At 71.8% G+C, this 56,299-nt stretch carries 57 protein-coding genes and 2 pseudogenes (2 of these 59 only partly in view); 22 read left to right on the top strand and 37 right to left on the bottom strand.

The genetic code is table 11. The annotated features are described in order from the left end of the window. The 6 genes from WIS52_RS04615 to WIS52_RS04640 form a co-directional block, all read right to left on the bottom strand. Positions 1–734 carry the 5' portion of an enoyl-CoA hydratase/isomerase family protein gene (locus tag WIS52_RS04615; RefSeq protein ID WP_349296841.1) on the bottom strand. The gene continues 40 nt to the left of window position 1, outside the view, so only the first 734 of its 774 coding nucleotides appear in the window; it begins with the start codon at positions 732–734; its stop codon lies beyond the left edge, outside the window. Further along, positions 735–1,613 carry an HpcH/HpaI aldolase/citrate lyase family protein gene (locus tag WIS52_RS04620; RefSeq protein WP_349296842.1) on the bottom strand — a complete coding sequence of 293 codons (879 nt, stop codon included), beginning with the start codon at positions 1,611–1,613 and terminating at the stop codon, positions 735–737. Positions 1,614–1,682: 69 nt separating this feature from the next. Continuing rightward, positions 1,683–2,531: a fumarylacetoacetate hydrolase family protein gene (locus tag WIS52_RS04625; protein WP_349296843.1), complete on the bottom strand. Its 849-nt coding sequence runs from the start codon at positions 2,529–2,531 to the stop codon at positions 1,683–1,685. 95 nt (positions 2,532–2,626) lie between these two features. Continuing rightward, positions 2,627–3,556 (bottom strand): cupin domain-containing protein, encoded by a 930-nt coding sequence (locus WIS52_RS04630; RefSeq protein WP_349296844.1) that lies wholly within the window; start codon positions 3,554–3,556, stop codon positions 2,627–2,629. Between the two features lie 137 nt (positions 3,557–3,693). After that, a complete protein-coding gene (locus WIS52_RS04635) occupies positions 3,694–4,890 on the bottom strand; it encodes an FAD-dependent monooxygenase (RefSeq protein ID WP_349296845.1) in 1,197 nt (398 codons plus the stop codon). Between the two features lie 100 nt (positions 4,891–4,990). Next, complete coding sequence (locus tag WIS52_RS04640; RefSeq protein ID WP_349296846.1) at positions 4,991–5,605, bottom strand: cupin domain-containing protein; 615 nt, start codon at positions 5,603–5,605, stop codon at positions 4,991–4,993. Between the two features lie 141 nt (positions 5,606–5,746). On the opposite strand from WIS52_RS04640, the gene WIS52_RS04645 reads away from it, so the two are divergent. Continuing rightward, positions 5,747–6,949 carry an NAD(P)/FAD-dependent oxidoreductase gene (locus tag WIS52_RS04645; RefSeq protein WP_349296847.1) on the top strand — a complete coding sequence of 401 codons (1,203 nt, stop codon included), beginning with the start codon at positions 5,747–5,749 and terminating at the stop codon, positions 6,947–6,949. 10 nt (positions 6,950–6,959) lie between these two features. Here WIS52_RS04645 and WIS52_RS04650 read toward each other — a convergent pair whose 3' ends face one another. The 8 genes from WIS52_RS04650 to WIS52_RS04685 form a co-directional block, all read right to left on the bottom strand. Beyond that, entirely contained in the window at positions 6,960–8,048 is a 1,089-nt protein-coding gene (locus WIS52_RS04650) for a CE1758 family FMN-dependent luciferase-like monooxygenase (protein ID WP_349296848.1), read from the bottom strand. Between the two features lie 79 nt (positions 8,049–8,127). Then, a complete protein-coding gene (ccrA, locus tag WIS52_RS04655; protein WP_349296849.1) occupies positions 8,128–9,360 on the bottom strand; it encodes a crotonyl-CoA carboxylase/reductase in 1,233 nt (410 codons plus the stop codon). Between the two features lie 103 nt (positions 9,361–9,463). Next, a complete protein-coding gene (locus WIS52_RS04660; protein ID WP_349296850.1) occupies positions 9,464–9,958 on the bottom strand; it encodes a nuclear transport factor 2 family protein in 495 nt (164 codons plus the stop codon). Between the two features lie 23 nt (positions 9,959–9,981). Continuing rightward, positions 9,982–10,824 carry a mycofactocin-coupled SDR family oxidoreductase gene (locus tag WIS52_RS04665; RefSeq protein ID WP_349296851.1) on the bottom strand — a complete coding sequence of 281 codons (843 nt, stop codon included), beginning with the start codon at positions 10,822–10,824 and terminating at the stop codon, positions 9,982–9,984. 84 nt (positions 10,825–10,908) lie between these two features. Continuing rightward, complete coding sequence (locus WIS52_RS04670; RefSeq protein WP_349296852.1) at positions 10,909–11,874, bottom strand: TIGR03619 family F420-dependent LLM class oxidoreductase; 966 nt, start codon at positions 11,872–11,874, stop codon at positions 10,909–10,911. Between the two features lie 68 nt (positions 11,875–11,942). Then, the gene (locus tag WIS52_RS04675; RefSeq protein ID WP_349296853.1) at positions 11,943–13,172 is read right to left on the bottom strand and encodes a cytochrome P450; all 1,230 of its coding nucleotides are present in this window, start codon (positions 13,170–13,172) and stop codon (positions 11,943–11,945) included. Positions 13,173–13,254: 82 nt separating this feature from the next. Next, a complete protein-coding gene (locus WIS52_RS04680; RefSeq protein ID WP_349296854.1) occupies positions 13,255–13,449 on the bottom strand; it encodes a ferredoxin in 195 nt (64 codons plus the stop codon). Positions 13,450–13,629: 180 nt separating this feature from the next. Then, on the bottom strand, positions 13,630–14,163 hold the full coding sequence (locus tag WIS52_RS04685; RefSeq protein WP_349296855.1) for a nuclear transport factor 2 family protein: 534 nt from the start codon (positions 14,161–14,163) through the stop codon (positions 13,630–13,632). Between the two features lie 337 nt (positions 14,164–14,500). Here WIS52_RS04685 and WIS52_RS04690 point away from each other — a divergent pair, with 337 nt between their 5' ends. Further along, positions 14,501–15,688, top strand: coding sequence for a cytochrome P450 (locus WIS52_RS04690; RefSeq protein WP_349296856.1), 1,188 nt, complete (start codon positions 14,501–14,503; stop codon positions 15,686–15,688). A 131-nt stretch (positions 15,689–15,819) separates the two neighbouring features. On the opposite strand, the gene WIS52_RS04695 is transcribed toward WIS52_RS04690, so the two are convergent. Next, entirely contained in the window at positions 15,820–16,752 is a 933-nt protein-coding gene (locus WIS52_RS04695; RefSeq protein ID WP_349296857.1) for a LysR family transcriptional regulator, read from the bottom strand. Between the two features lie 100 nt (positions 16,753–16,852). On the opposite strand from WIS52_RS04695, the gene WIS52_RS04700 reads away from it, so the two are divergent. Both WIS52_RS04700 and WIS52_RS04705 read left to right on the top strand, forming a co-directional pair. Then, positions 16,853–18,637: an FAD-dependent oxidoreductase gene (locus WIS52_RS04700; protein ID WP_349296858.1), complete on the top strand. Its 1,785-nt coding sequence runs from the start codon at positions 16,853–16,855 to the stop codon at positions 18,635–18,637. Continuing rightward, the gene (locus WIS52_RS04705) at positions 18,637–20,562 is read left to right on the top strand and encodes a maleylacetate reductase and hydroxyquinol 1,2-dioxygenase domain-containing protein (protein ID WP_349296859.1); all 1,926 of its coding nucleotides are present in this window, start codon (positions 18,637–18,639) and stop codon (positions 20,560–20,562) included. The genes WIS52_RS04700 and WIS52_RS04705 overlap by 1 nt, the downstream gene beginning before the upstream one ends. A gap of 253 nt (positions 20,563–20,815) precedes the next feature. Here WIS52_RS04705 and larA read toward each other — a convergent pair whose 3' ends face one another. The 3 genes and pseudogenes from larA to WIS52_RS31660 all read right to left on the bottom strand — a co-directional run. Then, positions 20,816–22,117: a nickel-dependent lactate racemase gene (gene larA, locus WIS52_RS04710; RefSeq protein WP_349296860.1), complete on the bottom strand. Its 1,302-nt coding sequence runs from the start codon at positions 22,115–22,117 to the stop codon at positions 20,816–20,818. A 57-nt stretch (positions 22,118–22,174) separates the two neighbouring features. Next, positions 22,175–23,177 (bottom strand): annotated as a pseudogene (locus tag WIS52_RS04715) (2-keto-3-deoxygluconate permease). 182 nt (positions 23,178–23,359) lie between these two features. Further along, positions 23,360–23,533, bottom strand: a pseudogene (locus tag WIS52_RS31660) (glycerate kinase); the annotation flags it as partial. A gap of 38 nt (positions 23,534–23,571) precedes the next feature. Between WIS52_RS31660 and WIS52_RS04725 the strand changes: the two are divergent. Then, a complete protein-coding gene (locus WIS52_RS04725; RefSeq protein WP_349296861.1) occupies positions 23,572–23,880 on the top strand; it encodes an amidohydrolase family protein in 309 nt (102 codons plus the stop codon). Between the two features lie 66 nt (positions 23,881–23,946). On the opposite strand, the gene WIS52_RS04730 is transcribed toward WIS52_RS04725, so the two are convergent. The 6 genes from WIS52_RS04730 to WIS52_RS04755 are packed head-to-tail and all read right to left on the bottom strand — an operon-like array spanning position 23,947 to position 29,722. Further along, positions 23,947–24,573: a flavin reductase family protein gene (locus WIS52_RS04730; protein WP_349296862.1), complete on the bottom strand. Its 627-nt coding sequence runs from the start codon at positions 24,571–24,573 to the stop codon at positions 23,947–23,949. 1 nt (position 24,574) lies between these two features. Beyond that, complete coding sequence (locus tag WIS52_RS04735; protein ID WP_349296863.1) at positions 24,575–26,002, bottom strand: MmgE/PrpD family protein; 1,428 nt, start codon at positions 26,000–26,002, stop codon at positions 24,575–24,577. Next, positions 25,999–26,844: a cyclase family protein gene (locus WIS52_RS04740; protein ID WP_349296864.1), complete on the bottom strand. Its 846-nt coding sequence runs from the start codon at positions 26,842–26,844 to the stop codon at positions 25,999–26,001. The genes WIS52_RS04735 and WIS52_RS04740 overlap by 4 nt, the downstream gene beginning before the upstream one ends. Positions 26,845–26,863: 19 nt before the next feature. Beyond that, complete coding sequence (locus tag WIS52_RS04745) at positions 26,864–27,700, bottom strand: HpcH/HpaI aldolase/citrate lyase family protein (protein WP_349296865.1); 837 nt, start codon at positions 27,698–27,700, stop codon at positions 26,864–26,866. Continuing rightward, positions 27,697–28,911, bottom strand: a complete 1,215-nt coding sequence (locus WIS52_RS04750) for a CaiB/BaiF CoA transferase family protein (RefSeq protein WP_349296866.1) — start codon at positions 28,909–28,911, stop codon at positions 27,697–27,699. Before WIS52_RS04750 ends, WIS52_RS04745 begins: the two co-directional genes overlap by 4 nt. A 28-nt stretch (positions 28,912–28,939) precedes the next feature. Next, positions 28,940–29,722: an IclR family transcriptional regulator gene (locus WIS52_RS04755; protein ID WP_349296867.1), complete on the bottom strand. Its 783-nt coding sequence runs from the start codon at positions 29,720–29,722 to the stop codon at positions 28,940–28,942. A gap of 271 nt (positions 29,723–29,993) precedes the next feature. Between WIS52_RS04755 and WIS52_RS04760 the strand changes: the two genes are divergently transcribed. From WIS52_RS04760 to WIS52_RS31665, 12 genes are all read left to right on the top strand, one after another. Then, complete coding sequence (locus WIS52_RS04760) at positions 29,994–31,127, top strand: LLM class flavin-dependent oxidoreductase (protein ID WP_349296868.1); 1,134 nt, start codon at positions 29,994–29,996, stop codon at positions 31,125–31,127. Continuing rightward, a complete protein-coding gene (locus tag WIS52_RS04765; protein ID WP_349296869.1) occupies positions 31,124–31,579 on the top strand; it encodes a GlcG/HbpS family heme-binding protein in 456 nt (151 codons plus the stop codon). Before WIS52_RS04760 ends, WIS52_RS04765 begins: the two co-directional genes overlap by 4 nt. Positions 31,580–31,601: 22 nt before the next feature. Continuing rightward, on the top strand, positions 31,602–32,300 hold the full coding sequence (locus WIS52_RS04770; RefSeq protein WP_349296870.1) for an SDR family NAD(P)-dependent oxidoreductase: 699 nt from the start codon (positions 31,602–31,604) through the stop codon (positions 32,298–32,300). A 70-nt stretch (positions 32,301–32,370) separates the two neighbouring features. Then, the gene (locus WIS52_RS04775; protein WP_349296871.1) at positions 32,371–33,588 is read left to right on the top strand and encodes an ABC transporter substrate-binding protein; all 1,218 of its coding nucleotides are present in this window, start codon (positions 32,371–32,373) and stop codon (positions 33,586–33,588) included. Between the two features lie 5 nt (positions 33,589–33,593). Then, positions 33,594–34,481 carry a branched-chain amino acid ABC transporter permease gene (locus WIS52_RS04780; protein WP_349296872.1) on the top strand — a complete coding sequence of 296 codons (888 nt, stop codon included), beginning with the start codon at positions 33,594–33,596 and terminating at the stop codon, positions 34,479–34,481. Between the two features lies 1 nt (position 34,482). Next, complete coding sequence (locus WIS52_RS04785) at positions 34,483–35,508, top strand: branched-chain amino acid ABC transporter permease (RefSeq protein ID WP_349296873.1); 1,026 nt, start codon at positions 34,483–34,485, stop codon at positions 35,506–35,508. Then, positions 35,505–36,272 carry an ABC transporter ATP-binding protein gene (locus WIS52_RS04790; protein WP_349296874.1) on the top strand — a complete coding sequence of 256 codons (768 nt, stop codon included), beginning with the start codon at positions 35,505–35,507 and terminating at the stop codon, positions 36,270–36,272. The genes WIS52_RS04785 and WIS52_RS04790 overlap by 4 nt, the downstream gene beginning before the upstream one ends. After that, the gene (locus WIS52_RS04795; RefSeq protein WP_349296875.1) at positions 36,269–36,997 is read left to right on the top strand and encodes an ABC transporter ATP-binding protein; all 729 of its coding nucleotides are present in this window, start codon (positions 36,269–36,271) and stop codon (positions 36,995–36,997) included. The genes WIS52_RS04790 and WIS52_RS04795 overlap by 4 nt, the downstream gene beginning before the upstream one ends. 43 nt (positions 36,998–37,040) lie before the next feature. Then, a complete protein-coding gene (locus tag WIS52_RS04800; RefSeq protein ID WP_349296876.1) occupies positions 37,041–37,448 on the top strand; it encodes a hypothetical protein in 408 nt (135 codons plus the stop codon). Beyond that, positions 37,445–37,954, top strand: a complete 510-nt coding sequence (locus WIS52_RS04805) for a flavin reductase family protein (RefSeq protein ID WP_349296877.1) — start codon at positions 37,445–37,447, stop codon at positions 37,952–37,954. The genes WIS52_RS04800 and WIS52_RS04805 overlap by 4 nt, the downstream gene beginning before the upstream one ends. Positions 37,955–38,092: 138 nt before the next feature. Next, positions 38,093–38,602: a hypothetical protein gene (locus tag WIS52_RS04810; RefSeq protein ID WP_349296878.1), complete on the top strand. Its 510-nt coding sequence runs from the start codon at positions 38,093–38,095 to the stop codon at positions 38,600–38,602. Continuing rightward, positions 38,554–39,297: a TetR-like C-terminal domain-containing protein gene (locus WIS52_RS31665; protein ID WP_379611200.1), complete on the top strand. Its 744-nt coding sequence runs from the start codon at positions 38,554–38,556 to the stop codon at positions 39,295–39,297. The genes WIS52_RS04810 and WIS52_RS31665 overlap by 49 nt, the downstream gene beginning before the upstream one ends. Here WIS52_RS31665 and WIS52_RS04815 read toward each other — a convergent pair. The 7 genes from WIS52_RS04815 to efp form a co-directional block, all read right to left on the bottom strand. Next, complete coding sequence (locus WIS52_RS04815; protein ID WP_349296879.1) at positions 39,254–40,480, bottom strand: styrene monooxygenase/indole monooxygenase family protein; 1,227 nt, start codon at positions 40,478–40,480, stop codon at positions 39,254–39,256. The genes WIS52_RS31665 and WIS52_RS04815 overlap by 44 nt on opposite strands. After that, positions 40,473–41,114 carry a GTP-binding protein gene (locus WIS52_RS04820; RefSeq protein ID WP_349296880.1) on the bottom strand — a complete coding sequence of 214 codons (642 nt, stop codon included), beginning with the start codon at positions 41,112–41,114 and terminating at the stop codon, positions 40,473–40,475. Before WIS52_RS04820 ends, WIS52_RS04815 begins: the two co-directional genes overlap by 8 nt. Beyond that, positions 41,089–41,439: a DUF742 domain-containing protein gene (locus tag WIS52_RS04825; RefSeq protein ID WP_379611197.1), complete on the bottom strand. Its 351-nt coding sequence runs from the start codon at positions 41,437–41,439 to the stop codon at positions 41,089–41,091. Before WIS52_RS04825 ends, WIS52_RS04820 begins: the two co-directional genes overlap by 26 nt. A 17-nt stretch (positions 41,440–41,456) precedes the next feature. Continuing rightward, complete coding sequence (locus WIS52_RS04830; protein ID WP_349296882.1) at positions 41,457–41,885, bottom strand: roadblock/LC7 domain-containing protein; 429 nt, start codon at positions 41,883–41,885, stop codon at positions 41,457–41,459. Between the two features lie 8 nt (positions 41,886–41,893). Next, positions 41,894–43,243: an ATP-binding protein gene (locus WIS52_RS04835; RefSeq protein WP_349296883.1), complete on the bottom strand. Its 1,350-nt coding sequence runs from the start codon at positions 43,241–43,243 to the stop codon at positions 41,894–41,896. Between the two features lie 372 nt (positions 43,244–43,615). Continuing rightward, entirely contained in the window at positions 43,616–44,035 is a 420-nt protein-coding gene (gene nusB / locus WIS52_RS04840) for a transcription antitermination factor NusB (RefSeq protein WP_349296884.1), read from the bottom strand. Between the two features lie 16 nt (positions 44,036–44,051). Beyond that, positions 44,052–44,612, bottom strand: a complete 561-nt coding sequence (efp, locus tag WIS52_RS04845; protein WP_349296885.1) for an elongation factor P — start codon at positions 44,610–44,612, stop codon at positions 44,052–44,054. Positions 44,613–44,858: 246 nt separating this feature from the next. On the opposite strand from efp, the gene WIS52_RS04850 reads away from it, so the two are divergent. Genes WIS52_RS04850 through WIS52_RS04865 form a run of 4 tightly spaced genes read left to right on the top strand, consistent with a single transcriptional unit; the run spans position 44,859 to position 49,794 of the window. Then, positions 44,859–45,515, top strand: coding sequence for a response regulator transcription factor (locus WIS52_RS04850; protein WP_349296886.1), 657 nt, complete (start codon positions 44,859–44,861; stop codon positions 45,513–45,515). Between the two features lie 22 nt (positions 45,516–45,537). Further along, the gene (locus WIS52_RS04855; RefSeq protein WP_349296887.1) at positions 45,538–47,616 is read left to right on the top strand and encodes a histidine kinase; all 2,079 of its coding nucleotides are present in this window, start codon (positions 45,538–45,540) and stop codon (positions 47,614–47,616) included. 31 nt (positions 47,617–47,647) lie between these two features. After that, on the top strand, positions 47,648–48,589 hold the full coding sequence (locus WIS52_RS04860) for an ABC transporter ATP-binding protein (RefSeq protein WP_349296888.1): 942 nt from the start codon (positions 47,648–47,650) through the stop codon (positions 48,587–48,589). After that, positions 48,586–49,794, top strand: coding sequence for an ABC transporter permease (locus tag WIS52_RS04865; protein ID WP_349296889.1), 1,209 nt, complete (start codon positions 48,586–48,588; stop codon positions 49,792–49,794). Before WIS52_RS04860 ends, WIS52_RS04865 begins: the two co-directional genes overlap by 4 nt. Before the next feature lie 35 nt (positions 49,795–49,829). Here WIS52_RS04865 and WIS52_RS04870 read toward each other — a convergent pair whose 3' ends face one another. Continuing rightward, entirely contained in the window at positions 49,830–50,912 is a 1,083-nt protein-coding gene (locus WIS52_RS04870; protein WP_349296890.1) for a M24 family metallopeptidase, read from the bottom strand. 31 nt (positions 50,913–50,943) lie between these two features. On the opposite strand from WIS52_RS04870, the gene WIS52_RS04875 reads away from it, so the two are divergent. Next, entirely contained in the window at positions 50,944–51,660 is a 717-nt protein-coding gene (locus tag WIS52_RS04875; RefSeq protein WP_349296891.1) for an MBL fold metallo-hydrolase, read from the top strand. On the opposite strand, the gene WIS52_RS04880 is transcribed toward WIS52_RS04875, so the two are convergent. The 5 genes in view from WIS52_RS04880 to WIS52_RS04900 are tightly spaced (at most 17 nt apart) and all read right to left on the bottom strand, a layout consistent with a single transcriptional unit that may run on beyond the window. After that, positions 51,612–53,357, bottom strand: a complete 1,746-nt coding sequence (locus tag WIS52_RS04880; protein WP_349296892.1) for a thiamine pyrophosphate-binding protein — start codon at positions 53,355–53,357, stop codon at positions 51,612–51,614. The genes WIS52_RS04875 and WIS52_RS04880 overlap by 49 nt on opposite strands. Beyond that, positions 53,354–54,334: an ABC transporter substrate-binding protein gene (locus tag WIS52_RS04885; protein WP_349296893.1), complete on the bottom strand. Its 981-nt coding sequence runs from the start codon at positions 54,332–54,334 to the stop codon at positions 53,354–53,356. The genes WIS52_RS04880 and WIS52_RS04885 overlap by 4 nt, the downstream gene beginning before the upstream one ends. Before the next feature lie 17 nt (positions 54,335–54,351). Beyond that, complete coding sequence (locus WIS52_RS04890; protein ID WP_349296894.1) at positions 54,352–55,137, bottom strand: ABC transporter ATP-binding protein; 786 nt, start codon at positions 55,135–55,137, stop codon at positions 54,352–54,354. A gap of 13 nt (positions 55,138–55,150) precedes the next feature. Next, positions 55,151–55,936: an ABC transporter permease gene (locus tag WIS52_RS04895; RefSeq protein ID WP_349296895.1), complete on the bottom strand. Its 786-nt coding sequence runs from the start codon at positions 55,934–55,936 to the stop codon at positions 55,151–55,153. After that, positions 55,933–56,299 carry the 3' portion of an ABC transporter permease gene (locus tag WIS52_RS04900; RefSeq protein WP_349296896.1) on the bottom strand. The gene runs 533 nt beyond the window's last position, so 367 of the gene's 900 nt are visible here — the last part of the coding sequence; its start codon lies beyond the right edge, outside the window; it ends in the stop codon at positions 55,933–55,935. The genes WIS52_RS04895 and WIS52_RS04900 overlap by 4 nt, the downstream gene beginning before the upstream one ends.

The raw sequence follows: 56,299 nt of genomic DNA on the forward strand, positions 1-56,299 counted from the left end.
GCCGCGATGCCCTCGGCGGCGTCATCGGTGAACTTGAGCATCCGCAGCATGGTTTCCTCCAACCGCAGACCGGAGGTCCGGTCGAGGTCACGGGCTCGCACGGCCAGCTCCTTGCAGGCCTGCACCGCCAGTGGCGGCAGCGACGCCAGCCGGCGCGCGTAGCCCTGCGCCGTGGCAATCAGGTCGTCCCCGGAGACGACCCGGTTGAGCAGTCCCCACCGCAGTGCGGTGTCCGCGTCGATCGGCTCCCCCAGGAGCAGCATCTCCATGGCGATGGGGTACGGCAGCTGTTCCAGCACGCGTTGCGTGCCCCCGTTCGCCGGGAGCAGACCGCGCTTGACCTCGCTCAGTGCAAAGGTCGCGTGCGCCGAGGCCACCCGGATGTCGGTGGCCAGCAGCAAGGTGACCCCACCGCCCATGCAGTACCCGTTGACCGCGGCCACGACGGGCTTGTTGACCTCGAGTCCCTTGTTGAGCAGTTGATCCTTCTGGGTCATCCAGAACTGCGAGAGGTCGCCCGGCGATCCGACGAACGACTTCAGGTCGGCACCGGCGGTGAACGACCTGTTCCCGGCACCGGTCACGACCGCGGCCCGGATGTCGACGTCGTCGCGGATCCGGACCCACGCCTCGGACAGCGCCTGGTAGGTGGGGCCGTCCATCGCGTTCAGCCGCTCCGGGCGGTTGATCGTCACGGTCGCGACACCGTCGTCGATGTCGAACAGGATGCTCACTCAGATCCTCTCCTTCGTCTCGTGGTCCGCACCCGGGATCGCGGAGCGACGGGCGGCCACGACCGCACGGGCCATGGCGACCAGCGGTCCGTCGACCATGCGGCCGCCGACCGTGACCACCCCCGACGTCGACGCGCCGACCGCGCCGAGCAGCTCCTCCGCCCGGGCCAGCTCATCGTCGGTCGGCCGGTAGGCGCGGCGGATGACCGGCGTGTGGCTGGGATGGATCGCCACCTTGGCCGCGAAGCCCATCGCGACGGCGTCGTCGCACTCGGCCTCGAGTCCGGCACGATCGGGTATGTCGAGGTACACGCCGTCCCAGGCGACGACCCGGGCGGCGGCGGCGGCGACGAGGATGCGGGCGCGCGCGTAGCTCACGTGGGGCAGGTACCGGCCGGTGGCGTCGCGGCTGCTGCGCCCCCCGATGTCGGCGGTGAGGTCCTCCCCGCCCCACATCAGTGCGACGCAGCCACCGGCCGCCGCGATGGCGGGCGCGTTCTCGACCCCGCGTGCCGTCTCACACAACGCGATCACCGATGCCGGATCGAACTGCTCGACGTCGGCGGGGTACTCGGCCTTCGGCAGCATGACGAACCGGACGCCCACGGACCGCACGAGCTCCAGATCGGCCCGTCCCTCCGCGGTGTGCGGCGCGTTGACCCGGACGACGGCACGTTCCGCGGGCAGTGTCCCGAATCCCGCACGGAGCGCCTCGCGAGCGACCTGTTTGCGGTCGGGGCGCACGGCGTCCTCCAGGTCGAGGATGACGGCGTCCGCCACCTCGAACGCCTTCGCGAAGCGGTCCGGACGATCTGCGGGGCAGAACAGGACGGCAGGACCGGCCGGCGGGCCGGCCGTATCGTCACCCGTGCGGTTCATGATCTGGATCCGTCCTCGGTCCGCATGTGTGTCTCCTCGGGACGGGTGTCGGCACCCGTCCGATATGGATCAGTGACGTCCGGTCGGGCAGGCGACGGCACCGTCCGCGGTCACCCGGACCGTCAGCTCGCCGCCGAGGCCCGCGACGTCGACCCGGATCGTGTCGCCGGGCCCGACCGGGCCGACCCCGGCCGGGGTCCCCGAGGTGATGACGTCGCCGGGCTCCAGCGTCGTGATGGACGAGGCGTAGGCGACCAGCTCCGCGAACCCCCAGATGAGGCTCGCGGTGGACGCCTTCTGGCGGAGCTCCTCGCCTACCCGGCAGCTGAAGTCCAGGTCGTCGACGTTCCCGATCTCGTCGAGGGTGACGATCCAGGGCCCGAGCGGGGTGAAGGTCTCGAACGACTTCCGCGTCGACCTGTCCTCGCGACCCCGCATCGTCATGTCCAGCAACGCGGTGTAGCCGAACACGTGGTCGAGAGCCTCGGCCGTCGTGACGTGCCGTGCGCGTCGTCCGATCACGACCGCGACTTCTCCCTCCTGGTCGAAGCGGCGGTCGGTGTAGGGCAGCCGGACCTCGCCGCCGCTCCCGACGAGCGAGGAGGGTGCCTTCAGGAACAGCCCGAGGCCGGAGACCTGGACGGCCTCGTCCATCTCCCGCTGGTGGTCGACGTAGTTCACCGGTGCTCCGAACACCTTGCTCGGGTCCGGGACCGGCGGCAGGAGCGCGACGTCCCGCAGCGGGACCGGGTCCCCGAGCTCCAGCTCGGCCGCGGATCGGAGGTGCGGGTGGGTCGTGATCAGCCGGCGCGCGGCGCTGTGCTCACCGGCTCGTGCGGGGCCGAACCCGGCCACCTCGTGGACGTGCCCGTCCTGGACGACACCGACCCGGCCGTCGTCGAAGCTCGCCAGACGCATGGAGGTACTCCTCCCCTTCGCAGATGGACGTGGTGCGCAGATGGACGTGGGGACGGGTGCGTGGTGCGCCCCGGCGGGATGCGGCAGGCGCACCGTCAGAGCGACTCCTCGCGGTGCAGGCCCAGCGCCCGCATCACCGGCTCGTCGGAGTAGCTGAAGAGCACGGCGTCGTCGTCCGCGGCGCCGTTGTGGTGCTGATAGGACGCCCAGCCCGGGACGACGAAGACGTCGTGTGGATGCCACTCGAGCAACCGGTCGCCCACCTGCGTCGAGCCGTGACCGCGGACGACGTGGTAGATCGTGCTCGGCGTGTGTCGCCGGGGCCGCCCGGCGAAGCCGGGCTTCAACCGGTGGACCCGGCACCCGATCGTCGGGAGGACGGCACCGCCGGTGAGCGGATTGGTGTACTCGAGGGCGACGCCGTCGTGCTCGCACCCGTCGACGTCGTCGCCGATGGCGGCGAGCGCACGCTCGGTCTCGGCCCACGGATAGTTGCCGACCGGGGTGTTCGGCGAATCCCGGCGCAGCCACGTCGGGTTCAGGCGTCCGTGGATGTACTGCCGGGTCGAGATGTCGTCCGGTGACTCCGACTTCTGGAACTCGTCGGCGTAGATGTCGTGGAAGCCGGCTTCCAGCTTGTTGATCAGCGGATAGTCGAGCCCGTCGAGCCACATCATCGGGTCGTCGCCGGGGTGGAAGTGGTCGTGCCACTGCATACCGGGCGTCATGAGCAGGTCACCGGGGTTCATGTGCACCCGCTCCCCCGCCACCGTCGTGTAGACGCCCGAACCCTCGATGACGAACCGGAAGGCGTTCGAGGTGTGCCGGTGCGCGGGCGCCTGCTCCCCGGGGAGCAGGATCTGGATCCCCGCGTACAAGGTGTTGACCGTCGCCGGCGGCTCCTGCAGCCCCGGGTTGACGAGCATGAGGACGCGACGCTGCGCGTCCTCGATGGGGAGGTGCTCCGCGAAGTACATCGCATGGTCGCGCAGCGCGCCGTAACTCCACACGGTCGGAACCGCCATCGATTTCGGCTCCGGCCTGAACAGATCTCCGAGATAGCGCCAGAGAGGCGCTGCCCCCAGATCACTGAGCCCCCCGTACGCCTGGTCGTCGTTCTCGATCGCCATTGGTCGACTTCCCGTCATCAGATTCGCCCGCGTCACCCGTCCGGCACGTACAGCCAGTCGACAGGCTCGTAGTCGGTGTCGCTCCGGCGCCGCAGGAAATAGTTGCGCATCGCTGCGAGCGCGCCGTCGGCGTGCAGAATCTCACCGAAGGCGCGGGCCTTGGTCTGTACCACTGCGGCGCGCGGATACCGCTGCCGTTCGTAGTCCTTCAACGCCGGCCCGATGTCGGCCGCGCCGGCGAGGCTCGATCCGAGCGCTCGTGAGTCCTCCAGGGCCTGACAGGCCCCTTGGGCGAGATACTGCAGCATCGGGTGGGCCGCGTCGCCGAGCAACGCGATGCGCCCGCTCGCCCAGCCGGGCGTCGGCGGCCGGTCGTACATCTCCCACCGCCGCGACGTGTCCATCAGCTCGATGCTCCGACGCACCTGCCACGTCGCGCACCGGAACCTCTCCTCGAACTCCGCCGGGGTACCCCACTCACCGGCGCCGGGGTCGGCCGTGAACACGTCACTGCGGAACACCGCGACCTGGTTGCAGAGTCGCCCGCCGCGCACCGGGTACTGCACGAGGTGGATGCCGGGCCCGATCCAGATGACCATGTCGGTCAGCTCGGACCCGCCCGTGGACGCCTTGACGTCCTCCGCCGGAACGGTGCCCCGGTACGCGACGTAACCGGTCGCGACCGGGGGCCCGTCCTCGATGAGCTGCTGCCGCACGGTGGAGGCGATGCCGTCCGCGCCGATCGCGGCCGAGCCGGAGTAGCGCGCTCCACCGTCACAGTGGACCACCACGCCGTCCGCATCCTGGGTCACCTCGGACACCGTCACGCCCGGGACCAGCGTGACCCCGTCCTCCGCCGCACAGGCCTCCAGCAACGCCCGGTGCACATCGACCCGGTGGGCCACCAGGTACGGGTAGCCGTACCTGTCGGTGAACCCCTCGCCGGTCCGCAGCGCGGTGATCTCGTCACCCTCGACGATGTCCCGCAGGACCAGACGCTCCGGACGGAACGCGGTCCCGCTCACCGCATCCAGAACCCCGAGTTCGTCGAGAACACGACTGGCGTTCGGCGCCAATTGCAGCCCCGCTCCCACCTCACCGAACTCCGGCGCCCTTTCCAGGACGACGACGTTGCCGACACCCCGACGAACGATCTGTAACGCCGCCGCAAGTCCGCCGATTCCTCCGCCGATGACGACGAAATCAGCCGAGCAAGGACTCTTCCACACGAGAACCTCCTTACTCAGTGTACTGATTAATATTAGGGCCGACTGCCCTCCGGGTCAATACATCATCATGTTCCCGCCGCCGCTTCCGGCGGTGAGCCGATCAGGCCGGAGCGGGAACCGGATCGGAGCCGATCACGTCGCACGGGTGCTCCGCGGCCCATGTCGGGAGCGCGACCCCGGCCTCCACGACCCACTCGGCGCCGCAGCCGGAGCAGCGCGCGTGCTCCGGCGTCATGCGAGTGGGATGACACCGGACGACCTCGATGCGCGGAGCGAAGCCGCCGGGCAGCCGCTCCCCCGTGAACTCGGCCCCCTCGGCGCGGAACGCGTGTGGCACCACGACCACGATGCGCACCGGCTGCTCCCCCAGCACGCGCACCGCGTGCCCGGTGCCCGGGTAGGTCGTCACCGCGTCCCCCGGCGCCAGGGCGACCTCCTCCCCCGTCGAGAAGGTCATCACACAGCTGCCCTGGACGACGATGTAGACCTCCTCCGCGTCCCGGCCGGTCGGCGCATCCCGGTGGATGTGCATTCCGATCGCGTCACCTCGGTCGTGCGGCGGGAGCTCGAGCAGCGTCATGGCCATCTCGCCGGCGCCGCGGTCGAACGCGGACGCGACAGCGATCTCGACCTCGGCCCCGTGCGCGCGGACCGCGCGCATCGCCGCCCCGTCGAACGAGTACCGACGCCACCCGCGCTCGTACTGCTGATCCATCGGACTCCTCCCACAGAACCGGCCGCGCCATCGGAGCTTGACGTCGATCCGCATCCGACCGTAGCGTTCATCAGTGTACTGAGCAATAACCGAACGGCGACCACGCCGTCGAGCCGGACTCCGACGACTACGGACGTGATCATGAGACGAGCGGGACGACGCGGCCGGATCGCCGTCCTCGGCGCATCGGCGGCGGGGCTGGCCGCCGCCGAGACGCTGCGCACGCAGGGGTTCGACGACGAGCTGGTGATCGTGGGCGCGGAGCCGCACCTTCCGTACAAGCGGCCACCGCTGTCCAAGCAGGTGCTCGACGGCCGGTGGGCCGCCGACCGTGCGTTCCTGCGCACGGCCGCCGAGATCGAGGAACTGGACGCGTCCTGGAGCCTCGGGGTCCGGGCCGTCGGGCTCGACCCGGCCGCTCGCCGGGTGACGCTCTCCGACCGGTCCGTCGTCGAGTACGACGGGCTGGTGATCGCCACGGGTGTATCACCCCGCCGCCTCGCGCACGGTCACGACCTGGCCGGGGTGCAGGTGCTGCGCACCCTCGAGGACGCACAGGCGGTCGGCCGGGAGCTGGTCGCCGGACGCCGGCTGGTCATCGTCGGCGCCGGCTTCCTGGGCTGCGAGGTGGCCGCGGTCGCGCGCCGGTCCGATGTGCACGTCACGCTGGTCGACCCGTTGCCGGCCCCCATGATCCGCCAGCTGGGATCCGACATCGCCCGGCACGTCGCCGCACTGCACACGTCGCACGGCACGGAGGTCCGGACCGGCGTCGGGGTGCGGGCGCTGACCGGTGTGGACGGTCGGGTCACGACCGTCGAGCTGACCGACGGCTCGGTGCTGGCCGCCGATGCGGTCCTCGTCGCGATCGGTTCGACCCCCAATGTGGGGTGGCTCGCCGGCAGCGGTCTCTCGCTCACCGACGGCGTCGACTGCGACGCCCGGTGCCGGGCCGGGACCGACATCGTCGCCGCGGGTGACGTCGCCAGCTGGGAGCACCCGGGTTTCGGCAGGAGGATGCGTGTGGAGCACCAGACCAACGCACTCGAGCAGGGCGCCGCGGCGGCCCGCTCGCTGCTCGGCACCGAGGCGGAGGACTTCGCACCGGTGCCCTTCTTCTGGAGCGACCAGTACGACGTCAAACTGCAGGTCTACGGCGCACCACACGAGAGCGCGACGAAGAGGATCGTCCGGGGCGACCCGGCGGAGGGCCGGTTCGCGGCGACCTACCAGCACGACGGCCGGCTCGTCGCGGTCCTGACCTGGAACATGCCGCGTGAGGCCCTGGGGCTGCGCGAGCAGCTCGTCGCCGAGATGGAGGGCCGCGGAGCGGCCGCCCGCTGAGCGGCGCCGCTCAGCCGCCCGCCACCGACCTCGCGGGTACGACGCGGTGCCGGTCGGCCGGCGTCTCGGGCACGTGCGCCGGGCGGAGCGCCGCGAACTCCTTGCGGAGGGTGGGCACGACCTCGGCGCCGAGGATGTCCAGCTGCTCCAGGACCGTCGTGAGCGGGACACCCGCGTGGTCCACGAGGAACAACTGGCGCTGGTAGTCGCCTACGTACTCACGGAACCCGAGCGTCCGGTCGATCACCTCCTGCGGCGAGCCGACCGTGAGCGGGGTCGCCCCCATGAACTGTTCGAGGCTGTATCTCTTGCTGTACATCGGCGCGTTGTCGAAGTACGGGAGGAACTCCCGGACCGCGTCCTGGCTGCGGGAGCGCACGAAGACCTGTCCGCCGAGACCGACGATCCCCTGGTCGGCCGCGCCGTGGCCGAAGTGCTCGAAGCGTTCCCGGTAGGTCTGCACCAGTCGTGCCGTGTGGAACGCCGGCCAGAAGACGTGATGGGCGAAGAAGCCGTTGCCGTAGAAGGCGGCCTGTTCGGCGACCTCCGAGCTGCGGACCGCGCCGTGCCACACGAAGGGTGGGACACCGCCGAGCGGGCGCGGAGTGGAGGTGAAGTTCTGCAGCGGCGTCCGGAAACGTCCCTCCCAGTCCACCGCCTCCTCCCGCCACAGCCGGTGGAGCAGGGCGTAGTTCTCGATCGCCAGCTCGACGCCGTCGCGGGCGTCCTTGCCGAACCACGGGTACACGGGTCCGGTGTTGCCCCGGCCGAGTACGAGGTCCACCCTTCCCTCGGCGAGATGCTGGAGCTGGGCGTAGTCCTCCGCGATGCGCACCGGGTCGGTGGTGGTGATCAGTGTCGTGGCGGTCGAGAGGATGATCCGCTCGGTCTGCGCCGCGATGTAGGCCAGCGTGGTCGTCGGCGACGATGCGGCGTACGGCGGATTGTGGTGCTGACCGAGCGCCACGACGTCCAGACCGACCTCCTCGGCCTTCCGGGCGATCGCGACGGTCGCTCTGATCCTCTCGTGCTCGGTCGGCGTGGAGCCCGTCACGGGGTCCGCCGTCAGGTCGCCGACACTGAAGATCCCGATCTGCATCATCGCTCCTCGGTCCGCCCAGGCCGGCACCGGCGACCCGCGCCTGCGGGCGCAAGACCACCGGCGACGTCGGGTCCGTTCAGTCCTCGGCTCCGGTACCGGGAACGGGGGCGCCGACCAGCGCCGAGATGTTACCGAAGACGTCCTCGCCACGACCCATGGCGGCGTGCGCCGCCGGGATCTCGTCGAAGGCGACGACCCGTCCGAGCGCCGGGTCGATCCGGCCCGCCAGCACGAGGTCGTTGTACGCGCGGGCCTGGTCGTCGTTGGTCCCGTGCGAGCCCTGCAGCCGCTTCTGCCGTGTCCAGTGGTAGCGGAGATCGACCATTGCGTCGTAGCCCGACGTGCCGGCACAGATCACCACCATCCCGCCCGGCTCGCACACGAAGATGCTCGTCGGGATCGTGGCGGCGCCGGGGTGCTCGAAGACGAGTGCAGGATCCTGGCGGCGGCCGACGACGTCCCAGATCCTCTTCCCGAACCGACGGGCCTCCGCGGTCCACTCCTTCTGGCCCGCGACGTCCTCGACGAGCGGTGGCACACCCCAGTGCCCGAAGTCGCGCCGGTTGATCCAGCCGGCGGCCCCGAACTTCTCGGCGTAGGCCCCCCGCTCCGGTTCGGAGACGACAGCGACCGGCACGGCGCCGGCGAGCCGGGCGATCTGGATGGCCTGCGTCCCCAGCCCGCCCGAGCCGCCCCACACCAGCACCACGTCGCCCTCGGCAACGGTGTTGCCGGCCCACCCGTGCAGCATCCGGTACGCGGTGGTGCCCACCAGCGTCGGTGCCGCCGCCTGCTCCCAGGTCAGGTGCGCTGCCTTGGGCATCACCTGGTGGGCCTGGACCCGGGTGAACTGGCCGAACGACCCGTAGTTGGTGTCGTAGCCGTAGATGCGCGCCGAGGGGGCGATCATCGGGTCCTTCCCGCGGGCGATCCACTCGTCGTCGGCGGACCACCACCCGGGGTGGGTGACGACCTCGTCGCCGACCGCGATGCCGTCCACCTCGTCGCCGACGGCGTACACGATCCCGGCCGCGTCCGAACCGCCGACGTGGAAGTCCTCGACCTCGCCCCGGCGTGCGCGGACCGCGATCTGGTCCACCGGGTATCCGCGCGCGGCCCAGACGTTGTTGTAGTTGATGCCGGCGGCCATGACCGCGATCAGCACCTCGTCGCGGCCGATGTCCGGGGTGGGCACCACCTCCGGACGGAAGGCGGTCGCGGGGTCGCCGTAGCGGTCGGGCCGGACCACCTGCGCGTGCATGTGCGCCGGGACCACGCCCAGCGGGGGCAGTTCTCCGAGAGGTGTCACCTCCGCACCGGGGGTGACCACGGTGCGATGTTCGTTCGGTCGGGAATCGGCCACGTCGAAGTCCTTGTCCGTCGAAGAAGAGAGGGGAGGGGCCCGGCGCGCGTCAGCCGGCGGTGTTCGCGGCAGCCGCGGCGCGCAGAAAGCCGTAGTAGGAGTCGGCACCGACGTGTTCGACGAGGATGACCCGCTCCGCGATGAGCCACCGGCCGTCGACCAGCACGAAGGTGTCCTCGTACGTTCCACTGTGGTCGTAACCGGCATCGGTGACCACGACGTAGTAGGTGACGCCCTCGGCGCGAGCGGCGTCGGTCATCGTGATGCGCGTGCTGGTCAGGTGGTGGCGGGACACCGTCATGTCCGGTTTCCCCTCGGCGCCGGCGCTGTCCGAGCGCAGGGTCCGTGCCGCACGGACCCGGTACCGGGACATAATGGCGTCACGTCCGTCGTACCGGCCGTCGCCGACCCCGGGGACCCGCAGGACGGCGTCGTCGGCCCAGATGCGGTCCATCCGGTCCCACTCGGCCCGATCGTTGCTGATCGTGTACTCGCTGATGAGGTCGAGGATCTCCTGGCGCGCCCGGATCTCGTGGTCGTCCATGATGGCTCCGTCGAGTCGGCGCCCTAGCGGGCGGTGGAGCCGAGGTCGACCCGGACCTCCGTTCCGGTGATGTAGTGGGAGTCGTGGCTCGCCAGGAAGACCACGGCGTTCGAGATGTCCTCGGGTTCCATCCACCTGTCGGGCAGCGCGTTCATGAAGATCGACCCGAGTTGGGCGGCGACCTCCGGCTTGTCGAGCTCTCCGGCGAACGGGTTCTGCTCGCCCTTCTGCCCGTTCCACTCGAATCCGGCCATCGGTGTCTTGACTCCACCGGGGAGGATCGCGTTCACCCGGATCCGGTGCGGTCCCAGCTCGTTGGCGAGGGTCTTGGTCAGTCCGACGATCGCGTGCTTGGAGCAGACGTAGGGAGCGAGGAAGGGCTGCCCCTTCACCCCGGCGACCGAACTGATCACGATGATCGACCCGCCCTCGCCCTGGTCGATCAGGTACGGGGAGACCACCTTCACGACCTTCCACACGCTGGTGAGGTTCACCGAGATGATCTCGTCCCAGTTCTCCTCGGTCACCTCCCAGGTGTAGGCGTAGCTGCAGATCCCGTGGTTGACCACCACGACGTCGAGCCTGCCCAGCTCCCGCGTGCCGTCCTCGACCAGCGAGGTGACGGCCGGGACGTCACGGGCGTCGATCTGGCGCCACACGATGCGTCGGCCCTGCTCCTCGACCAGCCGGACCGTCTCCTTCAGGTCCGCGAGGGTCGGCGGGTCGTAGGTCGTGCTCACGAACTCGCCGCACGAGTCGAACGCGATGATGTCGGCGCCCTCGCGAGCGAGGCGGACGGCGTGTGCACGCCCTTGTCCACGCGCGGCGCCGGTGACGAGTGCTACCTGACCATCGAGCCGAGCCACTCGGACCTCCAGGTGAAATCGATTCTTCAGTGCACTGAACTAGTGAGCGGGTGCCGGTGTCCACGTCGAGGAGCACCGATCCGGTCAACCGCTTCGCACCGCGGACGGCCGACCGGCGGCCTCGCGCGGCGCCCTCTCCCGGAACTCCGTGACCAGGGCGCCGATGAAGTCGGCGGCCTCCGCGGCGACCAGCGGCGGCCGGACCCGGTAGAGCGTGACATCGGTGACGCCGGCGTCGGCCAGGGTCGGCAGGCAGGCGAACGTGCGCGCGGGGTCGGGCCGCCCCGCGTCGTCGACATCGAGAAAGAGGCCGACGTGCACCGGGAACGGCCGGTCGGCTCCGCCGGCTACCACGACGAGCTCGCGCATCCGCGTCACGTTCGACGCCATGTCCTCGGCACCGACATCCCAGGTGATCCACCCGGCGCCGAACCGGGCGATCCTGCGCGCGACGTTCTTGTTGGCCCGGCCACCGCAGAGGATCGGAACACCGCCGTCCTGCAGCGGCTTCGGCATCGAGTGGATGCCGTCGAAGGACAGCTCCGCGCTCTCGTAGCTCGCGCGGGTCTCGGTCCAGAGCTGACGGCACACCTCGAGGGTGTGGTCGAGGAGCCGGCCACGGCCGGCGAAGTCGAGGCCCGCGGTCTCGTACTCCTCCCGCTGCCAGCCGACGCCGACGCCGAGGTCGAGACGACCACCGGACAATACGTCGATCGTGGCCGCCGACTTCGCGAGCACCATGGGCCGACGCAACGCCGCCAGGAGGATGTTCGTTCCGAGACGGACATTCTCCGTCACTCCGCAGAGTGCCGCCAGAAGGCTCATCGGCTCGAAGTAGTTTCCGTCCGGCCCCGTGGGCTGAGAACCGTTCGCAATCCCACCGATGGCCGGATTGGCGTACGCCTCGAGTTGCTCACCGAACACCACATGGTCCGGTGCCACGATTCGATCCACCCCCGCCTCGTCGCAGATCCGGGCGAAGTCCAGCACGAACCGCCAGTGCTGAACGTCCTCGACGAGATTGGGGGGGATCGACAGCGAGAGCCGCATCATCTACTCCTCGGGAAAAGGCCGGAACGCCGGGGCGACCGCGCGGCGCTGTCTCGATGGCGTCGGCTCTACCAGTCGACCATCAGCCTGGTGAGGCCGTAGTTGAGCCCGGCCTGCTTGAACTCCAGGTCGTCCTCGGCCATGGCGAGCCGGAGCCCCGGCAATCGCTGGAACAGCCGGGTCCACGCGACCTGCATCTCGACCCGGGCGAGGTTCTGGCCGACGCACTGATGCGGGCCGTAGCCGAAGGCGACGTGGTGGGAGGTGGCAGCCCGGGTCACATCCAGTTCGTCCAACGGGACACCGCTCGCGTCGAACGCACGGGAGTCCCGGTTCGCGGCGAACAGCGACATGACCACACCGTCGCCCGCCCTGATGGGTTGGCCGTTGATCTCCGTGTCCCGCACGGCGATCCGGCTCGGTTCGACCTGGACGATGCTGAGGTAGCGGAGCAACTCCTCGACCGCCGACGGCGCGATGGCCGTCGGATCGGCTCGAAAGACGGCGAGCTGATCCGGATTCTGCAGCAGCGCGAGGGCGCCGAGCCCGATCATGTTCGCGGTCGTCTCGTGACCCGCACCGATCACGAACCGGCCGATCGTCACGATCTCCTCGAACTCCAGCTCGCCCTTCGCGACCGTGACGTTCACGAGCCGGCTCAGCACGCTGTCGTCCGGGGCCTCCTGCTTCTCCCGTGCGGTCTGCCGGATCACGTCGAGCACGAAATGGTTGGCGGCGACACGGTCGGCCGGTTCCGCACCGAGGTCGAAGACGGCCTCCATCGCGTCGACGACCCGCACGGCCGTTGCGTGCTCCACACCGAGGATCTCGCAGATGACCGTGGTGGTGATCCGCAGCGCGAAGTGCTCGACCAGGTCGACCGGCCCCCCGCGCTCGACCATCGCGTCGAGGGTCTCGTCGACGATCTCGGTGATCCGGGGACGATGGCGCTCGGCCTGCTTGGGCGTCAGCGCCGAGATGATGGTCCGGCGGCGCAACGCGTGGTCGGCGCCGTCCATCCGGATGAAGAGTGCGCCCTCGGTCTCCACCTGGTTCGGAGCGTTGTTGGGGTAGCCGTGCGCGGTGACGTCGGTGCTGAACACCGGGTCGCTCAGAGCCGTCCGAACGTCCGCGTGCCGGCACAGCAGCCAGGGCTCCCTGCCGTTCCAGGTCCGGACCCGGGAGAGACCCTCCTGTTCACGCTGCGCCTCGAGCACCTCGGGCACGTCGAACGGGCACGTCCGGATGATCGGGTACGGCACCGGCACCTGTTCGGTCGCGACGATCTCCTCGGTCACCAGCGACCCCGTCCCCGACGACGCGCTCCGCCACGCGGCCGCGTCGGGGCGGTTCGTCCGGCCCCCGACCCGACCGGACGCATCACGTGCCGGCCCTGATCGCAGCGGCGGGGCAGCGGTTCACCGCTTCCGTCACCCTGCCCTGCTCGGATGGCGGGACCTCGGCGGTGAGGAGCTCGACGATGCCGTCGTCCTCGCGCTGGTCGAACACCAGTGGTGCCGCCAGGACACACTGGCCGGCGCCGACACAGGCGTCCTCGTCAACCTCGACGTTCAACGGGACCTCCTTACAGGGGATGTGCGCTCGCGAATGAGGAGTCCATCGGGGCGAGCGCGCAGGGACGGCTCGGCCGAGCCATCGCCTCTGACCATTTACTCAGTACACTGACGACTTTATCGGCCGTCCGCACCTGCGTCAACCCGGGCCGCCGGACCGAGACCGGCCCGGCGCCGCCGATCAGGACGGCGGCTTTCCGAGGAAGGCCGTTCGCGGCTCGACCACGTCGAGCTGCGAACAGAAGTCGATCCGGATCACGAGATGGCGGATCAACCACCCCCGCCCCTCCCGCCGGAAGAAGATCGTGTGAGTGCCCGCGACCGCCAGAACGGTCCCGGGCCCCCGGCCGGTCAGCTCCAGGAAACGACCCTCGACGAGACCGGCGTCGCCGTCGACCCGGACCTCGTGGGTGGTTCCGTGGTGCCCTGAGTGGACGCGTTCGTCATCGGAAGGACGAACGGGCGAGACCACCCGGAGGAAACCCGACTCGATCGACGCGCGACCGTGCCACGCGCGGTCCCCGTTGTCGGAGCCGCAGGACTCGAACACGGCGTCCTCGGCGAACATCGCCGCGATCTCCGCATGCGCCCCGCCACGGTCGAAGAGGCTCATGAACCGATGCCATGCCGTTCGCAAGGCATCGACGTCCTCCATGTACTGCACCCGCCGCGACAGGGATGCGACGTCCTCGATCATGATGCCCACCACCTCCATCTGCTGGTCATCGGACCGTAACCCGCTCCACGGGGACCCCCGCCCGCCGACGAGGAGTGACGGCCGGCGCGCGAGCGGGCGCGACCGGCGCAGGCCGGGCAGCGAGCAGGTGCGTCGGAGATCGTCACCCCGGCGGCCCGTGGAATGCAGACATCTCTACAAGCCGGGGAAAGGCGTCGCAAGAGCCTCGGTGATGTGGTTGACACCACAGCCACACAACCCTACGCTCAGTGTACTGAACGATGTTTCGAAATCGATCGAACCGCGGCCTCGTTGATCGGCGGGGCCGGCATCGGCGATTCCCGGAAACAGTCCCCGACCCACCCAGAGGACCGACGTGACTGAGGCCATCGAGACAACGGAGTTCGCCGGCCGGTTCCCGCTCACCGACAAAGCGGTCGCCAAGGATCCGAGCGAGTTCTTCGCGACCCTGCGGTCGAAGTGCCCTGTCGCCAGATCGGAGGCGTTCGACGGGTTCTGGACCGTCGCCCGGTACTCGGATGTGTCCCACGCGGCCCTCACACCGGAGACGTTCAGCAACACCGGCGGAATCACCATTCCCCGGATCCCGCAGCCGCCCGTGATCTGCATCGAGCAGGACGACCCCGAACACCGGAAGTACCGCAAGCCCCTGCAGGGATGGTTCTCGGTCAAACGGATGCAGGTGATCGAGGACCAGGTCCGGCGTGTCGTCAGTGGTTACATCGACGCGGTGATCGAGGACGGCAGGGGCGACCTCGCCACGATCCTGGCGACACCGGTTCCCCCGACGGCGATCGCACTGATCCTGGGGCTTCCCGAGAAGGACTGGAGCTGGTTCCGCGACCAGGAGATCGCTCTCCTGACGCACGCCCAGAACGGCGACGTCGAGGCGGCCGGGGCCGTGCACCTCGACGTCGCGGGATACCTCGGCAACTGCCTTGCCGAGCGCAGGCGCTCGCCGCAGGGAGACATGATGTCCGACATCGCCGCGCTCACCGTGGACGGTGAGCCGATCTCCGATTCGGACGCCGTCTCGTTGGCGATCCTGATACTCGGCGCCGGCCTCGAGACCACCGTGGGCGGGATCGGCGGCATGCTCTACCAGGTCCTGAAGGACCCCGACCTGCGCGACCGCCTGATCGCCGATCCCTCGCTCATCGCCCAGGCGGTCGAGGAGGCACTCCGCCTCGAGACGCCGCTCCCCGGCCTCGCGCGCACGGTGAGCGAGGCGACGACGGTGGAGGGCGTATCCATGTCGGAGGGGGACCGCGTGATGCTCCTGTGGGGCTCCGCGAACCGCGACCCCGAGGTGTTCGACTCCCCCGACGAGTTCCGCGTCGACCGCCCGAATGTCCAGAAGCATCTCGCGTTCGGCGCCGGAGTGCACCGCTGTGTGGGGGCGCCCCTGGCCCGGCTGGAGATGCGCGTCGTGCTCGAGGAGGTGCTGCGGCGGATGCCCGCGGCGCGGCTCACCGACCCGGACGCCGTCGAGGTGACGTGGACCGTGGGACGTGACTTCAGAAGGCTCGACGCCGTGTGGTGAGTTCGTCGCATTCGTCGTACGGGAGACACAGCCGCGGCGCGGGTCGAACGAGAACGCGCTGCGAATGTCCCCACCAGTGGGTGCCGTCGGCAGCATCCCCCTGCGCCAGGACGGACGGACCGGTCGTGCAGTCATCGCCGGGTGAGCTCCGGGCCGAGGACGTTCGGCTCGGGGGTGGACAACGCCACCCGCAGGAAGCGGTGCAGGACGGGGTTGTCGTCGTCCGGGCGCCAGCAGACCCCGGTCTCGACGACGCCCGTGTGCTGGCGCAACCGGCGCGCGACCAGGCCGTCAGGCAACTGCCGCGAGTGCTCCGCGGGCAGCAGGCAGTAGGCGTCACCGGCCGCCTCGACGATCGCCAGGGCCTGGACCACCGATCCCGCGCTCACCGAGCGGGTGGCGGTGCCGGCCGCGGCGCGGACGTGCTCCGCGAGCGCGCCACCCGCCTGCGCACCGAGCTCCACCCGCAGCGCGGGAGCGTCGTCGAGGTCCAGCCGGTCCCGACGTGACGCCGGGGCGGCGGCGGACAGGATCGCCACCAGGGGTTCGCGGGCGACGACGGCGATCTCCAGGCCGCGTGCACGGACCAGCCGGTGCCGCACGGTCCCCGGCGACGACGGCGGCAGGTGCAGCAGTCCGGCGTGCGCGGTGTGCTGGGCGACCTGCTCGACGGCGAGCCGGTCCGGGGCACAGTCCAGCCGGAGGTCGACGTCCGGCCCCAGGTCGCCGCCGGCGGCGAGCCGGGCCAGCAGGCCCGGTGACGTCGAGTGGCCGGCCACCACGGTGAGCCGGCCCCGGGTCCCCTGGCCGATGGTGCGCACCGTCTCGGTGGCCGCGGCGAGCTCGGTGAGCACCCGGCGGGCCCGCTCCGCCAGCTCCCGCCCGGCGGCGGTCAGATCCACCCCGCGGCCGTGCCGGACCAGCAACGGGACGCCGAGCTCCCGCTCGAGGTTCTGCAGCCGCACGGTCAGGGGTGGCTGGGTCATCTGCAGTACCGACGCCGCGCGGCTGACCGACCCCTCGTCGGCGACGGCGACGAAGCACTCCATGGCTCGGACATCCATTCGCCCACTGTATGGCTCGGAGCGGCGATCGGTATTGGACGAATATGAAGGGGGCCTCGACACTGACGTTGGCCGGCACCGCACTCAGAGAAGAGGCGACGTGAACGAGACTCAGACCGAGGCCGACGACCTCCTGACCACCGACGTCCTCGTCATCGGCAGCGGTCCTGCCGGAGCGTCGGCCGCGCTGTTCCTGGCGACCTACGGGGTCGACCACATCGTCGTCACCAAGTACCGGTGGACCGCGAACACCCCGCGCGCGCACATCACCAACCAGCGCACGGTGGAGATCCTGCGGGACATGGGGATCGAGGACGACGTCCGGGCCCAGGGCGTGCCGTCGCACATGATGGGCGAGACGGTCTTCTGCACCAGCCTCGCCGGCGACGAGCTCGGCCGCGTCCGCTCCTGGGGCAACCACCCGGCCCGCAAGGCCGACTACACCCTGGCCAGCCCGGCGGAGAACTGCGACCTGCCGCAGACCCTGCTCGAACCGATCGTCATCGGGCGCGCCGCGGAACGCGGGAGCCGGATCCGGTTCGACACCGAGTACGTCGGCCTCGAGCAGGACGACGCCGGCGTCACCGTCACGGTCCGGGACCGGCTGTCGGGCCACACCTACCGGATCCGAGCGAAGTACGTGATCGGTGCCGACGGCGGCCGCAGCACCGTCGCCCGCGACATCGGCCTCCCGTTCGAGGGTCGGATGGACCTCGCCGGATCCATGAACATCGTGTTCCACGCCGACCTGAGCCGCTTCGTCGAGAAGCGCCCGAGCGTCCTGTACTGGGTCCTGCAGCCGGGCTCGAACATCGGCGGGATCGGCATGGGCGTGATCCGGATGGTCCGGCCCTGGGACGAGTGGCTCGCCATCTGGGGCTACGACATCGACGAGCCGCCGCCGCAACTCGACGACGCGATGGCGACCAAGGTCGTGCACGACCTCATCGGCGACGACACCGTGCCGGTCACCATCCGGTCGACGTCGCTGTGGGGCAACAACAAGATGTACGCCACCCGCTACCGCGCCGGACGGGTCTTCTGCGCCGGGGACGCGGTGCACCGGCACCCGCCGTCGAACGGGCTCGGCTCCAACACCTCGATCCAGGACTCCTACAACCTGGCCTGGAAGCTCGCGCTGGTCCTGTCCGGCCGGGCCGGCGAGGACCTGCTCGACACCTACGACGCCGAGCGTGCCCCGATCGGCGAGCAGATCGTGCTGCGCGCCAACAAGTCCATCGAGGAGTTCGGTCCGATCTTCTCCGCCCTCGGCGTCACTGACACCGACGATCCCGACGCCCAGCGGGCCAACATGGCCGCGCGTGCCGACAACACCCCCGAGGCCGCCGCGCAGCGCATCGCGCTGCGCAAGGCGCTGGAGACCAAGGACTACGAGTTCAACGCGCACGGCGTCGAGCTCGGCCAGCGCTACCGATCGGCCGCGGTGGTCGGTGACGGCACCGGCGAGCCGGCCTACGACCGCGACCCCGAGCTCTGGTACCACCCCACGACCTGGCCGGGGGCCCGGCTGCCGCACTGCTGGCTCGGACGCGGCCAGGACCGGGTGAGCACCCACGACGTGACCGGCAAGGGCCGGTTCGCCCTGCTCACCGGCATCTCGGGCGAGGCGTGGGCGCACGCCGCCGCCGAGGCGTCGGCGCGGCTCGGCATCGAGGTGGACTTCCACGTCATCGGCCCCGGCCGCGAGCTGACCGACGTCTACGACGACTGGGCGAGGCTGCGCGAGGTCGAGGAGTCCGGCTGCGTGCTGGTGCGGCCCGACGCCCACGTCGCCTGGCGGTCCCACCAGCTGCCGGACGACCCGGCCGCCGAGCTGGTTTCGGCGCTCGGATCGGTACTCGCCCGCGGCGCGAAGGAGCTCTGATGGACCGCTTCGACTACACCGCGCTCCCGGCCCGCATCGTGTTCGGCCCGGGCACCCTCGAGCGCACCGCCGACGAGGTGCACCGCCTGGGACGCTCCCGGGTGCTGCTGCTGGCCGGCCCGGACCTGGCCGCGCACGGCGAGCGCCTGGAGAAGGTGCTGGGCCCGCTGCTCGCCGGCCGGTTCGACGGTGCCGCCATGCACACCCCGGTCGAGGTGACCGGGCGGGCGATCGAGGAGCTGCGCCGGGTCGACGCGGACTGCGTGGTCGCGGTCGGGGGCGGTTCGACGACCGGTCTCGCCAAGGCCCTGGCCGCCCGGACCGGCGTCGACCAGGTCATCCTTCCCACCACCTACGCGGGGTCGGAGGTGACCCCGGTCCTCGGCGAGACCTCCGACGGCGTCAAGACGACCCGGTCGGATCCGGCGATCCTGCCCGAGACCGTGATCTACGACGTCGAGCTCTCCGCCGGCCTCCCGCAGGCGATCGCGGTGACCAGCGCGGCGAACGCGATGGCGCACGCCATCGAGGCGCTCTACTCACCGCAGGCCAACCCGATCATCGACGGCATGGCGCTCGACGCCGTCGAGCTGCTCGCCGACGGGCTCCGGGCACTCGCCAACGGGGTCGACGACCTCGACGTCCGGTCCCGGCTGCTACGCGGCGCGTGGCTCGCCGGGACCTGCCTCGGGTCGGTCGGCATGGGGCTGCACCACAAGCTGTGCCACACCCTCGGCGGGAGCTTCGACCTGCCGCACTCCCCCACGCACGCCGTCGTCCTGCCGCACGCGATGGCCTACAACGCCGCCGCCGTGCCCGAGGTGATGGACCGGATCGCGGTCCGGCTGCACACCACCGATGCGCCCGCCGCCAGCTACGACCTCGTCGCGGCCGCGGGCGGCCCCACGTCGCTGGACGCGATCGGGATGCCGGCCGACGAGCTCGACCGCGCCGCCGAGCTCGCCACCGCCACCCCGTACCCGAACCCGGCCCCGGTCACCCGCGACGGCGTCCGGGCACTGCTCGACGACGCCCAGCACGGCCGGCGACCGGCATCGGACCCGACCCTCACCGCGTCCGTCGGGCGGCTCACCGGGCAGGTGATCCGCTCCTTCGACGCCGGGGACCGGCCGCGCCTGGCCGGCCTCGCGCGCGACCTCGTCCGCCGGCTGCACGGCTTCGCGCTCGACAACGACCTCACCCAGCAGGAGTGGCAGGCCGGGATCGACTTCCTGACCCGGGCGGGCCACATCACCACCGACACCCGGCAGGAGTTCATCCTGCTGTCCGACACCCTCGGTCTGTCCAGTGTGGTCGACGTGCTCACCAACTCACGCACCCCGGACGGCACGTCGTCAGCGGTGCTCGGACCGTTCTACGTGGAGGGTCCGCCCGAGCTGCCGCAGGGCGCCGACCTGTCGGCCGGACTGCCCGGGGTGCCGCTCTGGGCCGACGTCACCGTCACCGATCCCGACGGCCGTCCGCTGCCGGAGGCCGTCGTGGACGTCTGGCAGGCCAATCAGGACGGCTTCTACGACGTGCAGCTGCCCGACCTGGACAGTCCCGTCCTGCGTGGACGGTTGCGCACCGACGGCGACGGGCGGCTGCGGTTCCGGTCCATCCTGCCCTCGGAGTACCCCATCCCCTCCGACGGGCCGGTCGGTGACCTGCTCACCGCGACCGGGCGGCACATGTTCCGGGCGCCGCACCTGCACTTCCTCATCGCGGCGCCCGGGCACCGTGAGCTGATCACCCAGTTGTTCGTGAAGGGCGGGAAGTACCTGGACTCCGACGCGGTGTTCGGGGTGAAGGAGGACCTGGTCGTCGACTTCGCGCCGCGGAGCGGGCCGATGCCGGACGGTACGGAGGTCGGCGGGGAGTGGCGGGAGCTGTCCTTCACGTTCAGGGTGCAGCCGATTCAGTGAGCGCAGGCCATCCCGGGAGCGCGGGGACCACGTCGTCCGCGGGATGGTGGGGCTCACGGCCGACCGCCGACGGCACCCGCTGCCGGACTGGCAGCGCGACGTCCTCGACATGATGCTCCGGCGCCAGTGTGCCGAGAACCTCGGCCGCGGCGATCGCCACCAGCGCGGAGTCCACACCCCGGAGAAGGCGACGACCAGCCGCCCCTGTTCGGCGATGGGCGTACGCAGCCGCTACGCCTCGGGCGACGGCACCTCAGGCGACATGGTCCGCCGGTCGCACGCTCGCGTCGACGTACGGCACCGTCAGCGGACCCTCCGGCAGGACGCACACCCGCGCCTCCGGCCCGATCCGCGCGCAGACCTCGCGCACCGTCGCGGCGATGTCCGAGGTCTGCGTGAGGTGAGCCAGCGCCAGCTCCTCGTCGGAGAGGTAGGAGGTGTGCATGACCACCCGGGCACCGGACTGGATCTTGGCCTGGATCTGCACCTGCCACTGGTCCGGGACCGTCTCCTTCCGCGCGGAGATGTCGGCGAACAGCGCCTCCGGCGAGGCCGCCGAGGCCAGCACCTCCTTGTACGACCCGTGGTCGGGGAACCCGTCGCGGCACTCGGCGGCGCAGATGATCGTGCCGCCGGGCTTGACCACGGTGTACGCCGCCGACATGCCCTTGACCGCCTGGTACAGGTTCTGGTCCAGCGGGAAGCCCGAGTTGGTGGTGACGACGACGTCGAACAGGTCGTCCACCGGCGCCATGGCGATCTCCCGGGCGGCCTCGCGGGCCGCGGAGTGCATGGCGAGCAGGTCCCCCGCGAAGGCGCGGACGATCTTCTTCTCGCGGTTCAGGATGACGTCGAAGGCGAACGTCACCCCGGTCTCGGCCGCGATGGTGCGGATGTCGCGGTGCACCGGGTTGTCGTCGATGACGCCCCACGTGGCGCGCTCGTCGCCGATCCGCGCGGCGTCGTGCAGCGTGAGCACCGTCTCCAGCGCAGCGAGCCCGGGGGCCACCAGTTTCGGGCCCCCGCTGAAGCCGGCGAAGAAGTGCGGTTCGACGAAGCCCGTGGTGACCTTGACGTCCGCGTCCACCCACAGGGAGTTCAGCCACACGGGCACGCCCTCGCCGTACTCGCCGAGCCAGGTCAGCGAGGCGGTGTCGCGGGAGTCGTGGTTGACCACGCGCAGCCGGTCGGTGAGCTCGCCGCCCAGCATCTGCCGGATCTCGGCGTCGGTGTTGCCACGGTGCGTGCCGGTGGCGACCAGGACCACCACGTCCTCGGGCTCGATGATGCCCGCGACCTCGTCGAGGATCGCCGGGATCATCAGGTGCCGCGGCTGCGGACGGGTCAGGTCGCACATCGAGATGGCCATCGACTGGCCGGGCCGCACCCGGTCGCGCAGTCTCGGTCCCGCGACCGGTGCGGCGAGCACCTCCCGCAGGTAGGCGGCCTCCTCGGGCACCGCCGGGTGGTACTGCGGTTCGACGACCGTCACGTCCAGGTCGTCGGGGAGGCCGACCGTCAGCCAGCCCTGCCCGTAGGCCAGATCAACGTCCACTGTTCTCCTCCGTCATCGTGCAACCGCCACCGTAGGCGTCGACGATGCACCTCGTGTTCAGGACCGGGTCTCGCGTGCGTCGCCGTCGAGATCCTTGTCGAGATCGCCGTCGAGCTCGCTCGCCGCGCGCAGCCGCTCGGCCTCCAGCTCGCGTGCCTGCTCCACGGCCTCGCGTTCCTTGATCTCGGCCAGCGCGCCGGACCGCTTGAGGAACGATGCCAGCACCCGGGCGAGGACCGCGGACACCAGGACCGACGCCGCGACCTGCGCCGTGGCGGTGCCGACGTACTGGGCGAACTGCGGGTCGGCCGCCGCGACGACAGCCGGTGTGCCGATCGCATTGCCCGCCGTGGTGCCGGCGGCGAACCCGATACCGGAGTACGCACCGCGCCGCAGAATGATCTTGTAGCCCAGGTAGCAGAAGTAGCCCGTCACCGGCGCCACGATCAGGCCCAGCAGGATGCCGCTCAGACCACCGGTGACGATCTCGAAGAAGTCGATGCTGGTGCCCAGGGCGAAGGCGAAGAACGGGATGACGATGTTGGGCGTCGGGCGCAGGATCTCGCGCCAGCGCTCGTCGAAGTGACCGACGACCATGCCGAGCAGCAGCGGCAGGATCGCGGCCAGCAGCGCGAGGAACGGGATGTTGCCCAGACCCGACGCACCGAGGAACAGCAGCGTCGTGAACGGGCCGTCGTTCAGCGCGGACCCGACCACGGCGCCCCGGTCACGCTTGTCGCCGTACTTCGAGGTGTAGGCTATCCAGAGCCCGGAGTTGGTGTTGTCCACGGCCGCGAACAGCGCCAGCAGCGAGATGCCGGCGAAGCCGTCCAGACCCACGGCGAAGCCCAGCGCGACCGCGATGCCGGGGATGAGCGTCTTGCACAGCAGCAGCGTCCCGGATGGCGGGACCGGTCGTCGTGGAGTTGACCTGGGTGCCGACGGCGAAGATCAGCACCCCGATCAGCGGCAGCGCGCTGTCGGCGAACAGTCCGGTGGTGAAGTTTCCGATCTCCAGGGACTCGGGCCAGAAGGTGTTGACGACGGCTCCCAGGATCAACGAAGCCGGCGACGACCAGCACGGGTGTCGCGGCCGGGGTCAGTCGTCGGACGGTGTCCACGACCTTGGTGCCAGGGACTGGGAGTCGGGGGTGCCCTCGCCGGTGAGGACGACATCGGCGCGGGCGAGCAGGTCGCCGGCGCCGAGCAGGTCTGCCACAAGACACCCTCCGGGCTCATCTCGGCGTCCAGCAGGCAGACGAGGGTCGCGAGCATGCCGCCCGCCGACCCGTTCCCGGGGACGGTCCGCAGCTCGCGACCGGTGGTGTCGGCGAGCACGTCGGCCAGCACGCTGAGGCCGGCGTCGAGCACAGTGATGTCGTCGTTGGCCGCGCCCTTCTGGGGACCGAAGGCCGCGGCGGCGCGCCGACCGGGGAGGACCGTCCTCCAGCTCGGTGACGCCCTCGGTGGCCCAGGCGACCGACTGCAACCCCGGCAGCAACTACACCTCGAGTATGGCGTTCTGCATCGCGCTGGCGGTACCGGACATGGGGATGAGCCCGGCCGAGGCGCTGCGTGCCGCGTCCTGGAGAGGCGCTGCGGCACTGCGCCGGACGGAGGTGGGAGCGCCGGCGCCAGGGCGCCGTGCCGATCTGCTGGTCTTCGACGCGCCGCCGTACATCCACCTTGCCGACCGGCCGGGTGTCGGGCTGATCCGGTCGGTGGTCCGCGGCGGCCGGCAGGTCGTCGGACCGCGGGTCTGAGCGGATGCGGGAGGACGCGGCCGGTTCTCCCCGCGCCCACCGGCGTCGCGACCGGCGCTGGGCCGCCTACGGCGGTGCGGCGGGACTCGCGGCGACCGGCGGGAGGGTCAGGACGGAACCTCCGACGAGATACCGGGGGCCACCGATCCGCGCGAGCGGCTCGAGGTCCGCGGTCTCGATCCTGCCGTCGGCCAGCAGCCCGTCCCGGAGGTGGACCCGCCGGACACGGCCGACGACGAGCTCGCTGCGGATGTTCCCGAACTCGACGATGCGGTCGAGCCGGCACTCGAGGCTGATCGGGGCGCGCTCCACCCAGGGTGGGGTCACGATCTCGGACGGCGTCGTCCGGAGATCGAGCAGGTCGGCCTCGCTGACCTCCGGTGGGTGTTCGCGCGCGCTCTCGTGCACCTCTGCCGCCAGACTCTCGTCGGCGACGTTCACCACGAAGTCCCCGGTGGCGACGATGTTGACGACCGTGTCCTTCCGTCCGCCGAGCTTCCTGCCCGCCACGAAGGCGACCAGCAGGGGGTCATAGCAGACGAAGGTGTAGCAGCTGAACGGTGCGAGATTGACCGGGCCACCGGCTTCTCCGACGGTGCTCACCCAGGCGATCGGCCGAGGCACGACGACGCCCGAGATGAGCCGGTAGCGGCGGTTCGACGACAGGTCGTCGGGATCGAGCGACTCGGTCATCTCACCGGCTCACGGCGATTTCGAGTCCACTCAGGACCTCGGTGAGCGACGCGACCGAGGGCTGCCCAGCGAGTCCGCGCACGGTGTCGGCCACCGTTGCTGCGGCGGCGTGCCCGACGACCGGGTCGGCGTTCCCGTGGTACTTGCCGAGCAGCTCGTCGGTGGACAGCGGATCCTGCGGTCCGCCCCGGTTCACCAGGACGCGCTCGACGGCGGTCGTGCCGTCGCGCAGGTGAGCGGTGAGGACCGCGGGGAACTGGTGCGGGAAGATCGAGTCACACAGCGCGCTGCCCCGGCACTCGACCGAGGCGGCGAGGGCGAGGATCGCGGGATCACCGACCTTGTCGTCGGTGAAGTCCTCGTGGAAGACACCCAGCCCACCACCACCGAGCAGAGCCGTGGCGACGGTGAAGGGCCCGCTGAAGGCGGCGTGGTAGCCGGAGCGGGGGTGGATCTTCTCGGCGCGGGGTTCGGCGATCGTGCGCAGCACCGGGGTGGGCACCTCGAGCACCAGGCGTTCGATCGACGAGGGATCGACGCCCGCCGCGCGCAGGCGCAGCGCGGCGTCCACCCCTGCGTGGGTGAAGTGGTTGCACGGGTAGGGCTTGAAGAAGATGTCCTCGACCATCCACTTCTCGCCGAGCCCGTCGAGCAGGGCGTCGAGGCGGAACCCGTCGCCCAGGAAGGCCTGGAAGAACCCGAAACGCCCCTCCAAGGCGGTCGGCGGGCCGGTGAGCCCCGCGGAGACCATCTCGGCGGCGGTGACCCCGGCGTGGGCGGCCCACCCGCAGTGCACCCGCTTGACGGTGCCCCCCGTGCGGTTCGCCTCGATGATCCCCGCGCCCATGCTCGCGGCGATGCCGATGGTGGAGACGAGCTGGTCGGTGTCGTGGCCCAGGAGCATCCCGGCCGCCAGCGCCGAACCCAGAGCGCCGCAGATCGCCGTGGCGTGCTGGCCGCGCTCGAAGTAGACGGAGTTGCCGAGGGCCTCGTCGTAGCCCGCCATCCCGAGCCGGCAGACGAACTCGATCCCCACGGCGGCCGCTTCGAGGAACTCGGCGCCGGAGGCGTCCGATCGCTCGGCCACCGCGAGCGCCGCCGGGATGACCGAGGCCGAGGGGTGCAGGACCGACGGCAGGTGGGTGTCGTCGAAGTCGAGGCTGTGCGCGAGGGTGCCGTTGAGCAGCGCGGCCGACGGCGCCGGGACCCGGCCGTACCCGATGGCCGTCGCCTCGGGTGTGCCGCCCCAGCGACCGACCAGCTCACGGATCGAGTGGGCCGGGGGTTCCCGGGTCGCGGCGATGCTGATCCCCAGCAGGTCCAGTACGCGGCGGGCGAGGTCGGTGCGTACGGACTCGGGGAAGCCCCGGCGGGCGGCCACCTCGGCGACGGCGCGGCTCGCGGTAACGGCGGGATCGATCGTGGTCATCCGACGACCACCGCGAGCGGGCGGATCGGGGAGCCGGTCGCGCCGACGATCCGCAGCGGTGCCATGACGAACGAGAACTCCACGATCCCGGTGGCGGCCAGGTCCTCGAGCGCGAGGTGCTCGAGGATGTGGATGCCCGCGTCGACGAGCAGGACCTTGTGGACCGGGAGGAGGCTGTGGCCGGCGCCCGGGGCGAGCTGCTCGCAGGCGGTGGTGTCGGTACCGACAGCGCGGAACCCGTGCGCGACCAGCCATTCGGCCGCGTCGAGCGACACTCCCGGGACTCCGGAGGCGTGGCCGGCGTAGCGCTCGGGATCGTCCCAGTACCGGCCCCAGCCCGTCCGGACGACGGCGACGTCGCCGGCCCGCGGCTCGATCCCGGCCGTGTCGAGGATCGACGACAGGTCGTCGGCCGTGACGCCGTAGCCGCCGGGCAGCACGTCGGTGTCCCGGGCGGTCGCGATGTCGAAGAAGAGCCCGCGCCCCAGCATCGGGGGGACCTCGTCGGCGCCGAGGCTGGAGAACCGCCCGCCGGTCTGAGCTCGCGCCGCGTCCACACCCCCGTGCAGGCAGCCCTCGTAGCTGACGTGCGCGAGTGCGTCGACGTGCGTGCCGACGTGCCCGCCGGTCACGATGATCTCGTTCGCCGCCGAGCTGCCGTCCGCACGCACCGCGTCGCCGTGCCGGCGCATCAGGGCCATCTTGAACCCGGGGTGGTTGGGTGAGGACGGCATGCCGTTGTAGAGCGTGCGACCGAGCTCGACCAGCGTGGACCGGGACAGCGCGGCCGACAGGGCCGCCTGATCCACGACGTCCACGTCACCGGTGGCCGCAGAGTTCACTGTGTGCACCACTTCTCCTTCATGCCTGCTGTGCGCGGATCCGGCGATCGAGTTCGAGGACCCGGTTCGACTGCTCGGCCACCGCCGGATCGATGAGGGCTCCGTCCCGGTCGAGCAGCGCGGAGGAACCCGCCTCGTGCGACGCCGCGAGCGCGTCCACGACCGCCCGAGGCCGCTCGACCTCGACCCGGGACGGTGTGAACACCTCGTTCACCACGTCGACCTGCCGGGGATGGACGACCGACCGTCCGAAGTAGCCGCGGGCGCGGGCGTCCTCGCTCGAGGCCCGCAGGCCGTCGAGGTCGCCGACCCGGGTGTGGACGGACTGGACGGGGCGGGCCTTCCCGGCGGCGGCGCACGCCGCGACGATCCGCCCGCGCGCCCAGCCCAGCCCGCGGTCGTCGAGGATCCGCAGGTCCGCCTTGAGGTCCGCCTCGCCCAGCAGCATCCCGACGACCGCCGGGTGCGCGGTCGCCAGGGCGTAGGCCCGCTCGAGCCCCAGTCCCGTCTCGACGACGAGCCAGAGCGGCAGGCCGGTCTCGTCGGCGAGCCGGCGTACCTGCTCGGGGTCCTCGGTCTTCGAGAGCCGGAGCCCGGCCGGACGGTGCCCGGCCAGAGTCGCGAGGTCGTCCGGTCCCCACGGGGTGGTCGGCCCGTTGACCCGGACCCAGGGTCGGGGACCGGTGTGGCCGTCGAGGAACCCGGCGAGAGCCGTCCGGGCGGCCGCCTTGTGCCCGGGGGGCACCGCGTCCTCGAGGTCGACGACCACCGCGTCGGCTCCCGACGCGAACGCCTTCGGGAGGAGCTCCGGGCGGTGGCCCGGGACGTAGAGCCAGCTGCGGGCGGTCGTCGTCACACCACACCGTCCGCGCGCAGCCGGTCCAGCTCGGCCGGGTCCACGCCGTACCGGGCCAGCACATCGGCGGTGTCGCGGCCCTTGCGCGGGCCGGTGGCCCGGACACTGCCGGGGGTCTCGGACAGGCGGAACATCGGTCCCGGGAAGCGGACCTCGCCGAGTTCCTCGTCGTGGTAGCGCCCGATCGTCCCCAGCGCGGTGTACTGCGGGTCGGCGAAGATGTCGGCGACCGTGTAGATCGGGGCCACGGCCGCCTCGGCCTTCTCGAACTCCTCCATCGCGACATCGAGATCGCGCTCGGCCACCCAGGCTGCGACCGCTCCGTCCAGCTCGTCGGCGTGCAGGGCGCGCTGGGCTCCGGAGGCGAACCAGGGTTCGTCCACGAGGTCCGGTCGGCCGACCAGGCGCATCACCCGCTCGGCGATCGACTGGGCGCTCGTCGACACCGCGAGCCAGCGCCCGTCGCGTGCGCGGTAGGTGTTGCGTGGCGCGTTGTTGGTCGACCGGTTGCCGGTCCGGATCGGCAACGACCCGAGTTGGTCCCAGACGATCGCCTGCGGGCCGAGGACGGTGAGCAGCGGTTCGATCAAGGCCATGTCCAGCACCTGTCCACGGCCGGTCGTGTCCCGCGCGCGCAGCGCGGCGAGGACGCCGAACGCCGTCGTGATCCCGGCGATGCCGTCGGCGAGCCCGAACGGGGGGAGTGTGGGTGGCCCGTCTGGCTCACCGGTGATCGCCGCGAAGCCACTCATCGCCTCGGCGAGCGTGCCGAACCCGGGCCGGCGTGAGTACGGGCCGAACTGGCCGAAGCCGGTCACCCTCGCCAGGACGAGGCCGGGATTGATGCGGCTGAGCTCGTCGTATCCGATACCCCAGCGTTCCATCGTGCCCGGCCGGAAGTTCTCCACGACGACGTCGGCGTCGGCGACCAGGTCCCGGAACAGCTCCTGTCCGCGCGCCGAACCGAGATAGAGGGTGATCCCCTTCTTGTTGCGCGACAGCATCTTCCACCAGAGGCCGATGCCGTCCTTGTCGGCGCCGTGGGTGCGGACGGGGTCACCTTTCGGGTGCTCGATCTTGATGACCTCGGCGCCGAAGTCACCGAGCACGGTGGCTGCGAGCGGACCGGCGAAGAGCGTGGCGATGTCCAGGACCCGGATCCCGTCGAGCGCGGCGGCGGGCTCGGCGGTCCCGTCGTGGTCGTCTCTCACTGGCTGATTCCTCGCTGTCGTCGGGAGATCACGGACGGCCTCGGTGGCCGAGGCTGGTGGAGATGTCGCGCGCGGCCTCGACCACCTGGGGTGCCACGCGGCGGACAAACTCCGGGGTGACCCTGGACCGGGGTCCGCAGACGGAGATGGCGCCGACGGGAACGCCGTCGAAGCCGAAGACGGCCGCGGCGACCGAACCGGCGTCGGCCTGCCGCTCGCCGTCGGACGAGGCGTATCCCGCGTCGTTGATCTCGCTCAGCTCGGCCCGCAGAACATCCGGCCGGACCACCGTCTTCGCCGTCAGCTGCTCGAGCGGTTCCGCGAGGAGGCGGTCCAGCTGGTCTGCGGGCAGGTGGGCGAGGATGCACTTGCCCGAACTGCCCGCGTGCAGGGGGAACCGGCGCCCCATCTCCACGCTCATGGCGATCTCGTGCGCGCTGACGATCTGGTCGAGGTAGACCCGTCCTCCGCGGAGGAGACCGCTGAGCGTCACGGTCTCGCCGGTGGTCAGCTGCAGGTCGGCGAGATGACTGCGGGCTGCCGAGCGGAGATCGGAGTCGCGCAGCGCGCGCACCCCCAGGGCCGCCGCCGCAGGTCCGAGGCGGTAACGGCGGGTGGCCTCGTCGAACTCGACCATGTCCCGGCCGGCGAGGGTCTGCAGGGCCCGGTGCACGACCGCCTTGCTGACCGTCATGTCGCGGGCGAGCTCGGAGATGCCCAGGGTCTCCGTCCCGTCGAGGAACCGCAGCAGGACGTCGAGTGTGCGTCCCGCGCTTTCGGTCCCCGCCGCCGCACCCGAACCGGATCCCATCAGCCCTACCGCCTTCCCCGCGCGCCCCGATGGCGCCGGTCCGGCGTCACCGCCTAGATAACGTATCGCCCAAAGGAACGCTATGTCGATAGCGGGGCTAGATGCAAATGTTCAGCGCCGTCGCTTGATTCTCCCGGTCAACGGAGCTAACTTCACTGCCTGCGAGAACGTCGCAGTGCGAGCAAGTGGACGCCACAGCAAACCTCCGATCGAATCGTTCCGCTGGAGGGAACGAATCGGAGCCCGCTCGACGCGTGAAGGGAACAGCGCAGTGACCCGAGCAGCACCACCCCCGTCCGCGGAGCCGAACGGTCGCGCCGGCATGCCGTTGTTCAACGAGCAGCCCCTCAAGCTCGGGCTGTTCGGGATCAACTGCAGTGGCGGTCTCACGATGACCGAGGCCGAGACCACCTACGAGGTGACGTGGGAGCACACGTCGAAGATCGCGAAGAAGGCCGACGAGGTCGGTTTCGAGGCGTTGATCCCCATCGCCCGCTGGAAGGGCTTCGGTGGTTCGACCGACTTCAACGGCACCGCATTCGAGACCTACACCTGGGCCGCGGCGCTCGCCGCGCAGACCGAGAACATCGCGATCGTCGCCACCTCCCATCTGCCGACCGTGCACCCGATCGTCGCCGCGAAGCAGGCGGCGACGATCGACCACGTGTCCGGCGGGCGGTTCGCCCTGAACCTGGTCATGGGCTGGTTCACCTCGGAGATGGAGATGTTCGGGGTCGTCCAGCGTGGACGCACCGACCGCTACGCGTTCGGTGACGAGTGGCTCGGCGTGGTCCGGGATCTCTGGACCTCCGACGACCCGGTCGACTTCGCGGGCGAGTACGTGACCGTCGCCGATGCGGTGTCGAAGCCGAGGCCGCTGCAGCAACCCCACCCCGTGCTGATCAATGCCGGGAACTCGCCCGCCGGCCTGGACTTCTCGGCACGCAACGTCGACATCAACTTCGCGGCCGCCCACACGCTCGACGATGCGCGCACATACTCCGCGCGGATCCGGGACCTGGCCTGGCGCGAGTACCGGCGCTCGATGAGCGTGATGATGTCGGCCTTCGTGATCTGCCGGGACACCGAGGAGGAGGCCCGCCAGGTCAGGGCGCACATCCTGGAGAAGGGTGACTACGTCGGTGCACGGAACCTGGCGACGACCCTCGGGATGCAGAGCTCCTCGTTCGACAGCCAGGTCAGCGCCGGTCTGGACCCGTTCGTCCTCAGCTTCGGTGCCTACACGATCGTCGGCACCCCCGAGCAGGTCGCGTCCCAGCTGGTCGACCTGTCACGGGCCGGCATCGACGGTGTCGCGCTGGCCTTCCTCGACTACCTCGAGGAGCTCACCCATTTCGACGAGAACGTCATGCCACTGCTGAGAGAGGCCGGGATCCGCCGATGACCGACACCGCGCACGACACCGCGATCACCCTGACCCGCCCGACAGTGAGCGCCTCCCTGGCGACCGCACTGATCGCCGCGGCCGAACGGGCGTCGGTCGCCGCCGGACTGCGGATGAGCCTCGCCGTGATCGACGAGAGCGGTCTGCTCAAGGCCTTCCACCGCATGGACGGCGCCTCCTTCACCTCGGGGTCGGTCGCGCAGGACAAGGCGTTCAGCGCCGCGTCCGGCCGGCCGACGCACGCCTGGCACGCCGCGCTGGAAGCGGATGCCGTGCTCGGCGCGGGCGCGCGCTCGGCGATCCCGCGCCTGGTGACGCTGGGCGGTGGCTACCCGGTGATCGTCGCCGGGGAGCTCGTCGGCGGCCTCGGGGTGTCCGGTGGGCACTACACCCAGGACATGGACGTCGCGGTCGCCGCGCTGGCGGAGATCGGTGCCCGGAGTGACTGGTAGCGGTCCCTCGGCGCCGGTGGCCGTGGTCACCGGAAGTCGGGGAGGTATCGGCCGCGAGGTCGTCGCGGCTCTGGGCCGCGACGGGTACGCGGTCGTCGGACTCGACCGGGCGACGACCGGCGACGGGGCCACGGACACGGAGTGGGACTGCGACGTCACCGACCCCGGTGACTGTGCTGCGGCCGCGGCGCGGCTGCACGAGCGGTACGGCCGGCTCGACGCCGTCGTGCACTGCGCGGGGGTGAACACCTGGCAGCCGTTCGGCGAGGTCGCGCCCCAGCAGGCCCGGTCCGTCTTCGACGCGAACGTGTGGGGCACGGTCAACGTCCTGCTCGCTCTGCAGGACCTGCTCCGCCGCTCGGACCGCGGTTCGGTCGTCGCGGTCACGTCCACGGCCGGAGAGCGGGGTGTTCCGGGCACAGCCGTCTACGGGATGACGAAGGCCGCCGTCGGCTCGCTGGTGCGCACCCTCGCCATCGAGTGGGCCGACGTCCCGGTACGGGTGAACGCGATCTCCGCGACCATCGTGCCCACCGGGATGAACAGAGAGATCCGCCGGTCCCCGGGCTATCTCGAGGAGAAGCTCCGGACCATCCCCCTCGGCCGGATGATCGCCGCCACCGAGGTCGCGGACACGGCCGCGTTCCTCGCCGGTCCCCGATCCGCGGGGATCACCGGCGAGACGGTGCACGTCGACGGTGGGGTCACCGCGCGGGGTTGATCGTCGCGGGGTTGATCGTCCGCCTATCCGTCCGATGACGGTCTTCACACTGACAAGGAGGTTGGGATCCGTGAGGAAGGTCTGGCTGGCAAGCGCGGCGCTGCTCGTATTCGGGGTCGCAGGATGTGGGTCCGCCGGGGGTGGCTCGAACGCCGCCGACGACGTGATCAGGATCGGGTTCATCGCGCCGACGCAGGGGGCGTTCGGAGAGATCGGGGAGAACCTGGTCGACGGCGCCCGGATCGCGGTCGACCAGGCGAACGCCGCGGGCGGCATCGACGGCAGGCAGCTGGAACTGGTGGTCACGGACGAGGGCACCAGCCCGCAGACCGCCACCCAGGCCGCGCGCGATCTCGTCGGCGACGGGGTGGAGCTCGTCGGCGGGATGTTCAGTTCCGCCAACTGCGGTGCGGTCGCACCGATCATCGAGCAGTCCCCCGCCGTGCTCATCACCGGTTCGTGCGCGAGCAACGAGCAGACCGGCGCCTTCACCGGGCAGGCCCCCTTCACCCGGACCTTCGGTGTCGCGGCGCGGGACCGGTCCACCGCGGACGCCGTCGCCGAGGTGATCGGACAACGGTTCCCTCAGGTGAGGACGTTCGACGTGCTCGGCTTCGACTACAAGTGGGGCCGTGAGACCTGGGACGGGTTCCGGGACGGCCTCGACGGCGGGGCGGGCATCACCGTCAACCGTGAGCAGTGGCTGCCGCTGAACACGACCGACTTCCGCGCGCAGGTCTCCGCGATGAGCCGGGGCCTGGCCGGGGAGCGCGACGGCCGGGGAGTCTTTCTCAGCACCTACGGCGCCGGGACCGCCGGGTTCATCCAGCAGGCCGAGTCGTTCGACCTGCCCCAACAGATCGCGGTTCTCGCCAACGCCGGTGAGTACTACAACGTCGCGCGGTCGCTGAACGGCCGGGCACCCGACATGTGGAACGCCTACGACTACAACTACGCCGCCTTCGACACACCCGTGAACCAGGAGTTCGTCGAGGCCTACGGCGCGATGCACGACGGCGCACGCCCCGTCGGCTGGACCTACCAGGGGTACCTGGTCGGCCTCGCCTACACCGCCGCGCTGCAGGAGGCGGGCACCGACGACCCGGAGCAGGTGCGCACCGCGCTGGAAGGCGTGACGTTCGACGGGCCCAGCGGTCCGGTCACCATCGGTGCCGAGTCGCACCAGGCGGACATCCCGACCGTCGTCAGCCACACGGTGGGCGCACCGGATCAGCCCGACGGGATCGACGTGGTGGAGACCATCGTCGTGCCGTACGGGGGGCGGTGAGTCCGGTGGGCGAGATCGTCGCCGCACTCGTCGCCGGCGTGGCGGGCGGTGTGCCGTTGTTCGTCGTGGCCAGTGGTCTCACGCTGATCTACGGCGTGATGCGGGTGCTCAACTTCGCGCACGGCGCACTGTTCGCCCTCGGGGCGTTCGTGCTCGCCACCGTCCTGGGCGGGGCCGCGCCCTCGCCGTTGATGCTGGTGGTCGCCCTCCTCGTCGCCGCGGTGGTGGTGGGCGCGGTCGGAGCGGTCAGCGAGGTCACGATCTTCCGGCGGCTCTACACCCGTGACCACACCACCACGCTGCTGGCGTCGTACGCCCTGTTGCTGACCCTGGGGGGTCTCACCGAGCAGATCTGGGGGGTCACGCCGCGCAGTCAGGCCCAGGCGATCGAGCTCGCCGGGGCCGTGGGCATCGGAGGCATCCGGGTCGCGGTCTACGACCTCGTGCTCATCGGGATCGGTCTGGTGCTCGCGGCCGGCCTGACCGTCCTGCTCCGCCGGAGCTCCTTCGGGCAGAACATCCGGGCGGTGGCGCACGACGAGACCATGGCCCGCGCACTCGGGGTCCGGGCCCGCCGGGTCCAGCTACCGGTGTTCGTCCTCGGTTCGGCGCTCGCCGGTCTGGCGGGTGCGTTGATCGCACCGCTGGTGTCGATCGAGCCGGGCCTGGCCCCGACGTTCGTGGTGCAGAGCTTCGCCGTCGTGATCATCGGTGGACTGGGATCGATCCCCGGAGCACTAGTGGCCGCCTTGCTCATCGGCGTACTCGAGAGCTTCGCGGTGAGCTTCCAGCCCGGCCTCGTCGGGTTCAGCCTCTACATCGGTGTCGCCGCGGTGCTGCTGCTGCGCCCGGGGGGCCTGTTGAGCACCTCGTCCGGCCTCAGGGAGGCATGAGATGTCCCCAGTCATCGCACCTACCCGGCCCGCCGCGGCCACCGGCCCCGGCGGGTCGACCGGATCCCGGCTCGTGGGCCGGGTACCGCCGTCGGTGCGGACGCTCCTGGTGTGGCTGGTCGTCGGCGTCGCCGGTTACGCCGCCCTCGGCGGTTCGACGTTGTTCCTGGCCACCACGGCCGTGATCTACGCCCTGTTCGCGTTGGGCACCAGCATCCAGCTCGGCTGGACCGGGATGGTCTCGTTCGGGCAGGCCGCGTACTTCGGTGCCGGCGCGTACACGGTGGCGCTGCTCGCGCCGGCCGGGCTGCCCCCGCTGCTCGCGCTGGTCGCCGGAGCCGGAGTCGCGGCGCTGCTCGGTCTGCTGTTCAGCGTGGCCGCCACCCGGGTGACCGGCGTCGAGTTCACCATGCTCACCCTGGTCTTCGGGCAGATCCTGTTCCTGCTGCTCTACCGCGTGCCGGCGTTCGGCGGCGAGAACGGCCTGCCCGGCATCCCCCGGGGGACGATCTTCGGACAGTCGCTCTTCTCCGACGGCGCATTCTGGGTCTACACGGTCGCGATCGTCGCGATCGTCTCGGTCGGGATCCGCCGGGCCCGCCATTCGTCCTGGGGCGTCGGGCTGACGGCGGTTCGGGACGACCCGCGCCGCGCCGCCGCGCTCGGTCTCGACGTGCGGATGATGCGCATCACGGCCACCGGTGTCGCGGCCCTGCTCGGCGGTCTTGCCGGTGCCCTGTTCGTGCAGCTGCAGGGCATCGCCAGCCCGGAGGTCATGTCGTGGGTCGTCTCCGGCGAGGTCGTGATCATGTGCCTGATCGGCGGGGTCGCCACCTTCTGGGGCCCGGCCGTCGGAGCCGTGCTCTTCACCGTCGTCAGCTGGTCGCTGATGGACACCTCGGCCACCCCGGAACTCTATTTCGGACTGGGCCTGCTGATCGTCGTCCTGCTCCTTCCGGAGGGGCTCGCGGGCGCGGCGACGAAGGCACGCGACGTACTCGCGGGACGACGGAGGGGGACATCGTGAGCGACCAGGGTGTCGTGCTGCGCGCGACGGGGATCGTCAAGTCGTTCGGTGGCCCGCCGGCCGTGCGCGGGGCCTCGTTCGAGGTCACGGCGGGGGAAACGGTGTCGATCATCGGACCGAACGGGGCCGGCAAGTCGACCCTGTTCGGGGTGTGCGCCGGCGAGCACCGGCCGGACGAGGGAGCCGTCGAGTTCCGGGGCCGGACCGTGACCCGGTGGTCGGCCACGCGACGCGCGCGGGCCGGGATGAGCCGCACGTTCCAGGTGGCGTCGTTCTTCGGGTCCCGCACCGTCCGAGAGAACCTCGTCGTCGCCCACACCGCCACGGGCGGCACCTCGCTGGCGTTCTGGGACGTCCGCGGTTCCGCGGGCACGTGCCGGCAGGATGTGGAGGCCACGCTCGAACGGATGGGCCTGGCCACGCTGGCCGACACCCTGGCCGAGAACCTCGCCCAGGGTGACCGCAAACGGCTCGAGCTTGCGATGGCGATGCTGCAGCAGCCCCGGCTGCTGCTGCTCGACGAGCCCACCGCCGGCATGTCCGTCGACGACATCCGCCGGACCGTCGACCAACTGCGCAGGATCAAGGGCGAGAACCCCGAGCTGGCCGTCGTGCTCACCGCACACGACATGGACGTCGTGTTCTCGGTGAGTGACCGGGTGGTGCTGATGGGCCAGGGGGAGGTCCTCGTCGAAGGAACCCCGGCCGAAGTCGAAGCCGCTCCCGAGACGCGGGAGCTCTACCTCGGGACGGTGGACCGGTGACTCCGACGATCCTCGACGTCGGCGGGCTGCGAGCCTGGTACGGGTCCGCGCAGGCCCTGTTCGGCGTCGACCTCGACGTGAGCTCCGGTGAGATCGTCGGGCTCCTCGGGCGCAACGGCGCGGGCAAGAGCACCACCTTCAAGGCGATCATGGGGCTGGACGCCCAGGTCAGCGGGACGGTGACCTTCGACGGAGCCGACATCAGTGGGCTCCCGACCGAACGGATCGCTCGTCTCGGGATCGCCTGGGTGCCGCCGGACCGGCGGATCTTCCCGGGCCTGAGTGTCCGGGAGAACCTCATGCTGGCCGCGCGGGCGGCGCGGACCCCGCTCGACCTCGATCGGCTGATCGACGCCGTCCCGCTGCTCGAGCGGCTGGTCGACCGCGAGGGCTTCCAGCTCTCCGGAGGGGAGCAGCAGGCCGTCGCGATCGCCCGGGCGCTCGCCGGCACGCCTCGGCTCCTGCTGCTCGACGAGCCGACCGAGGGACTGGCTCCGCTCGTGGTCCAGCAGCTCGAGGCCTCGATCGCGGCGTTGCCCGAGAAATTCGGGGTCTCGGTGCTGCTCGCAGAACAGAACCTGCAGCTCGTGCTCCGCCTCTCCTCCCGGGTCTTCGTCCTGGACGGTGGCCGGCTGGGTCACGAGGGTTCCGCGGACGACTTCGCGGCGTCCCCGGAACTCCAGCACCGGCACCTGTCCGTCGCGTCCGCGGCCGAGGGGTCGTGATGTGGCGGCGACGGCATCCCACGAGTCAGGAGAGGAGCGGTCCGTGACCACATCGGCACCGCCACGTCGTACCACCGGCAGGGTCGAGGAGCGGGCCGGCCTGCTCGCCGCAGGGCTACGCCGGTACCGCCTCGGGCCGGACTGCGGCGTCGTCGTCTTCATGACCGACCTGGGCGAGGAGACCGAGGTCTCCGTCCGCGCCGCCCAGCTGCTGGGCAACGGTGCCCTGGTCGTCGGGATACCCGAGGCGGACTCCGCGGTCGCCGAGGCGGCCGCCGACATCGTCCGCCGCCGGCCGCGCGTGGTGTTCGCCTGTCCGCGTGGCACGGCTGCTCTGCGGGCGGCCCGATCGCCGGCACTGATCGTCGGGGACGGCCCCGGCGTGCTCTGGGCCCGCGCGATCGAGCTGATCGAGGCCCAGGCCGCATCGACGGGACGGGCGGAGAGATGACCGCGCCCACGGGGCCCGTGGAGGACACCTTCGTCGAGGTGATGGGAGGTGTATGTACGCCGGTCGCCGTGGTCACGGCCTTCGACGGGGACCGGCCGCACGGGACGACCGTCAGTGCCTTCGCCTCCCTGTCCCGGCAACCCCCGATGGTCATGGTCGCTCTCGACGAACGCTCGGACCTCCTGCACATCGTGCGGCGCACCCGGCTCGTCGGGATCAACGTGCTCGCGAGCGTCCACGCCGGACTGGCGACACGCTTCGCCGGCAAGGGCGCGGAGAAGTTCTCCGGCGTCGACTGGGAGCGGTGTCACGGGCTCCCGCGCCTGGCGGGCACCTCCGGCTGGCTGGCCTGCGACGTGGTCGATCTCGTGCTCGGCGGGGACCACACGATCGTGCTCGGGCGCGTCGTCGGAGCCGGCAGCCGGCCGGCGGAGCCACTCGTCTACCACCGGCGGTCGTTCGGTACGCACCGCGCCCTCGACGCGGGCGGAGTCACGGCGGACTGACGCCGGACTCGGGCGACCGTCGGTCGGGCCTGGACGCCGAGGCCCGGTGCGGTACACCGGGACGGCCCGCCCGAGATGGGCACACTCCGACCAGAATGACGGGGTCCGGCGAGGCGAGCGGTCGAGGAGCGGAGTGGCGTGCAGCGAGTATGGATGTTCGGGAGCATCGCGGTGACCGGGGAGGAGATCGACTTCCAGGACCCTGCCGAGACCGGGCCGGACGTGCGCGAACGCGGACTGCGGATCGAGCTGCGGATGGTCGAACCGGCGACGGCGGCGGGCAGCGTCTACGCCTCCACGGGCTGGGCCGCCGGTCCGGCCTTCTGCCGGTTCGACCTACTGGAGTCCCGTCCGGACGCGCGTGACCGGATCCACTGGCACCCCGCGATGACCGGCGGTGAGCCCGACGACCGGGTCTTCGACGCCGATCTCAGCCACGATCCGGCCGGGTGGATGCGCCGCCGGCTGGCCGACGCCGGGCCGTTGCTGCGCGAGGCCGGGATCGACGGCGACCACGACGACGCGCTGAGGGAGTTGCGCGCCGGGATCGCGGTGATCGGAAGCTGGATCGACCGCGGGCTGGAGGACATGCGGCGGCCGTGGCCCGACGTCGAGCACGACGAGCGCGGGCTGGCCGTGCCGTCCTGAGCGCTGCGGCGCCGCGCGGTCCTGATCCGGGACACCGCGGCCGTCGTCGCGGGCGGGGCCGCGCTGGCCGACGAGATCGGTCTCGACGCCATGTCGATGAGCGACCTCGCCCAGCGGCTCGAGGTCCGCACGCCGTCGTTGTACAAGCACGTCGCGAGCCGGCACGAGCTACGCCGGGGCATCGCCGTGCTGGTCTCGAACGAGGTCGCGGACCGGGTCGGCGAGGCGATCCGCGGGCGCTCCGGCCGGGACGCCCTCGACGCAGGGATGCGGGCCCACCACGACTACGCGGTGGCCCGCGCGGGTCGCTTCGTCGCGACGACCGGCGTACCCGTGGGGGCCCGGACGACCCGGTCGCGACGGCGGCCGGCCGGCAGCTCGACTACTTGGCCGCCTTACGCAGCTACGACATCGCTGCGGAACAGCAGGTGCACGCGATGCGGACTGTGCGCAGCCTGTTCCATGGGTTCGCCTCGATCCAGTCCGCGTCCGGTTTCCAGCTCGGGACCGATGTGGACGAGAGCTTCGAGTGGCTGATCGAGTTCGCCGACCGCAGGCTCCGGGCCATGGCATGTGTCGCGCCGCGCGGTCGGCGGGGACGACGGCACCCCCATCCGCAACGGACGGGGGCGCGGTCGGACTCGGGATGGGTCAGACTCCGGCGAGGTAGCGGTCGGTCTTCGCCGGGTCCATGAACCAGTGCCGGAAGTCCGACGGGTCGCTGAAGCCGTTGGCGAAGCGCCGCGCGACGACGTCGTTCTCCTGCGCCGTCCCGAGGATCTTCAGGACGTGCTCCGGCGGCGGGCCGAGCAGCGCGTTCGTCCAGTCGGTGACGTGCTGCGCGTAGTCCCAGTACGTGTGGAAGGTGGACTCCATCCACGCGGCGTCGAACGGGGCGTCACCGTGCTCCACGATGGACCGGTAGTACGTCTCGGCGCACTTGGCGGCGTTGTTCGACCCCTGGCCGGTGATCGGGTCGTTGGCCACGACGACGTCGGCCATGCCCAGCACCCGGCCGCCGGACGGGAGCGTGCCGACCGGGTTGCGCACCATCGGCGTGTAGCCGCCGGTCAGGGTGGCGAGCGGGTCGGTGAGCGTCGCGTTCTTCGCCCGCTCGTACTCCCACGGCAGGTACTCGCGGATGAGTCCGAGCATGCGCTCGAGGTGCTCCTGCGGACCGGGCCGGTCGCTCCAGCAGTCCAGCGGGCCGCCCGGCACACCCTCGAAGAAGAGGATCTCGCAGTTCCCGGACAGCGTGTACGCCGGGATCACGAACAGCTCGCCGACGCCCGGGATGATGTTGAACCGGACGGCGGAGAAGTCCGGGTGCTCCGGACGCCGGTCGACGCCGTGCACGTAGGCCAGGGACAGCGCGCGCTGCGGCCGCTCGAACGGCGAGAGCGCGGGGTTGCGGTCGAACAGCTGCACCAGCTCGCCCTTGCCGGCAGCGACGACGACGAGGTCGTAGAGCGGGGTGAGCCGGTCCAGGTCGGCGGTGGTGACACCGTGCAGCACGACCTTGCCGCCGCGCTTCTCGAACAGCTCCAGCCAGCCGGCCATCTTGACCCGCTGGTCGACGGACTGGCCGTACTCGTCGAGCATGCCGACCCAGTCCATCACCCGGCTCGAGTCCGGGCCCGCGATCGAGACGCCGAGGCCCTCGACGCGGACGGCGTCGTCCTCCCAGAAGTTCAGCTCGCGGCCGCGCTCGATCGCGAGCGCGTCGCCGAACATGCACTGGGTCGACATGACCCGGCCCTCGCGGATCTCGTCCGGGGTGCGCGCGGTCATGACGGTGACGTCGTAGTCCTTCGCCACCAGGCTCAGCGCGAGCTGGAGGCCGGACTGGCCCGCGCCGACGATGAGGACCTTAGGCATGGGAGCGCACCTTTCCTGGCATCGAGAGGTCTGGGAGCGACAGCACGTGCGTGACGAGCCGGCGCAGTGTGCCGACGGTCGACGCGGGCTCGCGGGCGTCGACGGTGACGAGGGGGATGTGCGGGGGCAGCGCCAGCGCCTCGCGGACGTCGGCGAGGTCGTGGTGCAGCTCCCCGTGGAACGTGTTGACCGCGACGACGAACGGGAGCTTCGAGTCGTTCTCGAAGTAGTTGATCGCCGCGAACGAGCGCTCCAGCTGACGGGTGTCGACCAGCACGATCGCGCCCAGCGCGCCGCGGGTCAGGTCGTCCCAGAGGAACCAGAACCGGGGCTGCCCCGGGGTGCCGAACAGGTAGAGCAACAGGTCCGACTGCAGGGTGATGCGGCCGAAGTCCATCGCCACCGTCGTCGTCGACTTGCCGGCCTCGACCGGCTCGTCGATCCCGGTTCCCGCCTCGGTCATCCACGCCTCGGTGTTCAGCGGCGGGATCTCCGAGACCGAACCGACGAAGGTCGTCTTGCCGACACTGAACCCGCCCGCGACGACGATCTTCGCGGAGATCGTGGGACGGCCGTCGGGACCGTCCTCCACCGACGCGGGCCGGCCCTCAGACCGATAGCCGCTCGAGTCCATCGAGGATCCTTCCGAGCATCTCGCGGTCATGGTGATAGGTGTGCGCGGTCGGGTGCACGTAGACCGCGCCCTGGGCGACCAGGTCGCTGAGCAGCACCCGGATCACGCCCAGCGGGGCGGCGACGGCCACCGACAGCTCCGCGATCGAGACCCGCGCACGGGCGCTCTCGTAGAGCTCCCGCGACTCCGGCATCAGCGTCGCGGACAGGCCCGGGTCGTAGCGCGGCACCGAGACCAGTGCCTCGACCAGCAGCTCGTGCTTGGCCTGGGTGCGCCCGCCGGTCAGCGTGTACGGCCGGATCCGGCGGCTGCGGCTGCGTGACATGCTGCTTCCCTCCGCCGTCATGCGTCGCCCTGCGGCGCGGACAGCACCCGGCGCAGATCGGCGCGGACCTCGGGCGTGAGCACGTGTCCGGCCTTGCGGACGAACTGGGTCATCTCGTAGCCGACGACCTTCATGTCGCACCCGGCCGCGGTGAGCACCGCGAAGCCGGCGCCCGAGCCGATCCCCATGAACAGGAAGTAGCCGTGGCTCATCCTGATCATGATCTGCTCGCAGGAGCCCTTGTCGAACAGGGCGGCGCTGTTGTGCGACAGGCTGAGCAGGCCGCTGGCGATCGCCGCGAGCTGCTCGGCCGCCTGGGTGTCGACGGTGCTCGACGCGGTCAGCGGGAACCCGTCCGACGACATGATCAACGCGTGCGTGACGCCGTGGACGCGGCCGACGAACTCGTTGACGAGCCACGCGAACTCCTCCTGGGAGGAGGTCATCTCCGCGTTCACCTCGTGTCCCCGTCCTCGGTCGGAGCGTCCTGGGCCGGGGCGTCCGGAGTGGGGGCGCCCGGGGTGGGAGCGTCCGGGTCGTCCTGGGCCCTGGCGGCCGCCTCGCCGTCGGTGAAGCCGTCGAGGTCGGCCAGGAACTGATCGGCGCCGGCGAGGTCGACGCCGTCGCCGGCCGGGGCCGGGACGACGTCCGGGGTGTCGGGCTTGATGCTGCGCGACACCCGGCGCGGGAGACCGCTGTCCGTGGTCCCGTCGATGGCGGGCGACGACGGCAGCGTCGGCTTCGGCGGGGCGGTCTCCTTCGGCGGGGCGGTGGCCTTCGGCCGGGCCGTGGGCTCCGGCGCGAGCCGTGGCGTCGGAGCGGTGGCCGAGCGGCGCGGCAGCTCGGCCGCCGCCCCGCCGGCACCCGCGGAGACCCCGTTGACGCCGGCGAGCACCGGGACGTCCTCCTCGGGCACCTGCGCGCCGCGGCGGGCGGGGACCGTGGCCCGGCCGGACCAGGTGTCCTCGGGCAGGTCGGTGATCAGCGACGGCGGGACGACGACGCCGGCCGTCGTGCCACGCGGGACCCGGTGGTCGAGCGAGACCCCCAGGCCGTGCCGCTCGGCGAGCCGGCGGACCACGGCGAGTCCCATGTGGCGCACCGCGGCGTCGTCCAGCGGCTGGTCGCTGGTGAGCCGGGTGTTCAGCTCGGCCAGGCGGTCGGCCGGGAGGCCGATGCCGTCGTCCTCGATCCGGATCAGCACGCTGCCGCGCTCGGTGAGGTGCGCGCTGACCCGCACGTCCGAGCCCGGCGGCGAGTGCGCGGCCGCGTTGTCCAGCAGCTCGGCGAGCACCCGGCTCAGGTCGTTGGCGCCGAACCCCGCGACGCCCAGCGGCACCATGTGCCCGATGCCGACCTTGGCGTACTGGTCGATCGAGGACATCGCACCGCGCACGGTGTCGAGCACCGAGATGGTGGTGCCGCCGTCCTCGTCGGCGTCGCGGTCGGCGAGGACGCGCAGGTTCTCGGCGTTGCGCCGGAGCCGCGCCGCGAGGTGGTCGAGCCGGTAGAGCTGGGAGAGCCGCGCGCTGTCCTCCTCGCCGCGCTCCATCGCCTCCAGGTCGGACAGCAGCGTGTCGATCAGGTTGAGGTCCCGCAGCGCGATGCTCGCGCAGACCTCGACCAGTGCCCCGTCCGTCGCCGTGGTGACCGCGGGCGCGGCGGGAGCACTCGGGGCCGCCTCGATGGCCTTCGGCACCGCCCTGCGCTGCGGGTCCAGCAGGTCGGCCGCCACGACCCGTGAGCGGCCGAACATCACGCGTGATCGATCGAGGATCTCACGAGCACGGGCTCGTGACGCCATGCGATCCCACCTCCGTCGTTACCTTGTGTGCCGGATCGATCCATGATCGGTAGCGGCGCCATGGAAGCACGCCCCGTCGGAGGTGTCGACCGACCGGAATCCGCGTCCGAAGTCGACGGAGTGCAACCGGTCTCGCACGGCCGGTGACGCGTTCGTGGAGGTCGCGCCACCGCGGCCCGTGACGAGCAGGCTCCCCCAAGGTGTGCACAGCGTGATTTCGGGCTGTCACCAGGGGTCACGAGCGCGTCGTCCCGTGCGCCGACCGGCCGATCAGCGTCGACCAGCGGTCGTAGACGGACATCCGCCCGCCATTCACCGGAACGCGAACGGCCCGCATCCGGGTGCGGATGCGGGCCGTCGCGAGGAGGGGCGCTACAGCGTCGCGCGCAGGTGCTCGGCGATGTCGGAGATCTGACCGAGGACGCCGTTGACGTAGCGCGGCGAGTCGTCGGTCGAGAGCATCCGGGCCAGCTCGACGGCCTCGGTGATGGCCACCGGGTCGTCGACGTCGTCGATCCACAGCAGTTCGTAGACCCCGATCCGGAGCACGCCACGGTCCACGGCGGGCATCCGGTCGACGCTCCAGCCCTCAGCGTGCTCGGCGATCAGCTGGTCGATCCGTCCGAGGTGGGTCGCGACACCCTCGACCAGCCGGGCGGCGTACTCCTGCACCGGCGGTGCGTCGTCGGTCTCGCGACGCGCGGTGAGCACCGTCAGGGGTGCCTCGCCGCGCGCCTCGGACTCGAACAGGATGTCCAGGGCCCGCTTACGGGCCTTGGTGCGGGCTCGCACGTTCTCGCCGGTCCCTCTAGTTGACGCGGCCGAGGTACCGGCCGTCGCGGGTGTCGACCTTGACCTTGGTGCCGGACTCGAGGAACAGCGGCACCTGGATCTCGGCGCCGGTCTCCACGGTGGCCGGCTTGGTGCCGCCGGTGGAGCGGTCGCCCTGCAGGCCCGGGTCGGTGTGCGAGATGACCAGCTCGACCGAGGTCGGGAGCTCGATGAACAGCGGCTCGCCCTCGTGCAGCGACACCTGGGCGGAGGCGTTCTCCAGCAGGTACTTCGCCGCGTCGCCGACGGCCGCCTCGGAGATCGGGATCTGCTCGTAGGTGTCGCCGTCCATGAACACGAAGTCGGCGCCGTCGCGGTACAGGTAGGTCATGTCGCGCCGGTCGACGGTCGCGGTCTCGACCTTGGTGCCGGCGTTGAAGGTCTTGTCGACGACCTTGCCGGACATGACGTTCTTCAGGGTGGTGCGTACGAAGGCGCCGCCCTTGCCCGGCTTGACGTGCTGGAACGACGTCACCGACCACAGCTGGCCGTCCAGGTTCAGCACCAGGCCGTTCTTCAGGTCGTTCGTGGTCGCCACGTGCGCGCTCTCCGATCGGGTGTCGCTGACGGTTCGTCTCTCGCTCGCCCCACCCGCCGGTCCGGCAGCACCCGCGCCCCGGGGGCGGGTGGCACGGACGGATCGCCGGCGGGGCACACGCACCCGCCGCGGGAGCGGTGCGCAGGTCCGGCGACCAGGGTACCGGGCGGGCCCGCCGGATCCGGTCCCGGGCCGTTCACGTGCCAGGATGACCGCGACGGGCGCGAGAGATCTTCTGGGGTGTGGATGACCGTGCGGGTGCTGGTGGCCGACGACCAGGCCGTCGTCCGGGCGGGCCTGCGGACCGTGCTGGCCGCGGCGCCGGACATCGAGGTCGTCGGCGAGGCGTCCGACGGGGCCGCGGCGGCCGAGCTCGCGGAGACGCTGCGCCCGGACGTGGTGCTGATGGACGTCCGGATGCCCGGCACCGACGGCATCGAGGGCACCCGCCGGATCCGCGCGCTGCGCGAGCCGGGGATCCGGGTGCTGGTGGTGACGACGTTCGACCTGGACCGGCACGTCTACGACGCGCTGCGGGCCGGGGCCTCGGGGTTCGTGCTCAAGGACGTCGAGCCGGAGGACCTGCAGGTCGCGGTGCGCACGGTGCACGCCGGCCACGAGCTGTTCGCGCCGTCGGTGACCCGGCGGCTGGTCGGGTCGTTCGTGCCGGCCGACCCCGCCCCGGACGCCGGGCCCGCCGGGTCGCTGACCGAGCGCGAGCGGCAGGTGCTGGGGCTGGTCGCGTCGGGCCTGTCGAACGCCGAGATCGCCGACCGGCTCGTGCTCGGCGGCACGACGGTGAAGACCCACGTGTCGAACCTGCTGACCAAGCTGGACCTGCGCGACCGGGTGCAGCTGGTGGTATTCGCCTACGAGCACGGGTTGGTGGGGGCGGGCCCGTGACACTGCTCGGTGGGGCGGGCCCGTGACACCGGGCGGGCCGCGCCCGCTGCCCGGGAGCCGGGCGGGAGACCTCGCGCTGGCCGCACTGGCACTCCTGCTCGTCGCGCAGGAGACGATGGGGACGGTCCTCGGGATCGTCCCCGCCGCCGGCGGCCTGCTGTCCGGGCCGGCAGCGGTGCTGCTCGCCGTGCTGCTGACCCTCGCGATGTCGGCGACGATGCTCGTCCGCCGCCACCGGCCGCTGACCACCTACCTCGGGTTCGCCGCGCTGGCGTCGGTCTCGCTGGCCACCCTCACGTCGATCGCGGCGCTGGTGTGGCCGATCCTGGCGTTCTCGGTCGCGCGGGCCCCGCGACGCGGCACGGCTGCGGCGGTCGCCTGGGTCGCGGGCCCGTACCTGGTCGCGATGCTCGCGGCCGTCGCGCTGCGGTCGCCGGAGCCGGGCGGGCTCGCGGACCGGACCGGGCTCGTCGCCGGCGTCTCGCTCATGGTCGTGCCGCTGCTGGTGATCGCCACCGTGGCCGGGCGGTGGAGCCGGACCGCGGCGCTGCGCGCCGATCGGGAACGTGCCGAGACCGACCGGCTGCGGCGGGCCGCCGCGCTGGACTCCGAGCGCGCCCGGATCGCCGAGGAGATCGGCGGCGGCGTGCTCGCCGAGCTGCGCCGGCTGGTCCGGCAGGCCGGCCGGCTCGGTCCCGGCGACGGCGCCGAACCGGAGCTGCGCGCCGTCCGCGACCTGGCCCGGTCCGTGCTGGCCGCCATGCGCCGCGTCCTCGGTGTCCTGCGTGCCCCCTCGGACGACGGCCCGCCCGACGCCCGGCCCGCTCCCCCGCCCGCTCCGCGGGAGCGCCGGCGGGCCGGGACACCACCGCTCCCCGACCGGGCCGGGGTGGCCGCGCTGGCCGCGTTCGGCGTCCCGGGCCTGTTGTTCGGGCTGTTGTTCGCGCGGGTGCCCCGGGTCGGCACCGGCCAGCCGCTCATCGACGGGTTCCTCGACCTGCTGCGGCTGCCGTTCGGTGCACCGGTGGCGATGGTCGTGGTCGCCGTGCAGTTCGCGCTCATCGCCTGGTGGCGGACCGCGCCGCTGACCGCGCTGGTCCTCGCCGGTGCGGGATCGTTCGTGGCCGGCGGGCTCGACGCGTCGAACATGTTCGCCGAGGCCGGCTGGACGTTGCTGGTGTGGGGCGCGGCGACCCGGGCACCGGTGCGGTGGTCCGCGATCGCCGTCGTCGTCTCGACCGGCGCCGTGGCCCTCGGCGGTACCCTGCACGGGGCGTGGGCGCAGCTCGGCCAGCCGGCGCCGCTGGTCGCGCTGTCGTTCCTCGCCGTCGTCCCGCTGTGGGCGGCCGGTGTCGCGGTCCGCCGGCACCGCCTCGACACCGACGCCCGTCGTCGGGCACTCGCCGAGGCCGGCGACCGGGACGCGCTGGCCCGCGAACGGCTGCGGGTGGCCCGCGAGCTGCACGACGTCGTCGCCCACCACGTCTCCGCGATCGCCGTGCAGGCCGGCGCGGCCCGGCTGGCGGCCGATCCGGCCCAGCGGGCCGAGGCGCTCGCCCACATCGTCGAGGCTGCCCGCCGCGTCGACGAGGCGCTGCCCGAGCTGGCGGCGCTGACCCCGGACACGCGCGGCGCCGACCTGTCTCCCGCCGCCGTCGACGCCCTGGTCGCCCCGTCGCGGACCGCCGGGCTCCCGGTGGTGTCCGATGTGGTCGGTGCGCGGCCGGACCGGCCCGGCGAGGCCGACCTGTTCGCGGGCCGGATCGTCACCGAGGCCCTCACCAACACCCTGCGGCACGCCGGGCCCACCCCGACCCGGGTGCGGGTCGAGCACCGCGCCGACGACGTCGTCGTCGAGATCACCGACGACGGTCCGGTCACCGGGCACCTCCCGGACGGCGCCGGGTCCGGGCTCGGCCTTGTCGGGATGGGCGAGCGGGTCGCGCTGCTCGGCGGCGATCTGCACGCCGGCCCCGGTGACGGGCACGGCTGGACGGTGCGGGCGGTGCTGCCGCGCAGCCCGCTCGTCCGCGCGGACGAGGGCCCCTCGGCGGCCATCTCGTCCTCCGTGCCGATCCGGGAGACCCCGCACGTTCCCTAATGTCGGACACCGCCGACGAAAGGGGCACGCGATGAGCGCAGGACCGATCACCCGAGCAGCCCCGCCGGCGGTCGCGGCGGGCGGCAGGACGCTGGAGATCGACGCCCTGACCAAGCGGTACGGCTCGACCGTCGCGCTCGACGGCGTCTCGTTCGACGTGCGGCCCGGCGAGATCTTCGGGTTCGTCGGCTCCAACGGCGCCGGGAAGTCGACCACCATGCGGATCGCGCTGGGGGTGCTCGCCGCGGACTCCGGCGAGGTGCGGCTCGGCGGGCGGCCGGTGGACCTCGACGTCCGCCGCACCATCGGCTACATGCCCGAGGAACGCGGGCTGTATCCCAGGATGAAGGTCGGCGACCAGCTCACCTATCTCGCCGAGCTGCACGGCGTCGGCCGCGCCGACGCCCGTCGCGCGGTGTCCCGCTGGACCGGGCGGCTCGGTGTGGAGGCCCGGCTCGGCGACACCGTCGACGCGCTGAGCCTGGGCAACCAGCAGCGCGTGCAGCTCGCGGCGGCACTGGTGCACGACCCGGCCGTGCTCGTGCTGGACGAGCCGTTCTCCGGGCTGGACCCGGTCGCCGTCGACGTGATGAGCGAGGTGCTCCGCGAGAAGGCCCGCGCCGGGGTGCCGGTGCTGTTCTCCAGCCACCAGCTGGACCTGGTGCAACGGCTGTGCGACCGCGTCGGGATCATCGTGGCCGGCCGGATGCGTGCCGTCGGCACCGTCGGCGAGGTGCGCCGCAGCGGCGGAACCCGGCTCGAGGTGCACGCCCCGGCCGCCGCACCCGGCTGGGCCTCGCACCTGCCCGGCGTCGAGGTGGTCGGCCACGAGGGCGGGCGGACGCTGCTCTCGCTCGACGACGGCGCCGACGACCAGCGGGTGCTGGCGGCCGCGCTGGCCACCGGGCCGGTCCACGGGTTCACCGTCACCACCCCGTCGCTGACCGATCTGTACCGGGAGGTCGTCGCATGAGTGACTCCATCCGCACGACGCTGCCCGCGCACCGCGCGGTCGCCCTGGTCGCGCGTCGCGAGTTCCGCGTCCAGGTCGTGAAGAAGAGCTTCTGGATCAGCAACGCGATCATGCTGCTGGTGATCGCCGGCGGGATGGTCGCCTTCTCGGTCTTCGGCGGTTCCGGTGACGACCGGCCGACCGTCGGGGTCGCCGGGAACGCGGCGCTGGCGACCGCGGTGACCACCGCGGGGGACCGGCTCGGCCTGCCCCTCGACGTCCGGCCGCTGGACTCGCCGCAGGCGGGCCGCGACGCCGTGGCGGCCGGCGACCTCGACATCGCGCTGACCCCGGACGGCGCCGGCGGGGCGGTCGCCGTCGTCGACTCCGAGGTCCGGCCCGCGATCGGCGCGGTGCTCGACGCGGCGCTGGCCGACCGGGCCACCGCGACCGCGCTGAGCGGGCTGGGTGTCGACCCGGCCGAGCTGGCCGCCACCACCGCTCCGGCGACGCTCACCGTGGACGCGCTCGACCCCGCCGACCCGGAGGCCGCCCAGCGGACCGCGATCTCGTTCGTCGTGCTCGTGGTGATGTTCATGCAGATCATGGGCTTCGGGCTGGCCGTGGCGATGGGGGTGATCGAGGAGAAGTCCAGCCGGGTCGTGGAGCTGCTGCTGGCGACGATCCGGCCGCTGCACCTGCTGCTGGGCAAGGTCCTCGGCCTCGGCGCGGTCGGCCTGGTGCAGCTCGGGCTCTACGGCGTCGTCGGCATCACCGCGGGTACCGCGACCGGGCTGCTGACGGTGACCGGGACCGCGGTGGGCGTCTTCGGCGCCGCGCTGGGCTGGTTCGTGCTGGGCTACGCCTTCTTCGCGGTCCTCTACGCGGCCGCCGGGTCGATGGTGTCCCGGCAGGAGGACATGAACTCGACCACCGGGCCGCTGATGATGCTGCTGTTCGCGATGTACGGCATCGCGTTCTGGTACATCGGCTCGCCGGACAACACCGTCGTGAACGTCCTGGCCTGGATCCCGCCGTTCCCGGCGATGCTGATGCCGTTGAAGATCGCCGACGGCAGCGCGACGCTGGTCCAGATCGGCGGCACGGTCGTGCTGATGCTGCTCGCGGTCGCGGTGCTCGCCCGGATCGGGGCGCGGATCTACGAGCGGTCGGTGCTGCGGATCGGCGCGACCGTGCCGTGGCGCGAGGTGCTCGGGCGCCGCTGAGTCCGGCCACGCAGGTGTCCCGGGCCGGGACGTCGTCACACCTCGACGAGCTCCCGCGGGAGCGTCGTCAGCGCGACGGCCGGGCGGCCCGGCTCCACGTGCAGGACGTCCTCGATCCGGACCCCGCCCCGGCCACCCAGGTAGACCCCCGGCTCGACGGTGACGACCTGCCCGGCCGCGACGGCGCCGGTCCCGGTCCGGGACAGCCACGGCGGCTCGTGCACGGCCAGGCCGATGCCGTGTCCGAGGCCGTGCGGGAACTCCTCCTCGCCGTACCCCGCGTCGCTGATCAGATCGCGGGCTGCGGAGTCCACATCGGTCACCGTCGCGCCGTCGGCGAGCGCCGCCCGGCCGGCCGCGGCGGCGGCGTCGACCAGCGCGTGCAGGTCCCGCTGCCAGTCCGCCGCCGGACCGAGGCAGAACGTGCGCGTGGTGTCGGAGTGGTAGCCGTCCAGCGCCGCCCCGAAGTCGATCTTCACGAGGTCGCCGCGGCGCAGCTCGGCGTCGGTCGGCCGGTGGTGCGGCACCGCCGAGTGCGCTCCGGCGGCGAGGATCGTCTCGAACGCCGGGCCGCGCGCACCGAGACGGCGCATCCGGTCCTCCAGATCCAGCGCGACCTCCCGCTCGGTCCGTCCCGGACGCAGCCCGCCGGCGTCGAGGAGCTCGCGCAGCGCGGTGTCGGCGAGCGCGCAGGCAGCGCGGATCGCGGCCACCTCCCCGTCGTCCTTCACCGCACGCAGCCGGCCGACCAGCCCGGGCGCGCGGCGCAGGCGCCGGCCGGGGACGGCGTCGCGGACCGCGGCGAGACCGTCCACGGTGATCGTGTCCGACGGGTAGCCCAGCGTCGCACCGGCCGGGACGGACGCGCCGGCGGCCGGTGCGCTCGGCCGCTCGACCAGCAGCTCCAGGTCCGGGGCCTGCTCGCCGGCCTGGAGGCGGTAGCGGCCGTCGGTGCACAGCACGTCGGCCGTCGGGTCGGCGCCGATCACGACAGCGGCGTTGGAGCCGGTGAACCCGGTGAGGTAGCGGACGTCGAGCAGGTCGGTGACCAGCAACGCGTCCAGTCCGGCGGCGGTGAGCAGGGGGCGCAGGCGGTCGCGACGTTCGGGGTGGGGCACGCGCGCGACCCTATGCCTCTAGGGTCGCGGCATGGGCCTGTACTTCCGCCAGCTGCTCTCCGGGCAGGACTACGCCGCCGGGGACCCGGTCGCGACCCAGATGGTCAACTTCTCGTACCTGATCGGGGACACCGAGAGCCGCGAGGCGGTCGTCGTCGACCCGGCCTACTCCCCCGGCGAGCTGCTGGCCGCCCTCGACGCCGACGGCATGCGGCTCACCGGCGTGCTCGCCACCCACCACCACCCCGACCACGTCGGTGGCTCGATGATGGGGTTCGACCTGGTCGGCGTCGCGGACCTGATCGGGTCGCACCCGGTGCCGATCCACGTGCAGCGCGCCGAGGCCGACTACGTGACCCGGGTGACCGGGCTGTCGGCGACCGACCTGACCCCGCACGACCACGACGACGTCGTCGAGGTCGGTGCGGTGCGGATCCGGCTGCTGCACACCCCCGGCCACACCCCGGGCAGCCAGTGCTTCCTGGTGCCGGACCCGGACGGCGACAAGCTCGTCGCCGGGGACACGCTGTTCCTGCAGGGCTGCGGGCGCACCGACTTCCCCGGCGGCGACGCGACGCAGATGTACCACTCGCTGCAGCAGCTCGCGTCGCTGCAGGGCGACCCGACCGTCTACCCCGGACACCGCTACTCGAAGGCGCCGAGCGCCCCGCTGTCGGACGTGCGGCAGTCCAACGCGGTCTACCGGGTGGGCTCGGCCGAGCAGTTCGTCTCGGCGTTCGGCAGCTGAGCCGCGCTGTCCCCCTCCAGCCGGTCCACGTCCGGGAGGTCGGCGGTGAAGGCGTGCGCGATCAGCCAGGACGGGAACGACGTGATCCGCGCGTCGATCACCAGCGGCCGGCTGCGGTCACCGTCCACCCAGGACCGGACTCCCGTGAGGTCGTCGGCGGTCCGGACGGAGAGGGCGCCGCAACCGTAGCCGCGGGCCACGGCAGCAATGTCGGTCTCCGGGAACTCGACGATCCGGGTCGGATGGCCCTCCGGTCCGAAGTGGTGCACCTCCGCGCCGTAGGCGTGATCGTTGTAGACGATCACCACCAGCGGTACCCGGTGCCGTACCGCGGTGTCCAGCTCGACCGCGCTCATCATGAAGCCGCCGTCGCCGATCCCGGCGACCGCGACCCGTCCCGGCGACGCCATGCCGGCGCCGATCGCGGTGGCCAGTGACAGGCCGATCGAGGAGAACGACAGGGTGAGGCAGAAGCCGCGCTCGTCGGGGACGTCGAGGAACATCGCCGGGTAGCCGTTGAAGTTCCCGCCGTCGGGGGCGACGACGCGCTCGGCGGGGAGCAGGTCGTCCAACGCGACGGTCAGCGTCCGCGGGTCGATCAGCTCGGCGGTGCCCGTGTCGTCGTAGGGGACGTCCCGCCAGCGCACCCGGCGGGCGATCTCCGCCCGCAGTTCCGGAGTGCGCCGCGCCGGGGCGGTCCGCGGTCGCTCGGCGAGCGCGGCGTCCACCGCCTCGGCGGTGACGGCGGCGTCGCCGACGACGCCGAGGTCGATCCGGGTGTGGGTGCCCGGCGCCGCACCGTCCACGTCGACCTGGACGACGGTTGCGGACGGGTCGATCAGCTCACCGTTTCGGGTGGTCCACACGTTCAGCGAGGCGCCCCACGCGACGACCAGGTCGGCGTCGCGCACCAGCTCGGCGGTGAGCGGGGAGGCGAAGCCGCCGGAGACGTCGATCGACCACGGGTTCCCGGCGAACAGGCCCCGGGCCGGGGCCGAGGTGGCGAGCAGCGCCTCGCTTCGCTCGGCGAGCGCGGCCAGGGCCGCCCCGGCGTGGCGGGCTCCGCGGCCGGCCACGAACACGGGCCGCCGGGCGGTGCGCAGCAGCCCGGCCAGCCGCTCGACGGCCTCGGGCGCCGGCCGCGCCGGCTCCGGTGCCGGTGGGAGGACCGGTCCCGGATCCCCGGGGTCCGGGGCCTCCTGGACGTCGAGGGGCAGGTTGAGCACCACCGTGCGCCGCTCGGTGCGTGCCGTCCACAGTGCCCGGAGCGCCTCGCGCACCGCGGTCCGCGGCGAGGTCGCGGTCCGCGAGACGATGCCGAGGCCGGCGAGCACGGCGGGCTGGTCGACGTGGAAGTTCGAGAGCGTGTCGCCGGTCGCCGTGTCCGCGGCGAGCACCAGCAGCGAGGTACGGCTCTTCGCCGCCTCGGTGATCCCGGTGAGTGCGTTGGTCAGCCCGCAGCCCTGGTGCACCGAGACCGCGGCGATCCCCCCGCTGGTCCGCGACCAGGCGTCGGCCATCGTCGCGGCGCCCATCTCGTGCCGGGTGGCCACGAACGGCACGCCGGCACCGGCGAGCGCGTTCGTGACGTGGAAGTTCCCGCTGCCGACGACGCCGAAGACCCGGCCGACCCCCGCCGCGGCCAGCGCGCGCCCCACCGCCTCGGCGACCCTCGCACCGTCCTGGTGGGCGCTCATCCGCAGATCAGCTCGTCGGCGGTGGGCGCGGTGTCCACGATCCCGTACTGCTGCATGAAGCTCATCTGCTCGTCGATCGCGGCGCGGTCCAGCTCGGACGTGAACACCGGCAGGCGCATCCGCTCGGCGATCTCGGCGGGGATCTGGGTGTAGGTCGGGATGATCTGCCGGACCGCGTCGGGGTTGTCCCGGGCGTGTTCGAGCGAGCGGTTCATCGCACGGGTGAACCGCTCGACGAGCTCGGGGTCGCCCTCCACGAACTGCCGGCTCGCGGCGTAGGCGCCGTTCGGGTACTCGGGCGCCAGCGTGGACTGCGGTGCGAACACCACCTCGCCGCCCTGGTCGAGGACGGTGGTGACGAACGGCTCGGCGGTGTAACCGGCGACGATGCGGTCGGCGGCGATCGCCGCCGGCACCTCGGGGAAGGGCACCTCGATGAACTCCACCGAGCCCGGCGGGACACCCTCCCGGTCCAGCGCGGCGGTGATCAGCACCTCGGCGACCCCGCCGAGCGCGTTGATGCCGATCGCGTTGCCGGCCAGGTCCTGAGGGGAGTCGATCGTGTTGCCCGGACCGGCCACCATCACCTGCCAGTCGTCCTCGGCGGTGGTGCCGGTGGCGTCGCTGGCGGTGACCACGCAGACCGGGACGTTCCGCCCGGCGGCGACCCCGGCCGAGATGTAGCCGACGAAGCCGACGTCGTAGTCACCGGAGACCAGGCCGGTGACGATCTCGTTGCCCCCCTGCAGCACGGTCGGTTCGATCTCGAGGCCCTCCTCGGCGAAGAACCCCTCCTGCATGCCCAGGTACATGCCGGCGGCGTTGGCGATGGGCAGGGTGCCCACCGCGAGCGTGGTCGGGCCGCCGTCGTCGGCCGCACCGCCACCCCCTCCGCACCCGGTCGCGACGAGCGCGCTCGCCGCGGCCAGCGCGACGAGACCGCGCAGGCGGAAGCCGTTCGGACGTCGTCGTCCCATGATGGTCTCCTTGCTGTTCAGGGCGAGGTCGGGCTCGGGGCCTCGGGGCGCTTGATCGACCTCCAGACGTATCCCCGCAGGTGGGCGAACTCGGGGAGCTCCTTGGTCGCGACCTGGTCGCGGGGATCGGGCAGCCCGACGTCGACGATCTCGGCGACGGTGGTCGGCGACGGGCTGAGGATCACGACCCGGTCGCTGAGGTAGACGGCCTCGTCGATGTCGTGGGTGACGAGCACGACGGTGATCCCGTAGCGGGTGCGCAGTTCCAGGACGAGGTCCTCGAGGTCGGCGCGGGTCTGCGCGTCGACCGAGGCGAACGGCTCGTCCATCAGCAGGATCTCCGGCTGGTAGGCCAGCGCCCGGGCGATCGCGACCCGCTGCTGCATGCCGCCGGAGAGCTGCCACGGGTACTTCTTCCCGACGCCGTCCAGACCGACCGAGGTCAGGGTCTCGTCGACCAGCGTCGCCAGCTCTCGCGTGCCGGGCCGGCGGTGCCGGAGCGGGAACTCGACGTTCTGCTCGACGGTCATCCACGGGTAGAGCGAGCGGGAGTAGTCCTGGAAGACCAGGGCCATCTTCTCCGGCGGCTCCTCGACCGGCTCCCCGTCGAGGACGACGGTCCCGGACGTCGGCGGCAGCAGTCCCGCGAGGCACTTGAGCACGGTCGTCTTGCCGGCCCCGGACGGGCCGACGATGGTGACCAGCTCGCGTTCGGTGACCTCGAAGGTGACGTCGCCGACCGCCTCGAACGCGGTCCGGGTGCCCTCCCCGTAGATCTTGCGCAGGTTCTCCACGTACAGCATGGGTGCCTCCCGGTCAGGCGGATCCGGCACGGGCGCCGCGGTGCCACCGCAGCACCCGCCGCTCGACGAGCAGGAACAGGGCGTTGAGGACGTAACCGAGCAGCGCCAGGAGGAAGATCCCGGACCACATGTCGGTGATCGCGTAGGTGCGCTGGGACTGCAGGACGAAGTAGCCGATGCCGTCGGTGCTGGCCACCATCTCCGAGACCACCATCATGATCACCGCGATGGACAGGCTCACCCGGGCGCCGGCGAAGATCTGCGGTGCCGCCGAGGGCAGCACGATGCGCCGCAGCCGCTCGCCGGGCGGGATCCGGAAGCTGCGCGCGGTCTCCCGCAGGGTCGGGTCGACGCCGGCCACCCCGTCGATGGTGTTGAGCAGGACCGGCCAGAAACAGACGAACGCGATCAGCGCGACCTTCATGCCCGACCCGACACCGAGCACCAGGATCCCGGCCGGCAGCAGCACCGGTGGCGGGATGGCCCGCAGGAACTGCACGACCGGGTCGCACATCTTCCGGGCGGTGTCCGAGCTGCCCAGCGCGAGCCCGATCACGACCGCCGCGACGACGGCGAGCGAGTACCCGGCGAAGAGCCGGCTCAGGCTGGGGACCACGTCGCTGCCGACGCGGTCGAACAGCCAGATGTCGCCGAACGCCCGGACGATGTCGACCAGGGGCGGGAAGTAGAACGAGTCGCTGTCGGCCGATGCCAGGCCCCACAGCACCAGCACGGCGACCGGGACTGTGATCTCCAGCCCGAGCCCGGTGGCGCGGGCCGAACGGGTCGGGGCGGTCACCGGGCCTGCTCCCGGTGCGACGGGTGCCAGGCCAGCAGGCGGGCCTCGACGCGGGCCATCGCCGCGTTCAGCCCCCAGCCGATCAGCCCGGTCACGATGATCAGGCCGTACATCGTCTCCACGGCGGCGCTCTGCCGAGCGATGTTGATCTGCTGGCCGAGCCCGGGTGCGCCCAGCACGAGCTCGGCGGTGACCACCAGGATCAGCGCAACAGCGGCGGATATCCGCACTCCGGTCGCGACGTAGGGCAGCGCGCTGGGAAGGATCACCCGGCACAGCCGGGTCCGGGCCGGGACCTTGAACGAGCGGGCCGTCTCGGTGGCGACCGGATCGACGTCGCGCACTCCGTAGAGGGTCTGCAGC

Origin of the sequence: Pseudonocardia nematodicida, from assembly GCF_040105385.1 — a bacterium.
In the GTDB taxonomy this organism is placed as follows: Bacteria; Actinomycetota; Actinomycetes; order Mycobacteriales; family Pseudonocardiaceae; genus Pseudonocardia; species Pseudonocardia nematodicida.

Excerpts from the sequence above, each read along its gene's own strand:
- WIS52_RS04830 (WP_349296882.1), bottom strand. The coding sequence starts at position 41,885 with ATGACCTCCTCCCAGGAGGAGTTCGCGTGGCTCGTCAACGAGTTCGTC.
- WIS52_RS04875 (WP_349296891.1), top strand. The coding sequence starts at position 50,944 with ATGGGCCTGTACTTCCGCCAGCTGCTCTCCGGGCAGGACTACGCCGCC.
- WIS52_RS04785 (WP_349296873.1), top strand. The coding sequence starts at position 34,483 with ATGTCCCCAGTCATCGCACCTACCCGGCCCGCCGCGGCCACCGGCCCC.
- WIS52_RS04880 (WP_349296892.1), bottom strand. The coding sequence starts at position 53,357 with ATGAGCGCCCACCAGGACGGTGCGAGGGTCGCCGAGGCGGTGGGGCGC.
- WIS52_RS04640 (WP_349296846.1), bottom strand. The coding sequence starts at position 5,605 with ATGGATCAGCAGTACGAGCGCGGGTGGCGTCGGTACTCGTTCGACGGG.
- WIS52_RS04650 (WP_349296848.1), bottom strand. The coding sequence starts at position 8,048 with ATGCAGATCGGGATCTTCAGTGTCGGCGACCTGACGGCGGACCCCGTG.
- WIS52_RS04695 (WP_349296857.1), bottom strand. The coding sequence starts at position 16,752 with ATGGATGTCCGAGCCATGGAGTGCTTCGTCGCCGTCGCCGACGAGGGG.
- WIS52_RS04705 (WP_349296859.1), top strand. The coding sequence starts at position 18,637 with ATGGACCGCTTCGACTACACCGCGCTCCCGGCCCGCATCGTGTTCGGC.
- WIS52_RS04835 (WP_349296883.1), bottom strand. The coding sequence starts at position 43,243 with ATGGCGTCACGAGCCCGTGCTCGTGAGATCCTCGATCGATCACGCGTG.
- WIS52_RS04735 (WP_349296863.1), bottom strand. The coding sequence starts at position 26,002 with ATGACCACGATCGATCCCGCCGTTACCGCGAGCCGCGCCGTCGCCGAG.
- WIS52_RS04765 (WP_349296869.1), top strand. The coding sequence starts at position 31,124 with ATGACCGACACCGCGCACGACACCGCGATCACCCTGACCCGCCCGACA.
- WIS52_RS04670 (WP_349296852.1), bottom strand. The coding sequence starts at position 11,874 with ATGCGGCTCTCGCTGTCGATCCCCCCCAATCTCGTCGAGGACGTTCAG.
- WIS52_RS04860 (WP_349296888.1), top strand. The coding sequence starts at position 47,648 with ATGAGCGCAGGACCGATCACCCGAGCAGCCCCGCCGGCGGTCGCGGCG.
- WIS52_RS04630 (WP_349296844.1), bottom strand. The coding sequence starts at position 3,556 with ATGGCGGTTCCGACCGTGTGGAGTTACGGCGCGCTGCGCGACCATGCG.
- WIS52_RS04625 (WP_349296843.1), bottom strand. The coding sequence starts at position 2,531 with ATGCGTCTGGCGAGCTTCGACGACGGCCGGGTCGGTGTCGTCCAGGAC.
- WIS52_RS04885 (WP_349296893.1), bottom strand. The coding sequence starts at position 54,334 with ATGGGACGACGACGTCCGAACGGCTTCCGCCTGCGCGGTCTCGTCGCG.
- WIS52_RS04755 (WP_349296867.1), bottom strand. The coding sequence starts at position 29,722 with ATGGGATCCGGTTCGGGTGCGGCGGCGGGGACCGAAAGCGCGGGACGC.
- WIS52_RS04620 (WP_349296842.1), bottom strand. The coding sequence starts at position 1,613 with ATGAACCGCACGGGTGACGATACGGCCGGCCCGCCGGCCGGTCCTGCC.
- WIS52_RS04850 (WP_349296886.1), top strand. The coding sequence starts at position 44,859 with ATGACCGTGCGGGTGCTGGTGGCCGACGACCAGGCCGTCGTCCGGGCG.
- WIS52_RS04825 (WP_379611197.1), bottom strand. The coding sequence starts at position 41,439 with ATGTCACGCAGCCGCAGCCGCCGGATCCGGCCGTACACGCTGACCGGC.
- WIS52_RS04685 (WP_349296855.1), bottom strand. The coding sequence starts at position 14,163 with ATGGAGGTGGTGGGCATCATGATCGAGGACGTCGCATCCCTGTCGCGG.
- WIS52_RS04645 (WP_349296847.1), top strand. The coding sequence starts at position 5,747 with ATGAGACGAGCGGGACGACGCGGCCGGATCGCCGTCCTCGGCGCATCG.
- WIS52_RS04865 (WP_349296889.1), top strand. The coding sequence starts at position 48,586 with ATGAGTGACTCCATCCGCACGACGCTGCCCGCGCACCGCGCGGTCGCC.
- WIS52_RS04820 (WP_349296880.1), bottom strand. The coding sequence starts at position 41,114 with ATGGACTCGAGCGGCTATCGGTCTGAGGGCCGGCCCGCGTCGGTGGAG.
- WIS52_RS04815 (WP_349296879.1), bottom strand. The coding sequence starts at position 40,480 with ATGCCTAAGGTCCTCATCGTCGGCGCGGGCCAGTCCGGCCTCCAGCTC.
- WIS52_RS04730 (WP_349296862.1), bottom strand. The coding sequence starts at position 24,573 with ATGACCGAGTCGCTCGATCCCGACGACCTGTCGTCGAACCGCCGCTAC.
- WIS52_RS04890 (WP_349296894.1), bottom strand. The coding sequence starts at position 55,137 with ATGCTGTACGTGGAGAACCTGCGCAAGATCTACGGGGAGGGCACCCGG.
- WIS52_RS04805 (WP_349296877.1), top strand. The coding sequence starts at position 37,445 with ATGACCGCGCCCACGGGGCCCGTGGAGGACACCTTCGTCGAGGTGATG.
- WIS52_RS04660 (WP_349296850.1), bottom strand. The coding sequence starts at position 9,958 with ATGGACGACCACGAGATCCGGGCGCGCCAGGAGATCCTCGACCTCATC.